Origin of the sequence: Actinomadura macra NBRC 14102 (assembly GCF_001552215.1) — a bacterium.
Taxonomy (GTDB): domain Bacteria; phylum Actinomycetota; class Actinomycetes; order Streptosporangiales; family Streptosporangiaceae; genus Spirillospora; species Spirillospora macra.
Genome location: NZ_BCQT01000006.1, coordinates 56945 through 113732 on the forward strand (window position 1 = coordinate 56945; position 56788 = coordinate 113732).

The 56788-nt window shown below is 72.6% G+C and carries 51 protein-coding genes (2 of these 51 cut by a window edge); 11 read left to right on the forward strand and 40 right to left on the reverse strand.

The window, feature by feature from the left end; all coding sequences use genetic code 11:
• The 6 genes in view from AMA02S_RS09465 to uraD are tightly spaced (at most 30 nt apart) and all read right to left on the reverse strand, a layout consistent with a single transcriptional unit that may run on beyond the window.
• Positions 1 to 144, reverse strand: the 5' end (the start) of a protein-coding gene (locus tag AMA02S_RS09465; protein ID WP_067454971.1) for an 8-oxoguanine deaminase. Its footprint begins 1209 nt before the window's first position; only the first 144 of its 1353 coding nucleotides appear in the window; its start codon is at positions 142 to 144; its stop codon lies beyond the left edge, outside the window.
• Positions 141 to 626: a (2Fe-2S)-binding protein gene (locus AMA02S_RS09470; protein WP_067454974.1), complete on the reverse strand. Its 486-nt coding sequence runs from the start codon at positions 624 to 626 to the stop codon at positions 141 to 143. The genes AMA02S_RS09465 and AMA02S_RS09470 overlap by 4 nt, the downstream gene beginning before the upstream one ends.
• Positions 626 to 1504, reverse strand: a complete 879-nt coding sequence (locus AMA02S_RS09475; RefSeq protein WP_067454977.1) for an FAD binding domain-containing protein — start codon at positions 1502 to 1504, stop codon at positions 626 to 628. Before AMA02S_RS09475 ends, AMA02S_RS09470 begins: the two co-directional genes overlap by 1 nt.
• Positions 1505 to 1534: 30 nt before the next feature.
• Positions 1535 to 2401 carry a factor-independent urate hydroxylase gene (pucL, locus tag AMA02S_RS09480; RefSeq protein WP_067454980.1) on the reverse strand — a complete coding sequence of 289 codons (867 nt, stop codon included), beginning with the start codon at positions 2399 to 2401 and terminating at the stop codon, positions 1535 to 1537.
• A gap of 7 nt (positions 2402 to 2408) precedes the next feature.
• Complete coding sequence (gene uraH, locus AMA02S_RS09485) at positions 2409 to 2723, reverse strand: hydroxyisourate hydrolase (RefSeq protein WP_067454983.1); 315 nt, start codon at positions 2721 to 2723, stop codon at positions 2409 to 2411.
• Positions 2720 to 3271 carry a 2-oxo-4-hydroxy-4-carboxy-5-ureidoimidazoline decarboxylase gene (gene uraD, locus AMA02S_RS09490; protein ID WP_245667425.1) on the reverse strand — a complete coding sequence of 184 codons (552 nt, stop codon included), beginning with the start codon at positions 3269 to 3271 and terminating at the stop codon, positions 2720 to 2722. Before uraD ends, uraH begins: the two co-directional genes overlap by 4 nt.
• A gap of 143 nt (positions 3272 to 3414) precedes the next feature.
• Between uraD and AMA02S_RS09495 the strand changes: the two genes are divergently transcribed.
• Positions 3415 to 4932 (forward strand): PucR family transcriptional regulator, encoded by a 1518-nt coding sequence (locus AMA02S_RS09495; RefSeq protein WP_067454986.1) that lies wholly within the window; start codon positions 3415 to 3417, stop codon positions 4930 to 4932.
• A 10-nt stretch (positions 4933 to 4942) separates the two neighbouring features.
• Here AMA02S_RS09495 and AMA02S_RS09500 read toward each other — a convergent pair whose 3' ends face one another.
• The 8 genes from AMA02S_RS09500 to AMA02S_RS09535 are packed head-to-tail and all read right to left on the reverse strand — an operon-like array spanning position 4943 to position 13196.
• On the reverse strand, positions 4943 to 5995 hold the full coding sequence (locus AMA02S_RS09500; RefSeq protein WP_067454989.1) for a DUF4037 domain-containing protein: 1053 nt from the start codon (positions 5993 to 5995) through the stop codon (positions 4943 to 4945).
• 39 nt (positions 5996 to 6034) lie between these two features.
• On the reverse strand, positions 6035 to 6916 hold the full coding sequence (locus AMA02S_RS09505; protein WP_067454993.1) for an alpha/beta fold hydrolase: 882 nt from the start codon (positions 6914 to 6916) through the stop codon (positions 6035 to 6037).
• Positions 6917 to 6954: 38 nt separating this feature from the next.
• The gene (locus AMA02S_RS09510; RefSeq protein ID WP_067454996.1) at positions 6955 to 7686 is read right to left on the reverse strand and encodes a Clp protease N-terminal domain-containing protein; all 732 of its coding nucleotides are present in this window, start codon (positions 7684 to 7686) and stop codon (positions 6955 to 6957) included.
• A gap of 31 nt (positions 7687 to 7717) precedes the next feature.
• Positions 7718 to 8659: an NAD-dependent epimerase/dehydratase family protein gene (locus AMA02S_RS09515; protein WP_067456821.1), complete on the reverse strand. Its 942-nt coding sequence runs from the start codon at positions 8657 to 8659 to the stop codon at positions 7718 to 7720.
• 13 nt (positions 8660 to 8672) lie between these two features.
• Entirely contained in the window at positions 8673 to 10187 is a 1515-nt protein-coding gene (locus tag AMA02S_RS09520; protein WP_067454999.1) for a class I adenylate-forming enzyme family protein, read from the reverse strand.
• Positions 10184 to 11401 (reverse strand): cytochrome P450, encoded by a 1218-nt coding sequence (locus AMA02S_RS09525; protein ID WP_245667426.1) that lies wholly within the window; start codon positions 11399 to 11401, stop codon positions 10184 to 10186. Before AMA02S_RS09525 ends, AMA02S_RS09520 begins: the two co-directional genes overlap by 4 nt.
• A complete protein-coding gene (locus AMA02S_RS09530) occupies positions 11398 to 12150 on the reverse strand; it encodes a glycosyltransferase family 2 protein (RefSeq protein WP_084265072.1) in 753 nt (250 codons plus the stop codon). The genes AMA02S_RS09525 and AMA02S_RS09530 overlap by 4 nt, the downstream gene beginning before the upstream one ends.
• An 8-nt stretch (positions 12151 to 12158) precedes the next feature.
• On the reverse strand, positions 12159 to 13196 hold the full coding sequence (locus tag AMA02S_RS09535; protein WP_067455005.1) for a 3-oxoacyl-ACP synthase III family protein: 1038 nt from the start codon (positions 13194 to 13196) through the stop codon (positions 12159 to 12161).
• Between the two features lie 243 nt (positions 13197 to 13439).
• Here AMA02S_RS09535 and AMA02S_RS09540 point away from each other — a divergent pair, with 243 nt between their 5' ends.
• Positions 13440 to 14630, forward strand: a complete 1191-nt coding sequence (locus AMA02S_RS09540) for a cytochrome P450 (protein WP_245667427.1) — start codon at positions 13440 to 13442, stop codon at positions 14628 to 14630.
• Positions 14631 to 14634: 4 nt separating this feature from the next.
• Here AMA02S_RS09540 and AMA02S_RS09545 read toward each other — a convergent pair whose 3' ends face one another.
• From AMA02S_RS09545 to AMA02S_RS09560, 4 genes are all read right to left on the reverse strand, one after another.
• Positions 14635 to 15681 carry an SCO2583/SCO2584 N-terminal domain-containing protein gene (locus AMA02S_RS09545; protein ID WP_067455008.1) on the reverse strand — a complete coding sequence of 349 codons (1047 nt, stop codon included), beginning with the start codon at positions 15679 to 15681 and terminating at the stop codon, positions 14635 to 14637.
• Between the two features lie 811 nt (positions 15682 to 16492).
• Entirely contained in the window at positions 16493 to 17548 is a 1056-nt protein-coding gene (locus AMA02S_RS09550; RefSeq protein ID WP_067455012.1) for a hypothetical protein, read from the reverse strand.
• Positions 17549 to 17604: 56 nt separating this feature from the next.
• Positions 17605 to 19044: a sugar porter family MFS transporter gene (locus tag AMA02S_RS09555; RefSeq protein ID WP_067455015.1), complete on the reverse strand. Its 1440-nt coding sequence runs from the start codon at positions 19042 to 19044 to the stop codon at positions 17605 to 17607.
• A gap of 15 nt (positions 19045 to 19059) precedes the next feature.
• Positions 19060 to 20109 carry a glucose 1-dehydrogenase gene (locus tag AMA02S_RS09560; RefSeq protein ID WP_067455018.1) on the reverse strand — a complete coding sequence of 350 codons (1050 nt, stop codon included), beginning with the start codon at positions 20107 to 20109 and terminating at the stop codon, positions 19060 to 19062.
• Positions 20110 to 20396: 287 nt separating this feature from the next.
• On the opposite strand from AMA02S_RS09560, the gene AMA02S_RS09565 reads away from it, so the two are divergent.
• The 5 genes from AMA02S_RS09565 to AMA02S_RS41545 all read left to right on the forward strand — a co-directional run bounded on the left by AMA02S_RS09565 (position 20397) and on the right by AMA02S_RS41545 (position 25317).
• Positions 20397 to 21665, forward strand: a complete 1269-nt coding sequence (locus AMA02S_RS09565) for a cytochrome P450 (RefSeq protein WP_067455021.1) — start codon at positions 20397 to 20399, stop codon at positions 21663 to 21665.
• A gap of 221 nt (positions 21666 to 21886) precedes the next feature.
• Entirely contained in the window at positions 21887 to 23170 is a 1284-nt protein-coding gene (locus tag AMA02S_RS09570; RefSeq protein WP_067455025.1) for a glycosyltransferase family 4 protein, read from the forward strand.
• A 50-nt stretch (positions 23171 to 23220) separates the two neighbouring features.
• The gene (locus tag AMA02S_RS09575) at positions 23221 to 23982 is read left to right on the forward strand and encodes a class I SAM-dependent methyltransferase (RefSeq protein WP_174550955.1); all 762 of its coding nucleotides are present in this window, start codon (positions 23221 to 23223) and stop codon (positions 23980 to 23982) included.
• Positions 23972 to 25084, forward strand: a complete 1113-nt coding sequence (locus AMA02S_RS09580; protein WP_067455031.1) for a prenyltransferase — start codon at positions 23972 to 23974, stop codon at positions 25082 to 25084. The genes AMA02S_RS09575 and AMA02S_RS09580 overlap by 11 nt, the downstream gene beginning before the upstream one ends.
• A 74-nt stretch (positions 25085 to 25158) precedes the next feature.
• On the forward strand, positions 25159 to 25317 hold the full coding sequence (locus AMA02S_RS41545; RefSeq protein ID WP_157430484.1) for a hypothetical protein: 159 nt from the start codon (positions 25159 to 25161) through the stop codon (positions 25315 to 25317).
• 67 nt (positions 25318 to 25384) lie between these two features.
• Here AMA02S_RS41545 and AMA02S_RS09585 read toward each other — a convergent pair whose 3' ends face one another.
• Positions 25385 to 25618, reverse strand: coding sequence for a hypothetical protein (locus tag AMA02S_RS09585; RefSeq protein WP_067455033.1), 234 nt, complete (start codon positions 25616 to 25618; stop codon positions 25385 to 25387).
• Positions 25619 to 25808: 190 nt separating this feature from the next.
• Between AMA02S_RS09585 and AMA02S_RS09590 the strand changes: the two genes are divergently transcribed.
• Positions 25809 to 27113 carry an NsdA family TPR-like regulatory protein gene (locus AMA02S_RS09590; RefSeq protein WP_157430485.1) on the forward strand — a complete coding sequence of 435 codons (1305 nt, stop codon included), beginning with the start codon at positions 25809 to 25811 and terminating at the stop codon, positions 27111 to 27113.
• 98 nt (positions 27114 to 27211) lie between these two features.
• Here AMA02S_RS09590 and AMA02S_RS09595 read toward each other — a convergent pair whose 3' ends face one another.
• The 12 genes from AMA02S_RS09595 to AMA02S_RS45270 form a co-directional block, all read right to left on the reverse strand.
• The gene (locus AMA02S_RS09595) at positions 27212 to 28165 is read right to left on the reverse strand and encodes a cyclase family protein (protein WP_174550950.1); all 954 of its coding nucleotides are present in this window, start codon (positions 28163 to 28165) and stop codon (positions 27212 to 27214) included.
• A gap of 63 nt (positions 28166 to 28228) precedes the next feature.
• Entirely contained in the window at positions 28229 to 29323 is a 1095-nt protein-coding gene (locus tag AMA02S_RS09600) for a methyltransferase (protein ID WP_084264941.1), read from the reverse strand.
• A 19-nt stretch (positions 29324 to 29342) separates the two neighbouring features.
• The gene (locus AMA02S_RS09605; RefSeq protein WP_218004898.1) at positions 29343 to 29948 is read right to left on the reverse strand and encodes an NADPH-dependent FMN reductase; all 606 of its coding nucleotides are present in this window, start codon (positions 29946 to 29948) and stop codon (positions 29343 to 29345) included.
• 17 nt (positions 29949 to 29965) lie between these two features.
• Positions 29966 to 30643, reverse strand: coding sequence for a VOC family protein (locus AMA02S_RS09610; protein WP_067455038.1), 678 nt, complete (start codon positions 30641 to 30643; stop codon positions 29966 to 29968).
• The gene (locus tag AMA02S_RS09615) at positions 30625 to 31743 is read right to left on the reverse strand and encodes an NAD(P)/FAD-dependent oxidoreductase (RefSeq protein WP_067455039.1); all 1119 of its coding nucleotides are present in this window, start codon (positions 31741 to 31743) and stop codon (positions 30625 to 30627) included. Before AMA02S_RS09615 ends, AMA02S_RS09610 begins: the two co-directional genes overlap by 19 nt.
• Entirely contained in the window at positions 31730 to 32824 is a 1095-nt protein-coding gene (locus tag AMA02S_RS09620; protein ID WP_067455040.1) for a hypothetical protein, read from the reverse strand. Before AMA02S_RS09620 ends, AMA02S_RS09615 begins: the two co-directional genes overlap by 14 nt.
• Positions 32821 to 34050, reverse strand: a complete 1230-nt coding sequence (locus tag AMA02S_RS09625) for a metallopeptidase TldD-related protein (RefSeq protein ID WP_067455041.1) — start codon at positions 34048 to 34050, stop codon at positions 32821 to 32823. Before AMA02S_RS09625 ends, AMA02S_RS09620 begins: the two co-directional genes overlap by 4 nt.
• On the reverse strand, positions 34047 to 36296 hold the full coding sequence (locus AMA02S_RS09630) for a lantibiotic dehydratase (RefSeq protein WP_067455044.1): 2250 nt from the start codon (positions 36294 to 36296) through the stop codon (positions 34047 to 34049). The genes AMA02S_RS09625 and AMA02S_RS09630 overlap by 4 nt, the downstream gene beginning before the upstream one ends.
• Positions 36293 to 37714, reverse strand: a complete 1422-nt coding sequence (locus tag AMA02S_RS09635; protein WP_067455047.1) for a hypothetical protein — start codon at positions 37712 to 37714, stop codon at positions 36293 to 36295. The genes AMA02S_RS09630 and AMA02S_RS09635 overlap by 4 nt, the downstream gene beginning before the upstream one ends.
• On the reverse strand, positions 37711 to 39987 hold the full coding sequence (locus tag AMA02S_RS09640) for a lantibiotic dehydratase (RefSeq protein ID WP_218004899.1): 2277 nt from the start codon (positions 39985 to 39987) through the stop codon (positions 37711 to 37713). Before AMA02S_RS09640 ends, AMA02S_RS09635 begins: the two co-directional genes overlap by 4 nt.
• A 46-nt stretch (positions 39988 to 40033) precedes the next feature.
• Positions 40034 to 41827, reverse strand: a complete 1794-nt coding sequence (locus AMA02S_RS09645) for a hypothetical protein (protein WP_067455052.1) — start codon at positions 41825 to 41827, stop codon at positions 40034 to 40036.
• Positions 41828 to 41838: 11 nt separating this feature from the next.
• A complete protein-coding gene (locus AMA02S_RS45270) occupies positions 41839 to 42024 on the reverse strand; it encodes an ammosamide/lymphostin RiPP family protein (RefSeq protein ID WP_067455055.1) in 186 nt (61 codons plus the stop codon).
• Between the two features lie 333 nt (positions 42025 to 42357).
• Between AMA02S_RS45270 and AMA02S_RS09655 the strand changes: the two genes are divergently transcribed.
• Positions 42358 to 43509, forward strand: coding sequence for a DUF8189 domain-containing protein (locus AMA02S_RS09655; protein ID WP_067455059.1), 1152 nt, complete (start codon positions 42358 to 42360; stop codon positions 43507 to 43509).
• A 651-nt stretch (positions 43510 to 44160) separates the two neighbouring features.
• Here AMA02S_RS09655 and AMA02S_RS09660 read toward each other — a convergent pair.
• Genes AMA02S_RS09660 through AMA02S_RS09695 form a run of 8 tightly spaced genes read right to left on the reverse strand, consistent with a single transcriptional unit; the run spans position 44161 to position 53541 of the window.
• Complete coding sequence (locus AMA02S_RS09660; RefSeq protein ID WP_067455062.1) at positions 44161 to 44379, reverse strand: hypothetical protein; 219 nt, start codon at positions 44377 to 44379, stop codon at positions 44161 to 44163.
• A complete protein-coding gene (locus AMA02S_RS09665) occupies positions 44376 to 46121 on the reverse strand; it encodes an FAD-dependent monooxygenase (protein ID WP_067455065.1) in 1746 nt (581 codons plus the stop codon). The genes AMA02S_RS09660 and AMA02S_RS09665 overlap by 4 nt, the downstream gene beginning before the upstream one ends.
• Before the next feature lie 34 nt (positions 46122 to 46155).
• A complete protein-coding gene (locus AMA02S_RS09670; RefSeq protein WP_067455068.1) occupies positions 46156 to 47202 on the reverse strand; it encodes an alcohol dehydrogenase catalytic domain-containing protein in 1047 nt (348 codons plus the stop codon).
• Complete coding sequence (locus tag AMA02S_RS09675; RefSeq protein ID WP_067455075.1) at positions 47199 to 48677, reverse strand: aldehyde dehydrogenase family protein; 1479 nt, start codon at positions 48675 to 48677, stop codon at positions 47199 to 47201. Before AMA02S_RS09675 ends, AMA02S_RS09670 begins: the two co-directional genes overlap by 4 nt.
• 46 nt (positions 48678 to 48723) lie before the next feature.
• Complete coding sequence (locus tag AMA02S_RS09680; protein ID WP_067455078.1) at positions 48724 to 49797, reverse strand: ABC transporter substrate-binding protein; 1074 nt, start codon at positions 49795 to 49797, stop codon at positions 48724 to 48726.
• On the reverse strand, positions 49797 to 50945 hold the full coding sequence (locus AMA02S_RS09685; RefSeq protein WP_067455080.1) for an ABC transporter ATP-binding protein: 1149 nt from the start codon (positions 50943 to 50945) through the stop codon (positions 49797 to 49799). Before AMA02S_RS09685 ends, AMA02S_RS09680 begins: the two co-directional genes overlap by 1 nt.
• Entirely contained in the window at positions 50945 to 52723 is a 1779-nt protein-coding gene (locus AMA02S_RS09690; RefSeq protein ID WP_157430486.1) for an ABC transporter permease, read from the reverse strand. The genes AMA02S_RS09685 and AMA02S_RS09690 overlap by 1 nt, the downstream gene beginning before the upstream one ends.
• Positions 52720 to 53541, reverse strand: coding sequence for an alpha/beta hydrolase (locus tag AMA02S_RS09695; protein WP_169806803.1), 822 nt, complete (start codon positions 53539 to 53541; stop codon positions 52720 to 52722). The genes AMA02S_RS09690 and AMA02S_RS09695 overlap by 4 nt, the downstream gene beginning before the upstream one ends.
• Before the next feature lie 234 nt (positions 53542 to 53775).
• Between AMA02S_RS09695 and AMA02S_RS09700 the strand changes: the two genes are divergently transcribed.
• Positions 53776 to 54597, forward strand: coding sequence for an IclR family transcriptional regulator (locus tag AMA02S_RS09700; RefSeq protein ID WP_067455086.1), 822 nt, complete (start codon positions 53776 to 53778; stop codon positions 54595 to 54597).
• 16 nt (positions 54598 to 54613) lie between these two features.
• On the opposite strand, the gene AMA02S_RS09705 is transcribed toward AMA02S_RS09700, so the two are convergent.
• On the reverse strand, positions 54614 to 55399 hold the full coding sequence (locus AMA02S_RS09705; RefSeq protein WP_067455089.1) for an SDR family NAD(P)-dependent oxidoreductase: 786 nt from the start codon (positions 55397 to 55399) through the stop codon (positions 54614 to 54616).
• A 73-nt stretch (positions 55400 to 55472) separates the two neighbouring features.
• Between AMA02S_RS09705 and hmgA the strand changes: the two genes are divergently transcribed.
• On the forward strand, positions 55473 to 56788 hold the 5' portion of the coding sequence (hmgA, locus tag AMA02S_RS09710; RefSeq protein ID WP_245667428.1) for a homogentisate 1,2-dioxygenase. 19 nt of this gene lie beyond the right edge of the window; the window shows 1316 of its 1335 coding nt (coding positions 1-1316); its start codon is at positions 55473 to 55475; the stop codon falls past the right edge of the window.

Sequence of the window (56788 nt, forward strand, 5' to 3'; positions counted from 1 at the left end):
GTTGACCCGCTCGACCCGGCCGGCGGTCGGGGCCGGTCCCGGTCCGACGGCCGTGATCCGGTCGCCGTCGATCACGATGTGCCCGGTGGGGTACTCCTCCCCCGACACGGTGACGACGTGGGCGTTCTCGATGACGACCGTCATGGACGCGCCGCCTTCCGGCGGGCCGCCAGCCGGACCGCGTCCAGGATCTTCTCGTAGCCGGTGCAGCGGCACAGGTTCCCGGCGAGGGCCTCGCGGATCTCGGCGTCGGACGGCGTGGCGTTCCGCTCGATCAGGTCGTGCGCCTGGACGATCAGTCCCGGCGTGCAGAACCCGCACTGGACGGCGCCCGTCTCGACGAACGCCTCCTGGACGGGATCGAGCCGCTCCTCGCCGGACGGCCCCTCCGCGAGGCCCTCCACGGTGCGGACCTCCCGCCCCTCCACCTGGCCCGCGGCGACCAGGCACGCGCAGGCGGGAATGCCGTCCAGGTAGACGGTGCAGGAGCCGCACTCGCCCTGCTCGCAGGCGTTCTTGGAGCCGGGCAGGCCCATCCGCTCCCGCAGCATGTACAGCAGGCTCTCGCCCTCCCACACGTCGTCGACGGTCTCCGCGGAGCCGTTGATGGTGACGGTGACGCGCATCAGGAAGCCTCCTCGGCCGGAATGCCGGTTCTGTAGTCGTTCCAGGCCCAGGTCAGCGTGCGGCGCGCCATCACCGACAGGGCGTGCCGGCGGTAGTCGGCCGTCCCGCGGACGTCGTCGATCGGCGCGGCGGCCTCTTTGACCAGCTCACCGAACCGCTGGGACAGCGAGACCGACAGCGGGCCCCGGCCCTCCCAGTCGAGCTCGCCCGAGAGGAACTCCTCGGCGGCGGTGGCGCGGCGCGGCGTCGGCGCGGCGGAGCCGACGCCGGTGCCGACGCGGCGCTCGGCCGGGTGCAGGGCGAGGGCGAACGAGCACACCGCGATCACCATCGCGTTCCGTGTGCCGATCTTGGAGAAGTACTGCGGGCCGGAGGCGGGGGCCGTCCAGAACGCGCGGATCAGCTCGTCCGGCTCCAGCGCGTTGCGCTTCACGCCGAGATAGAAGTCGAGCACAGGGATCATCCGGACACCGCGCGCGGCGGACTCGGCCTCGATCACCGCGTCCCCGGCCAGCAGCGGCGGGTGGGTGTCCCCGGCGGGCGAGGCGGCGCCGAGATTCCCGCCGACCGTGCCCCGGTTGCGGATCTGCGGCGAGCCGACCGTCCGGGACGCCTGGGCGAGGCCGGGCAGCCGGTCCCCCAGCTCGGCGATCAGCCGGGCGTACGGGACGCCGGAGCCGACCCGCAGCCGCCCGTCCACCGGCTCCCAGTCCGCCAGTTCGCGGATCTGGTTCAGGTCCAGCAGCGCTCCGGGACGACGCACGTCGAAATTGATCTCGACCATGACGTCGGTGCCGCCCTGCAGGGGCAGCGCCTCCGGCCGCTCCGCCTTGGCGGCGAGCGCATCCGCCCAGGTCAGCGGTCGCAGAAAGTCCATGGTTTGGGTGTTCCTCCTCGGTACGTACTGTCAGTGCCAGGCGGACGGGACGGGTGGGGCGTCGTCGGTGAGCACGCTGCCCTCGATGAGCCCGTACGGGCGGTCCGCGGCATAGAAGACCTCGTTGTCGTTGTGCAGGCCGAACGGCTCCAGATCGACCGCGAAGTGGTGCTTGTTGGGCATCGACATCCGCACCTCGCAGAGTTCGGGCAGCTCGTGGAGAACGCGGCGGCCCATCTGGTAGAGCGTCTGCTGAAGGGACAGGCTGTGCGTCTCGGCAAACGCGGCCAGCAGCGCGGTACGGGCGGCGCGGTAGGACTCGCCCCAGCGCGCGTCTGTGCCGCGGTGCCGCCACGACGCGGTCACGGCGGTGGCCAGGACCCGGTCGTTGGTGGGCGCGAGGGTCGTGTACCGGTCCTCGATGAAGCCGTGGAACTCGCTGCCGGTCGAGTTGAGGACGACCAGGTCCGTCAGGCCCGACACCACCGACTCGGGTCCGTCCGAGCCGTCGCTGTGGACGAGCGCGGTGCGGACCTCGCCACCGTCGCGGACGAACGAGTGCGGCCCGGAGATCCGGCTCCAGCCGTACTCGCGGATCTCGACGCGCGCGTGGGTGATCGTCGGCTGGGAGTCCACGAAGTGCCGGGCGAGCAGGAGCCCGAAGTCCTCGATCTCGTCGATCCCGTGCTTCCCGGCGAACGCGAACACCGTGTTCTTCTGCGCGTCCGTGGTCAGGACGGCGGAGTTGTCGCCGGTCAGGTGCACCTCGTCCATGGCGCCGGAGAGCGACACGCTCACGTTGAGGTCCTTGATCCGGTGGACGCCGCCGTCCTTGCCGACCCGGACGACGCGCGTCTCCGCCTTGCCGTAGCGGTTGGGGCCGAGCACGATGGCCATGCGGTTTCTAGCTCCCTCGGTAGGTGGAGTAGGCGAACGGGCTGAGCAGCAGCGGGACGTGCAGGTGCCGCCCCGGGTCCTCGATCGTGAAGGCCACCGTGACCTCGGGATAGAACTCCGAGAGGCCGGCGGTGTCGAAGGTCAGCCGGTGCACCCCGGCGTCCGGATCGGTGCCCCAGTCCCCGATCCGGCCGTCCGCGTCGGTGTGGGCCACGGCGAGAACGGTCCAGCGGCCGTCGGGCTCGTAGCGGTCCAGCCGGACGGCCATCCCGGCCGCCGGCCGGCCCCGCGCCGCGTCCAGCACGTGCGTCGACAGGCTCATGCGGGCCCCCCTTCCCCGTCGCCCGGTCCCCCGTCGCTTCGTTCCCCGTCGATAAGTCTTCCCAGGCGCAGGTCGACAATCTTGGCGAGCTCCCGGCGGACGATCATCCGTTCCCTCCAGACGTCGTTGCGGAGGCGGTCGCGGAGCGCGGCGAGCATCTCGGCCGCGCCGAGGCCGGTGGCGCAGATGAGGAACACATGGCCGAAGCGCTCCTCGTAGGCCCGGTTGCCCGCCGTGAGGGCGTCCCGCAGGTCGTCGGCCGCGCCGTCCACGCCGGACTGCTCGTCCCGCGACCAGGCGGCCTCCCGTTCGTCGCCCCGGACCCGGTCGCCGATGCGGGGGTGCGCGGCGAGCGCCTCCTCGATCCCGGCCCAGTCCTGGAGGGCGAGGGCCGCCGCCGACGCCGAGCGCAGCGCGGCGGGGTCGGCGTAGGGGCGTCCCGCGATCAGCTCGTCCGCCCAGCGGCGGGTCGTGCAGCAGGTGACCAGCTCGGCGCGGGCGGCCTCTGGGTCCAGCGCGTTCATCGACGTCAGCCATCCCGTCGTCACTGGAGCTTCCCCCGTCTCACCGTCACCCGCTGCACATCAGCAGTACACACAGGGGGTCATATCCCCGTCGAGAGACAGGAGATCCGAACTGTGCCGGGGCTCGGTGTCAGGTTTTCGTGCGATGCTCCAGTTAACTAGTGGCCATGAAGCTGCGTGCGCTGCTCGCCTTGCCGGATTCGCGGCTGGAGCTCGTCACCGGGCGGGACGAGCTCGACCGGTTGGTCAGGTGGGTCGTCACCACCGACCTGCCGGAACCCGGCCGGTACCTGCGCGGCGGAGAGCTCGTCCTGTCGGGGCTGATGTGGCGGTCCGGCCCGGCCGACTCCGAGGCGTTCGTGCGGACGCTGGCCGAGGCGGGCGTGTCCGCCCTCGCGGGCGGCCTGGCGCGCGGCGCCCTCCCGGACGATCTTGTGGAGGCGTGCCGGCGGTACCGGATGCCGCTGTTCACAGTGCCCGAGGACGTGGCGTTCGCGACGGTCACCGAGGAGGTCGTCCGCCACCTGTCGGGCGCCCGCGCCGCCGACCTGACCGCCGTGCTCGACCGGCACCGCAGGCTGGTCGCGGGCGTGGGCGAGGGCGAGGGGCTCGGCGCCGTGCTGGATCTGCTGTCGGGCGATCTCGGTATGCGGTGCTGGGTGCTGACCCCCACCGGACGGGTGGTGGCGGGCCCCGAGCCCGCACCCGCGGGCGAGGAGCTGGCCCGCGCGTTCCTGACCGCGCCGCGGCTGCCGCACCTGCACGGCGGCATGACGATCTTCCCGGTCGCCGCCGAGGCGGTGCCCCTGTCCCGGGCCGCGGACTGGTTCCTCGCCTTCGAGGGCGACGCGCGGGACTGGCCGGCCGAGCGCCGTGCCCTGACCGCCGAGCTGGCGGCGATCGTCGCGCTGGAGCGGGCCCGGCTGGACGACCGGCTGAGCGTCGGGGGGCGGCTGGCGCAGGAGCTGATCCGGCTGGTCGTCTCGGCGGCGGGGGCCGGGGAGATCGCGTCGCGGCTGGAGCTTGCCGGGCTGGACGCCGGCACCCCGTTCGCCGCGGTCGCCGCGTCCGGCGGCCGGGCGCCGCTGCGCCCGGACGAGCTGCGCGCGGTGCTCGGCGAGGTGCTCCCCGTCCCCCGGGCGGTCGTCGGCCTGCTGGACGAGGAGGCCATCGCCCTGCTTCCCGTCGAGGAGGCGGAGGAGGACGTGGCGGGCCGGATCCAGACGGCGCTGGCGGCGCTGGCCCCGGGGCTCGCGGACAGCGGCCTCGCCGTCGGGGTCAGCGATGTCGTCGTGGCCGGAGAACTGCGCGGCGCCGTCGAGGAGGCCCGGTACGCGCGCCGGCTGGCGGCCCAGCGCGCCGATCCGGTGGGCGTGGTGCGCCATGACGAGCTGGCCACGCACGTGCTGCTGCTGGCCAGCGTCCCCGACGACGTCCGCGACATGTTCCGACTACGGCTGCTGAACCCGCTGCGCACCTACGACGAGGTCCACCACGCCGATCTGGTCCGGACGCTGGAGACGTTCCTCCAGAACTCCGGGTCGTGGACGCGCTGCGCCGAGCGGCTGCACCTGCACGTGAACTCCGTCCGCTACCGGATCCAGCGCATCGAGGAGCTCACCGGCCGCGACCTGTCCCGCCTGGAGGACCGGGTCGACTTCTTCCTGGCGCTGCGTCTCGGCTGACCCCTGCTCTTCAGCTGATCCAGGCGCGGTAGGCGGCGGTGAGGAAGGCCCGCCGGTCGCCGGAGGTCAGGACGTCCACGCTGTCGATCCACTGTTCCACCGAGCCGACGCCAGGCGGCAGCGCGGCGACCTCCGGGTCGCGGACCTCGGCGAGGAGGCCGGTCCAGAGCCGGTCGTGCACGGTGCGGAACGGCCTGTCCCAGAAGGAGGTCACGGCGGAGTCGGGGGCGGGGAGCCCCCGCCGCCGTTGCAGGGCGCAGAGGGTCTCGGCCGCCTCCGCCAGTCCTTCCTCGCGCTCCCGCCAGTGCGACGCCGAGACGGCCGCCGCGAGCGGCCCGTCCAGTGACGGCGCGATGTCCAGGCGCCCGAAGGCGGTGCCGCGCCACTTCGGGTACGGCGCCCACTCGCGCGAGAGCGCGAACGCCAGGCGGCACAGGTCCTCGGCGATGCGGACGCTCAGCACCCGCGACCCTGTCTCGTCGCCCCGCGAGGCAGTGCGCCCGACCATCGGCATCCACTGCGACACGCGTCCCCACCAGGCTGCGAGGACGTACCGCTCGATGTCGGGCGGGTAGCGGCGCAGCGTCTCGCGGACGGGCGCCAACGTCGCCGTCGCGTCCTGGAAGACCGGGCCGGCGGTCACCTCCAGGACGGACTGGCCGGTGAGGCACAACCAGTCCACCGCCGACAGCCCGCGGGTCGGGTCCAGGCCGAGCCGGCTGCGGCAGAAGTCCGCGACGGTCGCGACCTCGACCTTGTGCGTGTCGGTTTCGTCCCAGGACACGGGGAACCGGATGGGATGCCCCCGGTACCGGGCGGGCAGCGCGCGTTCGAGGAGGCGGTCGATCTCGGGCACCGCGTCCGCGTCGTCGACCAGCAGCGTGAGCCGGCAGCCCCAGTCGTGGTCGCGGCTCAGCGCGTCGTCGAACCCGAGCACGTCCGATCCGGAGCCGAGCCGAGCCGCCGCGTACCTGAGCCGGGGCATGGCCCTGGCCAGCAGTGGCCGGACGACGTCCGCGTGGTAGGCCCGCGCGAGCGCGGCCCCGCCCGGTTGATCGTTCACATCCTCACCCCACCAGAGGTCTCCGGCGGGGGCGAGCGGTTATCCGTCCGCGGTGATGCCGGAGGTGTGCTGGAGGATCGCGGGGACGACCACGTCCCAGGTCCTGCGGGGCAGCTCATTACCCATTCCCGGGACGGTGAGCAGGCGCGCGCCGGGGATCTCGGCGGCGAGGGCCCGGCCGTTCCCCACGGGAAAGAACGGGTCCTCCTCCCCGTGAACGACCAGCGTGGGCGCGGCGATGTCGCCGAGCCGCTCGCGCCAGCGATCGCCGCTGTCCAGCGCGGCGAACGCGATCGCCATCTGGTTCGCGCGGTGCGCCTTGCCGGGGTCGCCGTCCGGGACGACGGTGCGGTCGGCGATCTGCTTGACGCGCTCGCGCGCCTCCGCCTCGTCGAACTCCGGTCCGGTGAGATGGCGCGCGTTCTCGACCATGAACGCCACGACGGACGCACGGTCGGACCAGTCGACCGGCGGCGGGTTCATGATGTGGGACATCAACTGCGGGGCGTGCTCGGGGAGGTCGGCGTCCGCCGGGCCGGGCGCGGTCGGCCGGGTCGCGATCAGGGTGAGGGTCGCGACCCGGTCCGGGTGGTCGAGCGCGAGGAGCTGGGCGATCCAGCCGCCCACCCCGAAGCCCGCGACGTGCGCGCGGGGCAGGTCGAGGGCGTCCAGCAGCCCGGCGGCGTCGGCGACCAGGTCGCGCAGGGTGTAGTCGGGGGCGTCGGGGTCGGCGGCGGTGGAGCGTCCGGTGCCGCGCAGGTCGTACCGGACGACGAACCGGCGCAGGTTGCCGAGGCGCTCGCACAGCTCGTCCGGCCAGGTCAGCATCGTGTTGCCGACGAGGAGGAGCGGTGGGTCGGCGCGGTCACCGAACGTCTCGGCGCACAGCTCCACGCCGTTGGCCTTGATGAGGTTCTCCATACCGGGTTGGACCAGAGCCGCGCCCGGAACTCATCGCCTCATCGCTGCTGCGCGGCGATGGCGTCCACGGCGGCGATGATCGTCGTCTCGGCGGCGTCCTTGCGGACGCCGACGCCCGAGAGCACTCCCGTCCCGTCCTCGAACTCCAGCAGGGCCAGCAGGATGTGCTCGGTCCCGACGTAGTTGTGGCCGAGGCGCAGGGCCTCGCGGAAGGTCAGCTCCAGGGTCTTCTTGGCGTCGTGGTCGTAGGGGATCAGCTCGGGGACCGGGCCCGCGGCCGCCGGGGGCAGCGCCGCCGTCGCGGCCTCGCGGACGGAGTCGAGCGGCACGCCCAGCGAGATGATCGCCTTGGCCGCGATCGCCTCCGGCTCGCTGAGCAGGCCGAGGACGATGTGTGCGGGGGCGATCTGGTCGTTGCCCGCCGCGCGGGCCTCGTTCTGGGACGCCATCGCGACGTTGCGGGCGCGCTGGGTGAACCGGGAGAAACCCTGCGACGGGTCGATGTCCGGCGCCTGCCCCTTGGCGACGAACCGCTTCTGGGCGGCCTGCTTGGTGACGCCCATGCTCTTGCCGATGTCCGTCCAGGACGCGCCGGATCGGCGTGCCTGGTCGACGAAGTGGCCGATGAGGTGGTCGGCGACGTCGCCGAGGTGCTCCGCGGTGATCACCGCGCTGGTGAGCTGTTCGAGCGCGTCGGAGTGGACCTTCTTGATGGCGTTGATCAGTTCGTCGAGGCGGACCTGGCCGGTCGCCTGAGTGGGTTCCGTCATACGTCAACCATAGGTTGACGACCTAGGATCGTCAACCCAAGGTTGACGACCAGGTGGCGGCCCCGGCGAACGTCGTCTCGTGCGGGGTGAAACCGAGGATCCGGCGTGCGGCGGTGATGTCGAGGGTCCGCTCGACCGCGAGATGGCCGACGGCGTAGCGGGTGAGGCGCGGAGGTTCGGGACGGCCGGCCAGCAGGAACGCGCCCTCGACCGCCGCCGCCAAGGGGCCGGCGAGACGAGCGGGCGCATAGACCGGCCGGGCACGGATGCCGCGTTCGCGCAGGATCGCCCGGAACGCGTCGTCGACCGTGACGGGTGAGGCGTCCGCGACATTGAAGACGCCCGAGTCGACCGGCCCGGTCGCCGCCAGCACGCACGCCTGGACGAGGTTGGAGATCGAGGTGAGGCTGACGAGCTGGCGGCCCGTCCCGACGGCGGGCAGGATCGGGCCGCGCACCGCCGACAGCACGCGCGGCAGGAGCGTGGTGTCGCCCGGCCCGTAGACGGCGTGGGGACGCAGCACGATCGCCCCGTGGGCCAGGGCCGCGCGCTCGGCGGCGGCCTTGGACGCGCCGTAGGCGTTGAGGTAGCGGGCGACCGGCGCCTCGTCCTCGGTGACCATGGCGCTGGGCCGGAACGGGTCGTAGACGCTGGCCGTGCTGACGTGGACGAACCGGGCACCGGGAAAGGTCGCCAGCGCGTTGCGGGTGCCGGTGAGGTTCCCGGCGAAGACGTCCGCGGCGGGGCCCCAGTCGGTGACGCTGCCCGCGCAGTGGACGACGGCCTCGACGAGCGGCGCGTCCCGGAGCGGGCCGAGAGTCAGATCCCACGGGCGATATTCCGCGCCACCCAGGTGCCCGCTCGGAACTTCCCGTCGGCGGCCGAAACCGTGGGTGGTGACGCCCCGGCCGGTCAGCGCCCGGCACACCGCGCCGCCAACGAAACCGGACGCGCCCGTGACCGCGATTCTCACTGCGCCACCGGCCTCACTGCGCCACCAGCTCGCGGAGCCGGGCACGATCGAGTTTGCGGGTGCGTCCGGAGCGGGGCAGCTCGTCCAGGACGACGACGCGGTCCGGGAGCGCGTCGTGGTCGATGACGTCCGGGAGGGCGCGGCGCAGCCGGGCGGGAAGGTCGGCCGAGCCCACCACCGCGAGGACGACCTCCTCGTCTCCCGTCTCCGGATCGGGGACCCCGACGATCGCCGCGTCCGCCACGTCCGGAAGGGCGGCGATGGCGGGTTCGTACAGGCCAGGGTAGAGGTTGAACTTGCCGCGGATCAGCATGTCCTTCTTGCGCCCGACGAGGACGAGCCGTCCCTCGTCCAGGCGCGCGAGATCGCCGGTGCGGAGTTCCTCGTGGGGTTCCGCACCGAGGTAGCCGCGGCACAAATTGGGGCCGGACAGGAGAAGTTCCCCGTCCTCGGCCAGCCGCGCGCCGACACCGGGAAGCGGGGCCCCGAGGAGGTCGCCGCCGGCGCCGGACGCGGTGTGCGCGAGCTTGTCCTGCGCCGACGCGATGGCGACGGGCAGGATCTCCGTCATCGCGTACACCGACAGGACCTCGGCGGACGGCGCCGCCGCGACCGCCCGCCGCAGGATCCCGGCGGGCGCGGGCGCGGCCCCGAGCAGCACGTGCCGCAGCGTCGGCGGCAGCGCTGGGACCGCGTCCAGGATCTCGGCGAGATGGACGGGCACGCAGAAGGTGTGGGTGGCGGCGCGCTCGCGCATCAGCCGGGCGAACTCCGCGGGCGGGCAGTTCAGCGGGGGCATCGACCAGCGGGCCCCCGAGATCAGTGTGGGCAGCCCGAGCATGAGCTGGTCGGTGTGCACGACGTCGCCGGGACCGAGCGGCATCCGCTCCCGGAACAGCCCGAGGGCCGCCGCGAGCGACGCCTGCGTGTGGACGACCGCGCGCGGGTCGTCCGTCGTCCCGGAGGTGAAGATCACGGCGGCGGGCGCGGCGGGGTCGCCGTCACCGTCCGGTTCGGGCGCCTCGCCCCGCGCCAGGGCCGCGAACGACAGGGACCGGCGCGGGACGCCGGGCAGGCGGCGCCCGACGTGGATGTGGGACATCGGCCCCACGCCCGGCACCTCCAGGTCGGCCAGGTTCGGCAGGAGCAGCCCGCGCCGCCGCGCGTACGCCCGCACCGGCCGCAGCCTGCTGCCCGCGTACAGCACCGCTTCGGCCGCCGACCAGCGCGGCCGGGCCAGCCGCAGCCGCGCGGTGAACATCTCCGGACCGGCCCCGGGGTCGGCGAACACCACGACGCCGCCCGCCGCCACGATCCCCAGCGCGAGGACGAGCGACTCGGGCGAGGGCCGTACGGAGCACAGCACCCCCTCCCCCGCCGCGAGACCGCCCGAGCGCAGCCCGTGACGGACGGCGAGCACCTGCCGCCGTAGTTCCCCGTAGGTCAGCTCCGCGCCGTCTCCGGCGACGAGGGCGACGTGACCGGGCGTCCGTCCCGCCTGGTCGAGCAACTCCCGGATCAACGTCACGGCGCGCTCCTCTCCGAGCGGACGGCCAGGTGCCGGTAGGTCGGGATCAGGACGTCGCGGGCCGCGGCCCGCCGGGTGATCCGCAGCGGCGCGGCGGCGAGGAGGGTGCGGGCGACCAGCCGGATCTCGGCCATCGCGAGCGGATAGCCGATGCAGAAGTGCGGGCCCGCGCCGAACCACAGGCGGCGCAGCTCGGGCGGGTGCAGGCGGTCGAGGTCGAACGGGCCGTACGCGCGGCAGCAGTTGTGCGTGGCGATCAGGACGCGGTCGCCCGGCCGGACCGCGACCCCGGCCACGGCGGCGGGACGATGGACGCTGCGCAGCATGACCGGCGTCGGGGTCGTGGCGCGCATGGCCTCCTCGATGGCCCGGTCGAGCAGCCCGCCGGGGTCGGCGGCGACGCGGCCGAGCTGCCCGGAGTCGGTGAGCAGGGCGACCAGGCGGGGCAGCAGGGTCGCGACGGTCTCGGTGCCGGTGAGGAAGAACGCCCCGGCTGCGCCGCGCGCCTCGTCCGGGGAGAGGCCGAGGGCGCGCATCCGTCCCATCACCGTGGACTCGTCGCCGGCGGCGTAGGACGCGGCGGCGATGTCACCGAGCGGGTCGAGCACCGCCCGCGCCCGCGCGACCTGGGACGGGGAGAGCCGGCGTGTCCGCAGCGAGATCATGGAAACGATCCGCTCGCCCTGCTCGAACAGGTCGCGGAAGGCCGTCTCGTCCCGCGCGTCCAGGCCGATGACCTCGCCGATCACCGCGCCCGCCATGACGCGGGAGGCGTCCACCAGGTCGACGGCCGCGCCGCGCGCCAGCCGGTCCGCGAGGCGCTCCAGCGGGGCGGACAGCACGCGGGCGCACAGCCCCGCCGCGTAGGACGGCGTGAACAGCTCGGCGAGGCGGCGGCGGAGCGCGTGGTGCGCGTCCCCTTCCATGTTGAGCAGGACGGACGGGCCGAGCACCGGCGTCCACAGCTCGCCCGGCGAGCCCGGCCCGTCCTTGCGGAAGGTCTCACCGTCCATCAGGACGCCGCGGGCGACGGCCGCGTCGTTGACGACGACGCCGACACCCGGAACCCGCACGGCGGGGCCGCGGCGGGCGATGCCGCGCAGCAGCGGGTACGCCAGCGGGTGCGCGGTCAGGTAGAGCCGCCGTTCCCAGTTCATCGAAGCCCCTGTGCTCATCGAGGTTCTGCGGTGCTCATCGATGTCTGCGGTGCTCATCGAATGTCCACGACGGCGGGCCGGTAGCGGTGGTCGGCGTACCAGCCAAGCGTCCTGACCAGGCCGAACGCGCGCAGCCGCCGGACGGAGCCGTACACGACGACGTCCTTGCGCAGCCCGTAGGCGGCGGTCACGTAGCGGACGCGGTTGACCAGCGCCCGGTCCTCGTGAACGTCCTCGATGCACGTGCGCGGGAAGCCGCCCGCCCGCTCGTACAGCGCGGCGGTGATCGCGACGTTGCAGCCGGGCATCATCACGTATGGGCCGAGGAAGAGCGGGTCCCGGTTGCCGGGCCGGAACCGCCCGAACAGCGCGGCGACGTCGACGACGGCGGGCAGCAGCCGCCGCTCCCAGAACCTGAGCGCGAACTCGTCGGTGCGCGGACGCAGCGGCCCGGACACCATCTCCAGCCCGTCGGCGAAGCCCCGCTTCACCGCCGCGATCCAGCCGTGGTGCGGCAGGCAGTCGGCGTCGGTGCGGGCGACGTGCGTCGCGCCCGCGGCGATGGCGTGCCGGACGCCGGTGTCGGCGGCGGCACCGGTGCCCTTCTGCGGCTCCGGGACGATACGGACGTCCAGCATCGGGTGCCGCGCGGCGAACGCCCGGACGACCTCGACGGTCGCGTCGGTGCTGCCGTTGTCGACCACGACGAGCGAGAAGCCGGTGTCGCTCTGCTCGGCGAGCCGGCGCAGCGTCGCGCCGATCGAACGTTCCTCGTCGTAGGCGGGGATGACGACCCACAGGCGCATGGTCACCCTCACAGCTCGGCGAAGACCACGCCGAGGCTGATCCCGCCGGCGAGCCCGGCCAGCGCGATCCGGTCGCCCGGCCGGCAGCGGCCTTCGGCCAGCGCGGTGGCGAGCTGGAGGGGCAGGCCGGCCGACGCCACGTTGCCGTGCTCGGGCAGGGTGACGACCAGCCGGTCCGCCGGGATGCCGAGCGTCGCCCGCAGCGTCTCCAGATACGGGACGGTCACCTGGTGGATGGCGACGAACGCGAAGTCGTCCCAGGTCAGCCCGGTCTTCTTGAGCGCGGTGTCGAACAGTTCCGGCCCGCCCGCGACGAACGCCTCCTTCAGGCGCCGACCGTCCCCGCTGAAGTAGGTGCGCTCGGGGTCGCGCGGGTGCATCGATCCGCCGCCTGGGAGCGTTCCGATCTGCCAGGCACTGGAGACGGCCGCGAAATCGCGGTAGAAGATCCCGCCGTCGGGGGCGGCCTCCACGAGCATCGCGGCGCCGCCGTCGGAGAGGGTGTAGCCGGCGAAGGCGTCCGCGAACTGCGCACGGTCGCGGACCTGCCAGCGGATCGCGCGGGACGGGCTCTCCCCGGTGCACACCAGGACGCGCTCGTGCTGGCCCGTGCGGATCAGGGCGTCCGCCATCTGCAGGCCGTTCAGGAAGCTGTTGCAGGCGTTCTTGACGTCGAACACCGGGCACGTCGCGCCGAGCTTGGCGGCGACGATGTGCGCGGTGGCGGGCTCGACGAGATCCTGGGACGCCGAGCCGAAGATCAGCAGGTCGACGCCCGTGGCCGGCAGGCCGCGCTCGGCGAGGGCGCGGCGCGCGGCGGCGACGGCCAGGTCGGACGCCTGCTCGTCGTCGCGCATGACGTGCCGGCGCCGGATGCCGGTCAGCCGCTCGACGATGGTGGGGGGCGGCCGGTAGCCACCACCTTCCGGGCCGCCCTCCGGGCCGGGCGGGGCGGCGCTCTCGGCCGCGATCCTGGCCTCGACCTCGGCGCTGGTGACGGTCCGTGCGGGCAGGTGCGCCGCGACGGCGGTGATACGGGCTCTCATGGGTGGGGTCCCCCGGTTCCTCGTGCTCCGTGGACGGCGGCGCGGCGGCGGGCCCCCGTTGGTCGTTCGGCCGCCCCGTGCCTGGTCGGACCAGGTTCGCCGACCAGCACCGTCCCCGGACAGGGAGACCTTACGGAACATCCCATGGGCGTTGTAACCCGGTTCGTCGTGAGTACTACCACTCATCCGGTTCATGGGCCATCGCGGTGTCCGGACGACCGCGCCGCCCGGCACAATCGCTGGGTGACCAGCACAGAGATCAAGAACGCGGCGCGGCACGAGGCGCGGCTGTTGTGGGAGGGCAACCGCGGCCTGTACGCGCTCCTCCAGGCCGCCCGGCACACAGGCCCCATCACGCGCGTGCCAAGGCTCGGCTGGGTCGTGACCGACCCCGTCCTGGCGCGCCGCGTCCTGAACGACCACGGCCGCTTCGGGATGAACGGCGAGGGCGGCGTGGGCCACCTGTGGACCCAGCTGTTCGGGGACGAGATGGCGCAGTTCTTCGCCGGCACCCGGCACGCGGAGGTCCGCACCCGCGCCCGCGACCTGTTCACCGAGGACGCGGCCCGTGACCTGGTCGAACGCTCCCAGGGGCGGCACCACGCGGAGCTGGCTAGGCGGCTGGCCGCCGGTGGCACGCTGGACGTCGCGGGCGCGGCCCGCATCCTGTCCGGGCGCATGGTCGCCGACCTCCTCGGCCTGCCCGCCGACCGTCCGGACCGGGCGTACCGGGACCTGTTCGCCGCGGGCGAGCGGCTCGCCGGGCTGGCCCTCGGCACCACGGCCTCGACCGAGCTCGACCCGGCGACGGTGAACCGGGCCCGCGCGATCGTGGACGAGATCACCGCCGGGGTACCGCGCGGCTATGCCGCCGGCGGGCCCGGCACCCTCCTCGGCCGCTGCCGCGCGATGGGCCTCGGATTGCCCCTCGCACGCGGGCTCGCCACCCTGCTGGTGATCGCGGGCACCGAGACCGGCGCGTCGGGGACCGTCCGCACGGTGGCGCTGCTGCACGACACCGGCCAGCAGCGGGCCCTGCTCGCCAACCCCGCGCTGATGGAGAACGCGGTGCGCGAGGGCCTGCGCGTCGCCACCCCCGCGCCGGTGATCGGACGGCACGTCACCCGCGACGCCATCGTGGACGGGCGGCGCCTGCGCGCGGGCGACCGGGTGCTGCTGCTGACCTACCTCGCCACCAACGGCGCCGGCCCGTTCGACATCCACCGCCCCTACGTTCCCGACACCCGCCAGCTGTGGTTCGGCGGCGGGCGGCACCTGTGCCTGGGCGCCGCGGTCGCCCGGACACAGGTCGCGCGGACGCTGTCGACGCTGCACGCCGGCGGGCACCCCTACCGGATCGTGTCCCGCCGCGCGGCGCGCCGCGTCCTCGTGCCGTCGTACGCGGAGCTTCGCGTGACGCTCGCGCGGCCATGACCCGTCAGATGCGGGTGACCGTCCGGCAGGCCTGGTCGGCCTGGATCGGCCCGGACTGGTCGTAGGGGTCCATCGGCCGCGCGGTGGGGGGCGCGCCGGAGCCGCCCGGGTACTCGGGATGGATGAAGTCGTCCCCGAAGTCGCAGCCGGAGGGCGCCGCGGAGTTCTGGGTGCTGGTGACCCACAGCTTCACCGCGCCGTCCTCACGGTGGACGAACACCTCGGTCACCCGCCGGACGACCTCGCGCATCGTCGAGTCGAGCCGTCCCGGACGCCGGATCGCGTACACGAACAGGTGGTCGGCCTTCACCGTCACGCCCGCCGTCCCCCGGTCCCGCGCCTTGGCGGCCGTCACCGTCCCGTGCACCTTGACGGTCGTGGCGGCCTGCTCGGCGGTGCCCGCCGCGAAGCTCGTCAGCCAGCTCCGGGTGTTGCGGTCGCCCTTGCGGTCGAGATCCCGCCGGAAGTCGCGGCGCTGGCGGGGGTCGAGCAGCGCCGCGAAGGCGTCGGGGGCACGCCCGAAGACGGTGGCCGGTTCGAGGTTCGCCGCGATGATCAGCTTGCGGATGCGGACGTAGGCGAGTGCCAGGTCCGCGTCCGACAGGCCGTTCATCGCGCGGGGGTCGGGCATCTGGAGGCCCGCCTCGCCGTCGGCGTACGACGCCGCGGGCGACCCCGCGAACGGATCGCCGCGGGGTGCGGCGCCACCGCCGGGCAGCCCGGGGGCCGGACGGACCGCCGGGGCGTCCGAGAGGGCACCGGGATCGCCGGGGCGGTTCCACCACCACAGCCCGGTGGAGATCATCAGCAGCACCAGCACCCCGGCGATCACCTGGACGACGGCCTTGCGGTGGCTCGGCTCGCGGTACTCGCGCCGCCGCCCGCCGCCCAGGCCGCGGTGGGCCCGGCGCCGCCGCTGCTCGGCCCGGCGGGCCCGCCGCCGCTGGAGCCTCCCGGGCGTGCGGGCGCGCTCCCGGGCGGACGGTTCGGTGAACACGGCGCCCTTGACGAAATCGTCGTCGAACACGGGCTCGTCGGCATCAGCGGACATCTCGGGCTCTCTCCGGGGCGGGGGGAGGATGAGCCAAGGCTAACCGACCTCACAGCCGTCCCTACGGTGTGGTCGTGGTCCGCCTGGCCGCCCGCGGGGCTGTGGTGAACGGAGTTGCGACCGTGCGCCAATACCGCTTCCACGATCTCTCCGACCACGCCCGGGAGATCATCTCCGGCCTTGAGAAACGCCTGGCAGCAGGCGCGACTCCACCGTTCCGATCACTTATTCTCCGGGGGGAAATCACCGCGGATCCGAGATAGTGACGACCGAAGACCGAAATGGCTTTTACGGCCCACCTCTCCCGTACTCCGACCACGGAGGGCGGCGGGATCGATCTGCTGCCTCTTCAGCCACTCCTGATCGGAACTCGTCCAACTGGAGGGATCACGCTCGTCCTTCCGCCACGGCCACCGCTGAACCGCGGTTCGCACGACATCGGCCAGGGCGTACAAAAGAAGCGCCACGACGACAATCTTGAATAAGGACACGGCACCTCCGGCCCCTGTGACGATAGGCAAAGACGATACGCCTTTGCCCGCGCGAAATCCGACCCGTGGCGCGACATTTTTCAGGCGCGCGCAAGAGACGGCCGGGCGGCGGTGCCGCACCAGAGGTCGCGCCGGAGCCGACGGCCGTGGGTCGCGAGCGACGCCGGCCACCGCAGTGGCCACCGCAAGCTCCGGCCAACTCGTCCACCACAGCCATTGACAAAGGGGCTCGGCTCGGCAGGCGGCAGGCGGACGCGAGAACGCCCACGGTGACGGCGTCAGCGGCGGCGCCGGTGATGCGCGGGCGGGCGGGCCCCGGCCTACCCGGCGGCGGGGGTGATCTTGGTGAACCAGTGGGAGGCTTCGTCCGGGGTCAGCGAGCGACCGAGGGTGATGGCCGGCCGCAACAGCGCGTAGGGGCGGCCGGCGGGCCACGTCCGCGGGGACGGATCCGGACCGACGACGATGACGCGCCGCCCGTCCACGTGGGGGATGTCGGCGGGACGGCCCTCGGGCGCGATCGTCTCACCGTGGGCGTCGGTGAGGGTGAGCCGCACCGTGACGCCGCCCTGGGGACGGGGTTCGCCGCCCATGGCGGCAGCCACCGACTCCGCCGGGAGCGGCTCGCCCTCCATCACACCGGCGCCGACGAGCGTGATGTCGAGCAGGGTCGCGAGCTGGCCGTTGTCGCCGATACCGCCGATGGTCACCTCGTGGCCCCGGCCGCTCGCCCGGTCGAGGACGAGCACGGTCTCGTCGTCCAGTATTCGCAGGAGGCCGTCCAGCAGGGCGGCGACGGGGACGCGGCCCAACGTCGCCGCGACGGCCCCGGCGAGGCGGTCGCGGTGAGGCAGGTTGTCCCGCACCTCGCGGCGCTGGAGCGGGACGATCACGCCCTGCGCCCAGGTGCCGATGGTGAACCACGCCTCGGTGGTGTGCCCGGCCTCGTCAGGGGGCAGCGACAGGCGGTCGTGGTCGACGTTGAGCCGTTGCAGTACCTCGGCGACCAGGGAGGTGTCCTCGGCGGACGGAAGGCCGGTCCCGCCCGCGCTCTCCCAGAGCTCCGGGAAGCGGGCGGCCGACTCCAGCCCGTCCACGACGCGCGGGACCAGCGCGCTGAGGCCGAGGTTGGCGTCGGCGCCGAGGTCCATCAGCTCGCCGGCGAGAACCGCCAGCTCGGGCCCTTCGCCGAGGGGGGCTTCGGCGAGGGCCGTGGCGAGGACGTTCAGGCCGTCCGTCAGTTCGCTGAGATCCGCCTGGTGGGTGCGGAGTACCGCGAGATCGTGTGCAAGCCCCGCGCCGTCCCAATCGTGGCGCTTGGTCGTTCGAACGAGATCGGCGCAGTGGTCCGGGAGCGCGCCCTGATTCCCTAGCATCGGCGCATCGTAGCCAGCGCCGGGGCAGGCGACGCCCCGCCAGCGGGCATTGGGCACTAATCGGCAAGTCGGCGGTCGCCGAAGCGCTTGTGGAGGTCCCGGTCCACCTCGGCGAAGTCGCGAGCCTTGGTCTCCGGGACGAACCGGACGGTGAACAGCAGGCCGAGCGCCGAGATGACGCCGAAGACCCAGAACGTCTCGCCCTCGCCGATGAGGCCGACCGCCGGCAGGAACACCAGGCTGACCGTGAAGTTGGACGCCCAGTTCATGGCCGTGCAGGCGCTCGCGCCCGTCGCGCTCGCCGAGGGCGGGAAGATCTCGCCGATCAGCGTCCAGAACACCGGCCCGACCCCGCCCGCGAACCCGGCGATGTAGAGCACCATGAACAGCAGCGTGAGGACCGGGTCCCAGTCGGCCACGAACGCCAGACCGAGCAGGCCCATCGTGACGGCCATCGCCGCGAACGACCAGAGCAGCAGGTCGCGGCGCCCGGCACGGTCGATCAGCCGGATCGCCACCAGGGTCATCACGAGGTTGATGACCCCGATCGCGAGGGAGTACACGATGGCGTTGGACGCGGTCAGCCCCGTCCGCTCAATGATCGTCGGCGCGTAGTAGATGATCGTGTTGATGCCGCCGAACTGCTGCCCGGCGGCCAGCGCGAGACCGACGATCAGCGCGGGCCTGACACGGCGGGCCAGCAGGGAGCGCCACCCGGCGGCCTTCCGGTCTCCGCCGGCCCCGCCGGCGGCCGAGTCTCCGACGGCGGCCAGGTTCCGCTCGCGCGCCTCGATCAGCCGATCGGCGGTCGCCTCGTCGCTCACCGAGGCGACCAGGGCGCGCGCCTCGGCGCGCCGCCCGTGGGTCAGCAGCCATTCCGGCGACTCCGGGAGCACCCACAGCGATGACGCCACCATCACCAGCGCGGGGAGCGCGCCCACACCGATCATCGCCCGCCACGTCCCGCCGCCGGAGAAGGCGAGGTTGACCAGGTAGGCGACCAGGATCCCGACCGTGATCATCAGCTGGTTCAGGGTCAGCAGCCGGCCGCGGATCTCCTTCGGGGAGATCTCCGAGATATAGGGCGGGACTGTCGCCGACGCGGCCCCCACCGCCAGCCCGAGGACAAGCCGGCCGACCACGAGCATCCCGTAGCCGGTCGCGGAGACGGCGATGGCGGTCCCGGCGAGGAAGACCGCGCCCTCCAGGCCGAAGATCCACCGGCGGCCGATCCGGTCGGCGAACCGTCCGGACCCGAGCGCCCCCGCCATCGCGCCGAGGACCAGCACGCTCACCACGCTGCCCTGCTGGAAGGAGTCCAGGTCGAAGTCGTCCTTGATGAACAGCAGCGCCCCGGAGATGACGCCGGTGTCGAAGCCGAACAGGAAGCCGCCGACCGCGATCAGGCCGGCGTGGAACCGGATCCTGCGGAGCCCGCCGGCCGAAATGCCCGCCAGTGGCCCCCGGGCGATCGGGGCGCTCGAGTATCCCTGCATGTCAGGCCCCCTCGGTCACGCCCACAGGTCAACCACGACCTTGATGTCGTCCTCGTCCTTGTGCAGGCCGTCGGTGAACCCCTCCAGCGGGACCCGCCTCGTGATCAGCCGGTCCAGCCAGCCCGGGTCGGCCTTGGCCAGGACGTCGGCCGCCTGCTCGAAGTTGCGGCGCCCGGCGTTGACCGTCCCGAACATCACGATGTTCTCCAGCACCAGGTCCCGGTTGACGCGATCGGCGCACAAAGGCACCTCGCTCGCGTCCGGGGAGATGCCGGTGAGGCAGATCACCGCGTCCGGTGCGACCAGTTCCGCCAGCCCGAAGACCAGCGGCCCGTGGCCGGTGCACTCGATCACCACATCGGGCGCCACCCCGATGTCTCTGGCGTCACCGGTGTGGAAGGTCGCGCCGAGATCGTTCACGAGGGCGCGCTTGGGCGGGCTGTCCTCGATGTCGACGACATGGACCTCCAGGCCGCGCTGGACGGCCAGGAGCGCGGCGAACAGCCCGATCGGCCCCGCGCCGGTCACCAGCACCACCTTGGGCCGCCACGAGGTCCGGGTGGCGAAATGGTCGGTCTGCTCCCATGCCTTGGCGAGCACCGAGGCGGGCTCCAGCAGGACGCCGTGGTCACCGAGCGCGGGATCCAGCTTGACGGCGTACCGCGTCTCCGTCACCCAGCGCTGCGCGCCGAACCCGTCCAGTTCCTTGATGCCGCGTTCGGTGTACCGGCCGTTGCGGCAGAAGTCCGCCTCGTCGTGCGCGCAGGGGGTGCACGGGACCGGGTCGGGCCGCCGCACGATGCCGACGACCAGGTCCCCTTCCTCGAACCCGCTGCCGGGGGGTGCCGTCAGCACCCGGCCGAGCGACTCGTGCCCGATCACCAGCCGCTCTCGTCCGGGCGGCGCCCAGCCGTACCCGTGACCCTCGACGATGTCGTAGTCGGTGCCGCAGATGCCGAGCAACCGTCCCTCCACCAGAAGCTCGCCGGGGCCCGGGACCGGGTCGGCTCTGTCCTCGATCCGGACCTGATCGGCACGGCCGGGAATCACGGTGAGCGCCTTCATCGCCGACGTCCCTTCGCCGTCCGTCAGTACCCATCGCCCGCTCGTGCGGGGGCACCATGCCCTCACTTCCCATCGTGATCAACCAGATACACTCTGCAATCACTCATTGGGTGATCGAGGGACGAACCATTGACATTTAGTGACAGCCAACCGGTGGCAGCGGCCAGACCCGCAGGTGCGACGCAGGTCACTTCGCTGGACAGGGCCTTGTTGAGACTCCAGTCTCATGTTAGAACCAGTTCTACCAAGCAAGCGCTCAACCAAGGCGCGTGACCGGAGGCTCATCCATGGTCGTTGACAGCCGCGACGCCCCCGCCCGGACCTTCCGCGCTCCCGAGATCGACGTCATCGACCCCGGCGCGTACGAGCGCGGCGGCATCCCGCACGAGCAGTTCGCCTGGCTGCGCGGCCACGACCCCGTCCACTGGCACCCCGACCCGAACGACGGCGTCCCCGGCTTCTGGGCGGTGACCCGGCACGAGGACGTGGTGTGGGCCTCGCGGCACCCCGAACTGTTCTCCTCGCACGTGCGGACGGCGATGTTCGAGGAGTTCGCGGACGACGACATCGCCCTGTACGGGCAGATGATGCTGTTCCAGGACCCGCCCGGCCACACCAGGCTGCGCGGCATGGTCAACAAGGGCTTCACGCCCCGGATGATCACCAGGCTCCAGGAGCACGTCCGCGGGATCTGCGACGCGCTGATCGACGAGGCGGTCGAGCTGGGCGAGTGCGACTTCGTGGAGCACTTCGCCGCACCGCTGCCGCTCTACACGATCTGCGAGCTGCTCGGCGCGCCGCTGGCCGACCGAGAGAAGATCTTCCGCTGGTCCAACAAGCTCGTCGCGTTCAACGACCCCGAGTACATCGGCGACCGGACGGAGTCGCAGCTGTGCGCCGCCGAGTTCGCCGGATGGGCCGGCGAGCTGGCACGCGACCGCGCGTCCACACCGCGCGACGACATCGTGACCAAGCTGCTGCAACCCGACGCCGACGGGACGCGCATCAGCGAGGAGGAGTTCGCACTCTTCGTGATCATGCTGTCGATCGCGGGCAACGAGACGACCCGGACGGCGACGGCCGGCGGCATGCAGACGTTCTTCCAGCGGCCCGACCAGTGGGAGCGGCTGAAGGCGGACCGGAGCCTGCTGCCCACGGCGGTCGAGGAGATCGTCCGCTGGGTGAGCCCGATCAACCAGTTCCGCCGGACCGCCCTCGCCGACACCGAACTCGGCGGCCGGCAGATCCGCGCGGGCGACAAGGTCGTCCTGTTCTACGGCTCGGCCAACCGGGACGAGCGGGTATTCGACGACCCGGGCGCCTTCGACGTCGGCCGCGACCCCAACCCCCACATCGGGTTCGGGGGCGGCGGACCGCACTTCTGCCTCGGCACCCACCTCGCCCGGATGAACCTGAAGATCATCTTTGAGACGATCCTGGACCGGGTGCCCGACATCCGCCCGGCCGGCCCGGCCCGCAGGCTCCGCTCCAACTTCGTCAACGGGCTCAAGGAGCTGCCGGTCGCCTTCACCCCGTCCACGCCGAAGCCAGCCTGACGCCGCATTCCGCGACCAGCCGCAGGCAGGGCCCTCCGGAGGCCCGCCTGCGGTTGGTCCGATGTGCTTAGGACCACTTTTGGACGCCACGCCCAATATGGAACTCAGCGGTAACCTGCGGAGGTTAGGGTCTAGTTTCATCGACGCCTTCAAGGGGATGCCCGGTGCGTGTGCGACCGGCGTCCGCGACTGACGGGAGTGGTGCGTGAGCAGGGGCTGGCGTGGCTGAGGCAGGCGAAGCGGGAGGCCCGTTGCGGGTGGCCCTCCTCTCGTACCGGAGCAAGCCGCACTGCGGCGGGCAGGGTGTCTACCTCCGGCATCTGAGCCGCGAGCTGGCCGATCTCGGGCACCGTGTGGAGGTCCTGTCCGGGCAGCCGTATCCCGAACTGGACCGCGACGAGATCACCCTCACCACGATCCCGAGCCTCGACCTGTACCGGGACGAGGACCCCTTCCGCACCCCCGCGCTCGCCGAGTTCCGCGACTGGATCGACGTCCTGGAGTTCGCCCACATGAAGACCGGCGGCTTCCCCGAGCCGCTGACCTTCAGCCTGCGCGTCCTGCGCGCCCTGCGGACCCGCCGCCGCGACTTCGACGTGGTGCACGACAACCAGGTCCTCGGCCTCGGCAACCTCGGCATCGCCCGGCTCGGCCTGCCGCTCGTCACGAGCATCCACCACCCGATCAGCGTCGACCGCCGCATCGAGCTGGAGGCCGCGCACGGCGTCAAGCAGAAGCTCGGCAAGCGCCGCTGGTACGGGTTCGTCGCGATGCAGGCGCAGGTGTCCAGACGGATCGGGACGGTACTGACCGTCTCCGAGTCGTCCAAGGTCGACATCGTCAAGGACTTCAAGGTCGACCCGCGCGACATCGAGATCCTGCCGCTCGGCGTCGACACCCGCGTCTTCCACCCGCGCGGCGAGCGCGTTCCCGGCCGGATCGTCGCGATGGCCAGCGCGGACGCGCCGATCAAGGGCGTGGACGTGCTGCTGCGCGCGGTCGCCAAGGTCGCCACCGAGCGCGACGTCCACGTGATCGTCGTCAGCCGTCCCCAGAAGGACGGCCCGACCGAGAAGCTCGTCCGCGAGCTGGCCCTCGGCGAACGCGTGAAGTTCGTCAGCGGCATCAGCGACGAGGCGCTCGGTGAGCTGATGGCCTCGGCGGAGATCGCCGTCGTCCCGTCCCGCTACGAGGGGTTCTCGCTGCCCGCCGTCGAGCACATGGCGTCCGGCACGCCGCTGGTGGCCAGCCGCGCCGGCGCGCTGCCCGAGGTCGTCGGGGACGCGGGCGTCCTCGTCAAGCCCGGCGACGTCGAAGAACTGGCCGTGACCCTGCGCCGCCTGCACGACTCCTCCGCGGAGCGCGCGCGTGTCGGCGCCGCAGGTTTCGCACGCGTCCAGGAACGCTTCGCCTGGCCCGCCGTGGCCCAGGCCACGGTCAAGCACTACCGCGCCGCCATCGAGCAGCAGAACTACCGGCGGCTGGCCGCCGCGCCAAGGCGGTAGGCACGCGAGGAGCCCGCCTCGGGTCTCCCCTGTACGGAAGGAGCACGACCCTGCTGACCGTGGATTTCCAGCGGTTCCGCGTCACCCCCGGAGACCGCGTCCTCGACATGGGATGCGGCGCCGGACGGCACGCCTTCGAGCTGTACCGCAGGGGCGCCGACGTCGTGGCCTTCGACCAGGACGCCGGCGAACTGGACGGCGTCGAGAAGATGTTCGGGGCCATGCGCCTCGAAGGTGAGGTACCCGAGGACGCGACCGCCGAGACCGTGCAGGGTGACGCGCTCGATCTGCCGTTCCCCGACGACCATTTCGACGGGATCGTCGCGTCCGAGGTGCTGGAGCACATCCCCGACGACATGCGGGCGATGCGCGAGCTGCTGCGCGTCCTCAAGCCGGGCGGGAGGCTCGCGGTGACCGTGCCGAGCTGGCTGCCCGAGCGGGTCTGCTGGGCACTGTCGGAGGACTACCACACCGCCCCCGGCGGGCACGTGCGGATCTACACCCGCGCCGAGCTGGAGGCCAAGCTGAAGTCGGTCGGCTTCAAGGTCGGCGGGCACCACCACGCGCACGGGCTGCACGCCCCGTACTGGTGGATCAAGTGCGCCGTCGGCGTCAACAACGACGCCAACCCCCTCGCCAAGGCCTACCACCAGATCCTCGTGTGGGACATCATGAAGCGCCCGCTCGCCACCCGCCTCGCCGAACGCGTCATGAACCCGGTGATCGGCAAGAGCGTCGTCGTCTACCTCGCCAAGCCCGCGACGCCGGGCACCCCCGCCGCCCCCGCCAAGGAGACGGCGGATGCGGGCTGAGGCCGCCCCGCCTTCGGTCTCGGGCATCGTGACCAGGGACGACATCGTCGCCACGGCACAGAGCATCGCGGCGCAGCAGGAGGAGTCCGGAGCGATCCCCTGGTTCTCCCCCACGGCCGGCGTCCCCGGCCACGTGGACGCCTGGAACCATGTCGAGGCCGCGATGGCCCTCACCGCCGCCGGTCTGCGCGAGGAGTCCAGGCGCGCGTACGAATGGCTGCGGGACGTCCAGCGCCCGGACGGGTCGTGGCCCGCGAAGTGGGTGCTGGGCGAGGTCACCGAGCCGGGCGGGGAGTCCAACCACGCCGCCTACGCCGCGGTGGGCGTCTGGCACGAGCTGCTGATGACCGGCGACGAGGACTTCGCACGGCGCATGTGGCCGTCCGTCCGGCGGGCGATCGACTTCACGCTCGGCCTCCAGACCCGGCGCGGAGAGATCATCTGGATCCGCCGCGAGGACGGCGAACCGTCCGACCACGCGCTGCTGACCGGCTGCTCGTCCATCTACCAGTCGCTGCGCTGCGCCGTGGCGCTCGCCGAGCACCTCGGCGAGCACCAGCCGGGCTGGGAACTCGCGACCGACCAGCTCGGCCACGTCGTCGCCGCCCACCCGGAGGCGTTCGCCGACAAGAGCCGCTGGTCGATGGACTGGTACTACCCGGTGCTCGGCGGCCCCGTCCGCGGCGAGGCCGCCACGCGCCGCCTCGCCGAGGACTGGGACACCTTCGTCGTCCCGGGACTCGGCTGCCGTTGCGTGTCCGACCAGCCGTGGGTGACCGCGGCCGAGAGCTGCGAGCTGGTGCTGGCCCTGGACGCCGCGGGCGACCGCGACCGCGCCCTGGAACTGTTCGCCTCCATCCAGCACCTCCGCCACGAAGACGGCTCGTACTGGACGGGCTGGCAGTTCGAGCACCGGCGCCACTTCCCCGGCGACCGCTCCACCTACACGGCCGCCGCGGTCGTCCTGGCGGCGGACGCCCTCGAAGGCGCCTCCCCCGGCGCCCGCCTCTTCAAGGAGATCGCCGGCCGCCCCCTGGGCCCCAGCGAGGCGTCCGACCCCCTCGCCTGCGGCTGCGCCCTGGTCGCCACCGCCCGACGCTGAAAAGCGGCGCGCTGGTCGCCGCCTTGTAGGCCACCCCGAACCTCACCCACGGTTCGAGCCGCAACCCGATTTCCGTGACCGCCCCTTCCAGGTCGTGGCACGGCGCGATCGGGTCGCCGGTCGAGGCGATGAACCACGGCACCCCGCCCACCCCGGTCTTCACGTGGACGCTCTCCCCGACCGAGGGCAGGCAGTGCGAGAACACGTGCAGCCGCGCCGGCACCTGGTCGTAGCGCGGACGCGACGACCACCCCGCGGTGGCCAGCACCCGCGCGAGCAGGTCGAGATACTGCGGCGAGGTCACAGGCCGTCCCGCGCGGCGGTCACGTCCAATGCCCTGATGCCGGAGCGCAGACCATCGGGGGTGTCGGCGTCCACGGTGGCGGCCTTGTCCATATCCTCGGGGGCCAGCGGCCCCCGCATGGCCCACCACCGATCGGTGTCAGTGGTGTGGATGATCGACCACCCCGGAAACTCCTCCCGCAGCGCCGCCTTCTGAGCGTCGACGTCGCCGACGACCGTTCCGTTTCTCACCTATTCCTCACTTCGGTCAGGCCCCGAACCCTGGCGTGCACCCGCCGGACCGCGGCTTGTGATTTCGGATGCGGGTCGCCTCCCCGCGCCAACCGAGTGAAACGCCTGCACGGAGAGTCACGGAACACCGACAATGAAGGACCGGTAGGGGTGCCTGCCCCTGCCCCCGGATCCGATGGAGGGCTCGACCATGACGGATCGTCGTCCCGCATGGGCCGCACGGCTGGAGGCCGAACGTCTCCAGCGCCACTGGGGAAAACACGAGATGGCGCGCCGACTCCTCACCCACATCGGGATCACCTCCACACCCGACAAGGTGAAGAATCTGGCCAACCAGATCCGCGGCTACGAGAATGGCGACCACTACCCGCGCAACTGGGACTACGTCTACTCCGAGGTACTCGACCTCCCACAAGACGAACTTTTCCCCGCCCCGCCACCCGAGCACGACACCTCGCCGCTGGGTACCGTGGATCAGAGTCACACTCCAGGGCAGGAGGACGACGACATGAAACGCCGCGCCGCGTTACACCTCTTTGCCGCTCTGGGCGCAGGCGCAGCCGTTCCGCCCGGCGTCCTGGAGGAACTGCTTTCCGGTATCGAGGACGTCCTTAGGTTCAGAACCGATGTCGAAGAGTGGGAACGGGTGGTAGACGACTATGGTCACCAGCTTTACCGGCGGCAGTTCGACGTGCTCGTCCCAGCATTGGCAGCGGACATCGTCGCTGTCGGCCAGCTACTCAAGGCGAGCCGTCCGCCCCACGAACAAGCCGGTCTTCTCCGGGTGAGCGCCGGGCTTTCCGGCATCTTGGCCGACACGCTGGGCAATGTGGGCGATGACCGCGCCGCGCGCCGTGCCTGGAGCACCGCACGCCGCGCAGCCGACGCGTCCGGTGACCGTACGCTGCGGGTCTGGACGCGTGGCCGAGCCGCTCAGCATGCGAGTTGGGTGGGCACCTCCCACAATGCGGTCATGAGCATGGTCGATGATGCCGTTGAAATCGCTGACGGCGTCCCGTCCTCGGGCATCGCACGCGCCTACGCCGCCGGCGCATGGACGGCTGCCTCTCGCGGCGACCACACCACGGCGTCCGACAACCTCACAAAGCTGAAGCGCACGTTCGACCAACTCCCCCACCGTTCCAGCGAACCGACCATTCTCGGTTTCCAAGAGGGGCAACTACGCTGGAACGAGGCGTATGTGCGCACCGCTGGTAATAGCAAACGCGCGACGACAGCGATCGACGAAGCTGAGGCCCTCTATCCCCCGACCGCAACGGCGCCGATCGTCAACCTCCACCTCATGCGCGCCATCAACCAGGTCGGACGTGGCGAGGTGCGCGATGGCCTCGATCTGGCCGTGACATCACTCGCTGAGCGGCCACGCCCGGTCATGGCAACACGTCAACTGGTCGACCAGCTGTTGGACACCGTTCCTCCTACGGCCCATGCTCTCCCGGCCGCGCAAGATCTTCGCGCACTCACGGCTACCTGAGAACTCGCGCTCGCATCGGGATGTGTCTTCCGGACCTGCGTTCTTACCCCCATGGTCTTTCCGCGTGACGCTCCCGCCGTGAGATACGAGCCCCGTGGTCAGAAGGTGGCGATCGGGTTGACCGGGCTGCCGGACGTACCGGCGAAGCGGACCGGCGCGACCGCGAGCTGGAAGTCCCACTGGCCGAGTTCGGCGGCCGTCGTCGCGCATCCTTCCAGATCGCAGTTGTCGAGCAGCCACAGACCCATCGCGACGAGGCCCACGGCGTGAACCGGCATCAACACGTCCTCGTACCCCGACGGCTGAACGTCCTGGGGGGTGTCGGCGCCGATCAGCGCGATGCCCCGTTCGTGCAGCCACGGCAGGCAGGACGCGTGCCAGCCGGCCTGCATGAAACCGCCGGCCGCACCGGCCTCGTGCCGGGCGCGGCCACGGCCGGTCCGCAGGAGCACCGCATCGCCGGATCGCACCCGCACGCCCTGGCGGCGCTCGGCCTCCTCAAGATCGTCGGGAAACACGCCCTGCCCCGGTTCCAACCACGGCACATCGCGAACCTTCGCGATGTCCAGCAGGACACCACGGGTGATGATCCCGTTCGCCGCCGCCGTGACGGCCGCCCACGCCGATCCCGTCGCGGCGTCGACCATCGAGTGCGACCGCCCGTTGTACATCGTTCCGTCCCAGAAGATGTGGCACGGCGAGTCGACGTGGGTGAGGGTGTTGCCGTGGAAGCTGATGCCGAGCCGCTCGGACGAGAAGCCCCAGCGCCGGTCCTTGTGGAATCCGGACGGCATGTTCTCGGCACCCGGCATGTCGGCGGCACATGGGCACGTCGTCGTCGACCGCTCCATGTCCTCCGGGACGGCGACCTCCCATGCGCATGACACGCTCCTGCCGTGGCGTACGGCCCGCGCCGCCGCCAGCCGGACGTCGTCGGTGATGTGGTTCAGGGTGCCGAGCTCGTCGTCGTCGCCCCACCGTCCCCAGTTCGACAGCGTGTCGAAGTACCCGAGCACGTCGTCCTGTGGGGGTATCGGTCGCCCTGCCGTCATCCCAGCATCGACTCCTCCGGTCACGCGCTTCAAGGCCCCAAGGCCCGGTGAACTAGCTGACACCTAGATCAGCGGGCCAGCGGTCGGGAGGTAGGGTACGGCACGGCAGAGTTCGACGATCGTCAGTTCTCCGGCGGAGTAGGTGTTGCGGACACCGAGCCCGATGGTGCCCGCGAGCCGGGCGAGTTCGGGCAGGCTGCGTTGGCTGCCGCCGAACTGGACCAGCATGCGCAGATCGAGGGCGGTCCTGGGGGCGCTGCCGTTGGTGCGCAGGTGTTCGATCACGAAGACGCGTCCCGTATCGCCGGCCGCGTCCCGGCACCGGCTCAGGATTCGCCCGCACGCCTCGTCGTCCCAGTTGTGCAGGACGTTGGCCAGTGCATAGCCCCCTGCTCCGGGCGGGAGAGTGCCGAAGAAGTCGCATTCCTTCACCTCGACGCGGTCGGCCACGACGGCCAGGAGGGTCCGGGCGGTGGCCGCGCTTCCGGGGCGCTCGACGAGGGTGCCGCGCAACGTCGGGAACTCGGCCAGCATCCTGGCGAGGAGCCGGCCATCACCGCCGCCCACGTCGATCACATGGCCCAGCGCCGCCCAGTCGTACGCGCGGATGATCGCCGGCAGGCAGGTCTCCATGCGAGAGGACATGAACGCATCGAATCCGGCTGCCAACTGGGGATCGTTCTCCAAGTCGCCCCAGAAGGTCCGGCCGTACCGAGTGGCATAGGCGGGCTGGCCGGTGCGGATGCTGTGCAGCAGTTCGACGAAGGTGAGCTCTGCCCGTCCCAGAGCGCCCTCCATATCCAGAACGGCGCGCACACTTCGTGGGTGGTCGTCCCGCAAGGGATACCCGCGGGGCGTGAGCCGGTAGCGCCCGGCGGTGTCACAGGTGAGGATGCCCCCGGCCTCCAGATGCCGGAGCAGCCGTTCCAGTGCATCGGGGCCGGTCCGCAGGCGGCCGGCGAGTTCGTCCGCCGAACTTCCCCTGTCCGCGATGTGGTCGGCGAGCCGCAGCGTGGCCGCCACGCGGATGGCCATCGGGAGGGCCAGGTCCGCTCGTTCCCTCAGCTCCCTGTCTCCCCAGGCACCGTTGGGAATGACCTCCTTCGCGCTCACGGGTTCGCGGGGCGTCCGCTTCGGGGCTGGGGCCTGCTCGCGCATGATCGGCTCCTTGGGGTGGTCACTTGCGCGTGCCCGCCGGGGTCCGGGCGGCTCGTCTCCGGGCGCTGATGAGAGAGTGCGAGACGACCTGCCCCAACATCACCTGGAGCTGGACGCGTGTCCGCTCAGTCACGGGTGTGCCCGCGCCGTCGACGAGCGCCTGCTCGTTGGAGAGGGCGACACCGAGCGGGGTGGGCCAGCCGCGGAGCGCGTGCCCGATCGTCCGCAGCATGCCGAGGGTGCTCGCCGCGCCCTGCTCTCCGCGGGCCACGGCGACGCAGCCGATCGCCCGGCCGTCCAGAAGGGGCCGGGTCGCCTCGGCCAGATCGTTGACGTAGTCGATCGCGTTCTTCAGCAGGCCGGACACGGCGCCGTGGTAGGCGGGCGACACCAGGACGACGGCATCCGCCTGTTCCATCGCCTGGAGGTAGTCGTGGACCTCCGGCCCGTGGTCGGCCGCGGCGCCGCGGCGATAGAACGGGAACTCCAGGTCCGCGCCGCGGAAGACACGGGTGACGGCCCGGTACTGCACGCAGTGGCCGGCGCACCAGTCGGCGATACCGCCTGTCGTGGAGTTCCCGCTGAGGGATCCGCTGAGGAAAACGATCTTCGGTGCCACATTCATGCGGGCTCCTGTCTGTGTCATGGCAGTCTCAGGGCCGTCTCGGCCCGCCCGGCGTCGCCGTCGCGTACGGCGATCGTGACCTCCCGCACGCCGTCGGGTGCGGAGGGGTCGGCCTGGACGGGAAGGCCGGGGCCGCCGAGCCAGTCGGACAGGTCGTCGTGGCCGCCCACCGTGATGGACGAGAACGCCGTGGGCGTGCGCCGGTGCTCGGCGGCGGCCAGCTCGCGCGGAACCCGGGCACGGCGCCCGGGCCCGTCGCCGTATTCGAGGAAGAAGGGGCGCGAGGGCTGCCGCCACGCGGCGGCGAAGCCCGCCTCCGCCCAGGGCAGGCGCTGCCCGTCGGCCCGGACGGACTCCCCGTGCCGCAGTCCGCCGTCATCGCCGAGCACCTTGCCGATCCGCTCCGCCGTCTCCCGGATGTCGTCGACGTGGACGACCCAGGTCAGGAAGGCGGGGCCGGCCGCGGTCCGCTCCATGAACGACTCGCGTATGCCCCTGCCCGCCATGGCGGCCTCGTCGTGCGGCACGACCACTTCGAGGTACTGGACCTCGGACGAGTCGAACGGCACGATCCAGCAGGTGGTGCCGTTGTGCAGCCGCCCGCCCAGCACGAGGCCGAAGCCGTGCCGCTCGCGCAGCAGCGCGCGCACGGGCTCGACGTCGCGTGCGCCGATCATCACATGGTCGATGCGCATGTCTTCCCTTCCAGCGCCCGGCGCGGGCACATGAACCAGGGGACGGTGTCCCACTCTTCCTTGGTCAGACCGACGAGCAGTCCCCGCGCGGAGTACCGGGCCGTGAGGAGCCCGTGCCCGGCGTGCCCGGTCGCGAGCCAGAGGCGCTGGCGCCCCGGTACGCGGCCTATCAGCGGCCATCCGCTCGCCGACGCCGAGCACAGACCGGCCCGGAGGTCGACGGGGACGGCGCGCGACAGCGTGGGCATGACGGCGGTGGCGAAACGCAGCAGCCGGGTGATCCCTGCGACGTCGCAGCGGTCGTCGAAGCCGGCGTCCACCTCGGCGACGTCGTCGGTGGCGCCGACGATCACGTCCCCGGCGAGGCCGGGAACGAGGCTGCGGTTCGCCGACAGGATCAGCGGCGGGATCGTTTCGGTCGCGAGGGTGACGAGCTGCCTGCGCCGCGGTCCCACGGGGACGACGTGGCCCGTCAGTTCCGGCTTTCCGGACCACGCCCCCGCGGTGACGACGGTGATGTCGGCGTGGACGGTCCCACCAGACGTCGCCAGCTCGACGAGATCGCTGGTGTCCTTGACGGCCCAGACGGTGGTGTGCTGCCGCCAGTCCACGTCGAGTTCGGCGCAGCGGGCCCGGACGGCCGCGAGGTAGCGTGCGCCGTCCACCATGAAGCCCGTCTCGTCGAGCAGGTAGCGCCGGTTGCCCGGCAGCCGAAGGCCCGCCGCCAGTTCCGCCGCCCGGGCGGGTTCGATCCAGGAGCCCGCGCCCGCCGTCTCCAGGTCGGGCGCCATCCGATCGGCGTTCCTGGCCCTGAGCACGTGCAGAACCGCGTGGGGAGCGCTGAACTGGCCGTACTCGGGTTCCAGCCGGTCGATGTCCTCCCTGAGGCCGTGCGCCGCCTGCCGCATCCAGTCGTAGAAGACGTGGTCGGCGACGTGCCGCAGCGGCGGCACGGCCACCCCCACCGCGTGCCGGGTGGCGTGACCCGGCTCGGGGCCCGCGTCGAGCACGGTCACCGAGGCACCGATCGCGGCGAGTTCCTCGGCAACACAGGCGCCGATGATCCCACCTCCGACCAGCGCGAAGTCATAGCGTTTCAACGGCGCACCTTCCTTTCCCCGCGAGCTCGCGGGCACTTGGCAGCAGCAATGGCGGTGTGGTCACGTCGGCGTCCGCGCAGACGACGAGCACGGGCTCTCCGGCCGCGCCCCGGACCGCCCGCATGATCGTCTGCGGTCGGGCCCTGAGGCGTACGGCGAAGCTCCGCTCCGGGTGGTCGGAGACACGGGCGACGCAGATCAGTGAGAGGAAGCCGTCGGGGTCGTACCGCCGCAGACTCTCGACCGGCCATTGGAGCTCGACCACCGGGCCCGGTGACGGCGCGAGCGGGGCGGACAGCCGGAGCCGGGGCTGCGGGGACGGGTGCAGGGACTGCCGGTCGTGGTTCCACACGGCGCGCCCGCGCGGGGCACCGGAGGCCCGCTCGATCCGCAGCGTCCTCAGGACGCCCGCCTCGACCATGGGGATCTCGTCGGCCGGGTGCCCGGCGTCGTCGGGCGCCGCCTCGGGATGTGTCGAGGGCAGGTCGGTCAGGGCCAGCGCCCCCAGCACGCGACGGCCGTCGAGCCGGTCCGGCCGGCCGCGCACCGCCCGAGAGGTGAGCATGAGGGCGGTGCCGGCCGCCGGGATCGCCGCCACCGCGGGCCGCATCAGCAGCGGAAGCTCACGCCACCCCTCCGGCGGCGGGCCGGGGCGCGAAGCGTACGGTGGCACGTCCGGGGCGCTCGCCATGACGTGCGCGCGGCCGTTCCCGGAGGCGCCGCCAGGGGCCGCGAAACCCGTGCAGGTCGGTCCGAGGGCCGTCTCGATCCGCGCGAGCACCCGGGGCCGCCGCCACTCGTGCCCGGGCAGCCACCGCACCTCGGCGAGCACGCTCTGCACCGGCGCCTCCCGGAGCGCGACCGCGGTGGCGGCGAGCAGGCCGCGGACGTCGGCCACGGCCGCATCGCCGCCGGCGTCCCCTGCGACGTCGACGGGGACGCCCGGCGAACGCCGCGATTCCCGGACCGCGCCCGCGCCGTCGCGGGTCATCCACACGAGGTCGGTCGACAGCCGCAGGGCGGGTCCGCCGGGACCCGGGGTCATGGTGCCCCGCGCCAGGACGAGCAGCTCGTCGCTCATGTCCCGACCGCCTCGATCGACATCGTCCCGGCGGAGAGCAGGAGGCCGGCGTTGGCGAAGGTCACGGGCAGGGGGAACTGGCCGAGCTTGCCGCAGCCGCTCCGGGCTCGGGCGTCCTCGCAGACCCCGGGGTCGGCGGGACGCAGCGCGGCGAGGACGGTGCGGGCGTTTCCCGTGAACCGCAGCCGGGGCAGCCGCAACGGCGGTGCGTCCCACCGGCGGAGCAGCGGGGCGAACGCGAGGAAGGTGAAGTCACCGGTCGCCGGGTTCACCGTCTCCGGCCGGAAGCCGTACGGCTCGATCCAGTCGTGCGGCGGCGGTTCGGCCGGCGCCTCCGCGAGCGCGCACGTGTGGGTCATGCGCGGGATCGCCGGATGCCGGTAGTCGAGGCGGCGGCCGTGGCCGGTCGGCTGGAGGCGGGCGTCGTGCCCCGCGGTGGCGCGGTCCGTCAGGGGCTCGGCGACGACTCCGCGACTGATGAGGACGGCTTCGGTACAGGCGCTTCCCTCGTCGTCGATGCGCGCACGGTAGCCCTCGGCCGCCCGGACAGCGCCGTCCACGACGGTCAGCCACTCCGGGGCCAGCCGGACACCGGGCCGCAGGTAGACGGTGCCCGAACGCAACACGTCGGCCTCCATCGGATGTCCGACCAGCTCATGGAAGAACGCCCCCGCCCGGCCCGGCGCGAGCAGCACGTCCGCGCGCTCTGGTACCTCGTCGGCGCGGGCGCGGACGTCGCGGCCGCGGAGCCGCTCCACGACGCACTCGGCGTCCGCCAAGCCCACGGCCGGTGACGCGGCGAGCCGCCACGGCGCCGACTCGGCGAGCCCGCGCTCCAGAACGGCCTCCAACGTGCACAGTCTCCGCTCGTCCGCGTGCGCGCCGCCGTCGCTCCCCGCCGCGACATGCTGATGCAGGCCGCTCAGGACGAGCGTGACCCGCGCGTCCCGGCTCAGCTCGCGCAGCACCGCCTCGGATTCCGCCCCGGGCTGGATCAGCGGCCGCTCCAGCACCCGCGCGGCGGTCTCGGCGGTCTCCGCCCCGACCGGCCGACGGGGGGCGCGCAGCAGTTCGTCGCCGTCGGCGAAGCGGTGGAGCACCTCCCCGTGGCCGAGGTGCTCGTCCACGCACGCACCCCGGCGCACCACGGCCTCGCGCCGCACCTGCCCGTCCGGTCGGAACTCCAGGCTGAACCGCAGCGAGTGCTCCGCGAAGACCACGATCACGGCGCATCCCGTCCGATCACTTGGATTCGCAGTTCGCAGACATAGCGTGCGCCGCGGGCGTCGCGCAGCCACAGCTCGTCCGGGCCCGGCACCATCGCCTCGGCGGTCAGCGCCTCACCCGCCGAGGCGACATGGCCGAGCAGATCGGCCGCCGGCGGCGACTCCAGGTCGATCAGGTACGGCTTGCGCTCGCGCTCGCTGCGCACGAACACGAACCGGCGGCCAGAGCGGCGGGCCAGCCGCCGCAGCGCCAGGAAACGCGCCTCGGCCGTCGCGCCGGCCACCTCGGACGCCTCGACGTGCCAGCGCGCCCGCTGGACGACGACGTCCCCGACGCTCACCTCCTCGTCCCCGCCGTCCGCACCCGAGGCGAACACCGGGTGCAGAACCTGCGGGTGGGACAGGGCCGCATACGGCGGGTACTTCACGAAGTCGCTGAGCGGGAGGTGGGCCTGTAGTTCGTCTTGGCTCGCCCCCACCAGCCGTATGCGGTCATCCTCGACCCGCACCGTCAGGTCGTCCGCACGCAGGAGGTCCTCACGGTCGGCGTCCGTCCAGGACGGCACGCGCAGGGCCACCTCCTGGCCGGGGAACCGGTAGTACGCCTTGTTACGGCGCCCGAAGTCGAATCCCACGACGCGGCCGCCCTGCTCAGCGAGCCAGGCCACGGCCTCGGCGGCGAAGCCCGCCGGGTCGGGGTACATCACGTCCAGCCAGCCTGAGATCTGGAGGTGGTGGTGGGTCCGGGCGACGACCAGGCCGGCCCGTCCGAGGTCCGCGACGTCCGCGGCCCGGGGGCACAGGTCGATCATCGCGTACCGGTCCCCGCGCAGGGCCGCCGCCTCCCGCGACAGGCGCGGCAGGTCCCCGGCGCCCCGATGCCGGGGCGCGTGATCGGTCTGGAAGACGCTTCCGCTCGGCTGGAACAGCTCCGTCGTGCGACGCGCGTACGCCGCCAGGGTCATCTCCCGCGTCCCGGCCGGGCCCGGCGGCGGTCCTGCGGCGCGGATCGCGGCGGCGACCTGGTGCGACGCCTGTCGCTGCGCGGCGTGGCCGTGGGCGGCGCAGACCTCCAGGATCGGCTCCAGCCGCCGTTCCCAGTCGCGCAGCAGGTCCTCGCCCACCTCCAGGAAGAACCCGGAGGAGCACTCCTCGTACACGATCGCCCGGTCTGCGTACGTGCGGCCCGCGCCGCGCCTGGCCGGGACACCGGTGCACTTCTCGAACAGGGCCTCCAGTTCGTGCAGGGTCTCGACCTTGTCGGGAAACGGTTCGGCCTCCAGCGCCGCGCGGAGCCGGTCCAGCTCGCGCAGACGCCGGAGCCACTCGTCGCGGGCCGGTGTGGCGGGAAGCCCGCCGAGCTGCCCGTCGAGCGTGCCGAGCGGGTCCAGATCGTGGGGGCCCCCGCCCAGGGCGACATCGAGGACACCCGCCGCGACCAGGTCGCGCAGGACGCGGGCGGCGTCGCGGGCGGGCAGGCCCGTCTGCCGGCACAGGCCGCGCAAGGTCCGGCCGTCCCTGCCGATCGAGGCCAGGACCGCGGCGGCGGCGCCCGCCGGTGCGGTGCCACCGTGCCCGTCGTCCTCGCGACGGGTGCGGTGGAACCGCAGGTCCGGCAGCAGTTTGGCGTCACGGGCCAGCGCCCGCACCAGTTCCCTGGCGGCCCAGACCGCCAGGAACACCCGCCGCACGCGCGGCCGGTCCGTGCGCAGGACGGCGCCGGCCCCCGCCCGCACTCCCCCATAGGCGATCGGTCCGAAGAAGCTGACGGTCTCGCTCTTGCCGCAGAAGCGCTGAAGGTAGGTGTAAAGCTGGCGCCTCGCACGGCGCCTGCGCGAGTTGAGCGGACCCACGGAGTTCAGCAACGGGAGCAGCATGTTGCGGTGGACGTCCGGATTCGACAGGAACACCGCCTCGCCGACCTGCGGATGCCGCAGCAGCGTCCGCAGGTCCTCGGTCGCGCGATCGTCGGCCTTCCGGTAGAGCGCACGGAAGTCGGCGGCTTTGCCGCACCAGGCCGCCAGGGCGGTCCTCGCGGCGGGGGGAAGCCGTTCGGGTGCGCAGGCCGTGACGGCGGCGCGCACGGGCGCGGGCGCCTCCCGCACATCGCTGGACTCCTCGATGTCGAGCAGGTCGTCGGCGGCCTCCAGCAGCTCGCGCGGCGCGCCCAGCCCCTCCAACCAGTCGAACGGCATGCCGCTATGCCGGAGCACGAACACCCGGCCGAGACGCCATCGCCGGCTCACCGCCCCCTCCCGACCACACCGGCTCGTTCCAGATGCGTCACCAGCCGGGCGCGGGACGCCCCCGGCAGCGCGTCCAGTACGCCTTCCTCATGGGCGGCCAGCCGGCGCACCAGCGGCACGAGCCGAGGGTTCAACCGGAAGGCACGTCCCCAGCGCAGGTTCACCACATGGGCACCGTCCGGGCCGGTCACGACCTCCGCCGAGTCGTCCCAGCGCACACCGCCCGCCGGAGAGGAGACCGCCGGCCCGATGAGCGTGCAGGCGGCCAATCTCCCCGGGTACAGGTCCGCCCGCGGGGCGAGCCGGTCCAGCCAGGTGGCGACCAGCGCACGCGCATCCTCAGGTGGGAGCGTCCGTGGCGCCTCGAAGCGGGTCCACCGGGCGAGGTCGTGCACCGGATCGGGGCCCAGGCAGAGCGCCTCGCCTCCCCAGCCGGAGCCGCACTCCATGCGATACGGGCGCAGCCCCGCGAGCCGCTGAGCGCCGTTGCCCGTGAGCGCGTGCACGGACTGCTCCACCACGCTCTCGTCAAACCCCGGCGCGCCCACGACCAGCTCGAACGACATCGGTGCGGACGCTGGAAGGGCGTCCAGGACGGGACGCAGGTCCACCGGCGTGCCGTCCATTCCGGTGACGGTGGCCAGGGTCGCGTACCCGGTCACGGTGACCGTCAGCCCCCGGCACCGGCTGAGGACGCCCTGGGCGAGCGCCGCCGCCCGCTCGGCGTTCAGCCAGCCCGCCCACGGCCCGGACCGCCCGGGCATGCCGCCGCCCGTCACCCAGGCCGTCCGCCGCGGGACCGGTCCAGTCGGTCGCTCAGCGGGCCAGAGGTCGCGGACCACCCGGTCCGGCGACCACCCCCGCAGCTCGACCCCGGCCAGCTCCGGGACGTGCCTCAGCGCCCCCGCGTGCCTCGCCACGAACCGGCCGCACAGGGCCGATTTGCCGGGCCCGAGCCGCTGGACCAGCGCGAACGCGGCGGGCAGGGCCTGGTCGGCGTCCACCAGGACCCAGACGCGCCGGCCCTGGGCGGCCGCCTCGGCCGCCTCCAGTTCCGGCTCGAACACGCGGCAGCGACTCGCCGCGGCCAGCACGTCCCGGCTGCTCTGCGTCGTGCCCGCGGTCAGCTCCAGATCATCGAGCGCCAGCCGGACGGCGGGATCACGGGCCAGCCGGAACGCGATCCCCACCGCGCGCAGATGGCCGGCGGTGCCTCCGCCCCGCTCCAGCGAGGCCGCGGCCGCCCGCGCGAACAGCTCCTCCGCCGAATCGATCCGATGCGCCTCCGCCCTCAGCCTGGCGGGGTCGGCGAGCCTGGTCGCCATCCGCGCGTTGAGGTCGAGCACCTCGGTGCCCGGCGGCGCGATGACCTCGGTCGTGAAGTCCGTGAGCGCGGGCACGATGAGAAGCTCCGTCACGCTGACCCCCGCAGGTAGACGCAGCGCAGCTCGGCGGCGAACCGCTGCGACCCGTCGCGCAGCCAGCACTCCCGCGGCCCGGGCAGCGCCTCCGACACCGTGATCCGTTCCGCCGTCCGGGCCAGCCGGACCAGCCCGTCGAGCAGGGCCGGGGAGTGCGCGTCCACGTAGACCGGCTTGCGTTCGGCCGGCGAGGAGGCGAAGAAGCGTGCGGGCAGCCCGCGGTCGGCGCGCAGCCGCGCCATGGCCGTCAGCCGCTCCCCTCCTCCCGTGGCCGCGGCCAGCGAGGCCGTCTCGGACTCCGCGAGCCGCCAGCGGCTACGGGAGAGCACCACGTTGCCCCACGTCAGCCGGGGCACGTACGGAAGGTCGGGCAGGCGGGGCCGCCGCACGCGGGGAAGCGCGAGGGCGGTGTGCACCGCCGTCTCCAGTTCGCCGTTGTGGAACAGCAGCGGCGCCTCGGCCCCCTCCGCACGCAGGGTGACGTGCTCACCGTCGCTGTGCACCGTCAGCCGGTCCAGGCCGATCCGGTCCCGCCCGAGGTCGGCAGAGGTCCCCCCGAGTTCGAGCACGGGCCCGGGGAACTCCAGCGGCGGGAGCCCGGTCCGGCGGCGGGCGATGACGTTCAGCGCCGTGCGACCGGCCAGGGCCCGCTCGATCGCGCCGTCGCGCTCCTCGATCGCCCGCTGCGCGCCGGGATGGAACTGCAGCGCCCAGGGAGTGAGCAACGCGGCGTCGTGGATGTCGCCGAGGACCAGCGGGGTCACGCCCGGCCGGTACCCGGCCAGGTCCGGCGCGGCGACCATCACGTCCACGGAGCACAGCACGGGCACGTGCGGTGCGGCTGGAGCGTCGTCCAGCGACCCGGCCAGGTCCACCGACGCGGCGCCGGGGGCCGTGTCCCGCACGATCTCCTCGACCCGCCGGGTGAAGCCGTCGCCGTACCGGACGCGCAGGTCGGCCCCTGCTCTCAGCACCTCGGCCAGGCGGAAGACGCCCCGGCCGAGCCGTTGGGCTAGCAGTTCCCCGGTCAGCCGCCGGGTGAGCTCCGCGTCCTCGGCCAGGGGGGCCAGCGCGCGCGGGACGAGGGTGGCCAGGTCGGCGGCGAGCGGACCCCCGATGGTGACCCGCAGCGTGCCGACGGCGGCCTCGTGCACGACGACGCGATCGTTGTAGAAGCGTTCACCGGTGCCCTTCCCAGGGTCACCGCCCGCAAGCTCGGCGATCCGCGCTTGGACGGCGAGCTTCTCGTCCGGCGACGCCGCCGGGTACTCGCCGAGCAGCGCGGCGATCCCGTCCGCCGCCCGCGTGAGCGGCGTGAGCCGCGCGTCGCGGCCCCGGGCGTGCAACCGTTCCCGGAGCCAGCCGAGCGCGTCGGGGACCGTGGCCGGCGGGCACAGATCGTGGGTGAGCAGGCCGCGCTGGACCGCCGCGACGACATCGGCCGTCACCTGCTCGATTCCCCTGCCCGCCGCGCCGGCGATCTCGGCGACCGTCCGCACGCCGTCGCACTGCCCGACGACGCCGCCGGCGCCCCGGACCGCCGCCGTCACCGTCTTCCGCCGGGCGACCAGCCCGGCCACCAGCGCGGGGTCTCCGAGAATCCGGTCCAGGAGGGCGTCGAGCACGCGGGCGGCGGGGAAGGCGGTCCGCTCAGGGCATTCGCGGTGGCCCGACCACGCGAAACCGCTCGTCTCGGCGGGCTCGACCCGCCCGTAGTTGATCGGCCCGAAGAAGCTCATGGTCTCGCACTTGGCGCAGAACCGCTGGACGTACGAGGCGATCTGGCGCCGCAGCCGGGCCCCCGGCCTGCCGCGCCGCAGGTCACGGTAGACGCCCGGCGAGGAGCACACGACCGCGTCCAGGAAGCGTTCGTCCGCCGCGACCCGGTCGAAGACATCGCGGGCGAGCTTCTCCTCGGTCTCGATGGCGTCGGCCAGTCGCCGGCGGGCCAGCTCCAGGCGGGACGTCGTGTCGTTCCACGCCGCCAGCCAGTCGTCCGGGCCCGGCGTGCCCGATGGCAGCGGCCGGAGGTTGCGCAACCTGCTCTGCGTGCCCCGATTCGGCCGCCCGGCGGTGGACGGCGGCTCCGCGAGCAGATCCCGCGCCGCCCGCTCCAGCCGCACGGCCTCATCGGCCAGCACGCCCGCTCCGGGACAGGCGATCTCCGCGGCCATCTCCCACGGGAACGCCGCGCTGCGCACGACGAGCGTCGGCAGCAGTTCCCATCCGGCCGCCGCTTCACTCAGGGACCCGCGCTCCTCCCCGGTCACCACTCCGCCCCGGGGACGCGCCATCGCCGGCGAGCACTCACGCCGGTCACGGTCGCCCCTGGAAGTTGACCAGATCGAAGGGGCGGTTCAGCTTCGTGCGCGGTGTGGGCAACAGCGCGCGGGGGTCCTCGGACAAGGCGACGCTCTGGCGCAGCTCGCGCGCCTTGCCCGGATTGGCCAGGCTGAGGCCGGCCAGGTGCGCCACCTCACTGCCGGGCGCGGTGTTCGTGCAGACCGCCAGGCCCGCCTTCGCCAGCGCCATCCGGTACGGGTCCCCCAGCCGCGTCGCGGCGGCGCTGGCGGCGGTGAAGTGGGCCGCGCCGGACCCGTCCTCGCCCGCGCGGGCGTGCAGGCCGCCGAGTTCCAGCCGGATCTCGCACTCATGGAAGTCGTCGGTGAACTCGCCCGCACAGCCGAGCGACCGGTCGAGCTCGTCCAGGGCGGTCCCGCGGTCGCCGCAGAGCAGGGCGAGACCGGCGGCACGGTAGGAATGGTGCTTGACGAAGGCCGTGTTCGCCGAGCCCGCCGCCCGCTTGAACCGTTCCCATGTGCGTGCGGCCTGCTGAGGCCGTCCGGCCTTCTCCTGAAGCACGCTCACGTTGGACAGCAGGTTGATGCGCAGGTGCACCGAGCTGGGGTCGGTGAGCCCCTCGACGCAGGCGAGGGCGAGCTTCTCCTGCTCGAACGCCGAGCGCAGCTCGCTCCGCGCGAAATGCGTCAGCCCCCGCAGGTTGTGCAGCCAGCCGCGCTCCCGGCGCACGCTGTCAGGCTCGTCGTCACGCGGTACGACGACGGCGAACCCCTCGTCGAGTTCGCCGATCGCCTCGCCGACGCGGTCCATCCGCTTGGAGAGGGTGAGCGCGCAGTACAGGTGGGACTGCGCACGCAGCTCCGGGAGCAGCCGTCCTCCCCCTTCGCGCATGGCCCGGAAGTACGTCAGCGCCTCGTCCTGACGCCCGCGGAACGTCGCCTGGACTCCGAGGACCTTGTACAGGAACGCGCGCAGGTCGACGGCCGTCTCCAGGGCGCCGGGCTCGAACTCGATGGCCTCGGCCTGCGCGTCCTCGCCGCGGGCCTGCTCCAGCAGGCCGGGCACCCGGGCGTCGGCGAGATCCTCCGCCAGCCCGAGCGCGGTGCTCGCGACCATGGCCGTGCCCTCCCAGTTCGCCGAGAAGAAGGCCGCCCGGCAGTACGCGAGCACCGCGGCGAGACGATCGGCCGCGTCCGCCTCCTGGTCCATGGCGCGCGCGTACAGCTCGCCCTCGCGGGATGCCGGGGCCACGGTGGCGGCGGGAAGCTCGGAACGCAGGTCGGCCGCCGCCAGCGGCAGGCCCATGCCCTGGAGACACTGCGCCCGCTCCACGCGCAGGTCGGCGGCGGCGTCGAGCGGGGGGCGCACACGTTCGGGCGCGTGCGTCACGATGCCGGCCCCGGGCAGGGTTCGGGCGTGCTCGACCGCCCGCATGAACCCGCGCAGCGACGGGAGGTCGGCGCCGCCGATGCCGTGCAGCACCAGCGGCCGGCCCACTTCGGAGCATCCGTGGCACAGGGCGGCGGCGGCCGTGGCCAGGACCCGGAACACCTGCTCGGACTCCCGATGCAGCCGTCGCTCCGACGCGGCCAAGGCGATCTCGGCGAGAGGAGGAGCCTCGTCGCCGGTCCCGGGGAACAGCTCGGCCCACTCCGCTTCCCGTGCGCCGCGGATGTCGTCGAAGCTCGCGCCGGCTTCGGCCAGCGCGTTCAACGCCCGGCGCAGGCCCTCGTACGCCGCGGCGGGCCCGACGTTGACGTCGACCTCGACCCCGGTCGGCCGCGAGGTCCCGAGATCGGCATGGACCATGTCAGCCGTCCTCAGGCCAGCGCCAGCGGAGCGATCTTGTTCTCGACCTCGTCGAGATCGAAATCCAGGTCGTCCAGATCATCTAGATCGTCCTGGTCGGCGGCCTCGGCATCGGCGCCAAGCCCGTCCACGGCCGGATCCACGGCCGGCGCCGCCGGCTCCGGGCGGGTGATGTCGTCGCTATTCTCGGTTCGCATTTCAGCCTCCTCAGGCGGAGTCGAGATCGGATGAGCACGCCGCGTTGTCGCGCAGGCCGCCATTCCTCACTCTCGGCGGATCTTCATGTGATCCATTTCACAGTTGTATACCTAGCGTAAATGCTCAACTACAGCTCGTGACCTAGCGGCACAGTGACGGCCGTCTGACCTGCGGCGCAGAGTGCGGACTCCGCCGAGTGGATCACCGCCCCCGGCGCGCGCCCGCTCGGCACAACTGCGCACCGAACCCTGCGGTTCGCCAGGGTTTCGATGATCCAGCGACCGTCCGGCGGCGAATGGGTGTCAATTCCTGACGTAATGAAGGGACGCCCGATGCAACATTCCTCGCGGTTCCGCCGGTTCCTGGCGGCTGGTGTCGCGCTGGCCGCTGTTACCGTCCTGCCGGCCCTGTCCTCACCCGCCGCGGCAACCGCCGCCACCGCGCGCCCCTCCTACGCCACCGACCTGCCCGACCTGGGGACGCCTCAAGTCGCCTATGACCCCCGGGCCACGCAGCCGGCCAAGGGCGTGGCCGCGCGCGGCGCCGACGGCGCGCTGCTCTACAGCGCCCGCTCGGGCACCGGATTCGCCGCCCTCCAGTCGCTGGGCGGGGTCATCGTCGGGGATCCGTCCGCCGTGGCCACCCCCAACGGCACCGACCTGTTCGTCCGCGGCACCGACGACCGGGTCTACACCAACAGCGTCACGCCCGGGGGCGCGGTCACCGGATACTCGGTGGTGCCCGGCGTGACGGTCACCGGTGAGGTCGAGTCGGTCGTTCCGCTCAACGAGCCGACCGGATCGGTCCGGATCTTCGCCCGCGGCCAGGACGGGGCTGTCTGGACCAACATCCGGCGCAACGGCTCCTGGGTGGGCTGGAACAGCCTGGGCGGGAGCATCACCAGCGACATCACCGCCGGTCGCCAGATCCTCGGCGCCAGAAGCGTCCGGATCTTCGTCCGGGGCACCGACAACCGGGTCTACCTCAACGAGGTCGGCCCGAACGACGCCTCCGGTTTCCAGGCGGTCGGCGACCTGCGCATCACCAGCAACATCGCGATCAGAGACGACCACCCGTTCAGCGCCCTGGACATCTACGCCCGGGGCGAGGACAACCGGGTCTACGCCCGCAACCTGTTCGGCGGCACGCCGACATGGCAGCCCCTCACCGGCGTATCGGCCACCAGCGACATCACCGTCACCAGCCAGGGCTTCGTCTACGTCCGGGGCGGCGACAATGCCATCTACTCCAGCCGCAAGGACGGAAGCACCTTCACCTTCCAGCCCTTCGAACGAGTCGAGGGCGAGGTGGCGGGCAACCCGGCGGCCTTCACCCTCGCGCAGAACGGTGGCCCGCTGACCCAGTACCTGCTGGCCCGCCGGCCCGACGGCACCTTGGCCCTCAACATCCGGCCCGGTTTCACCGGCGGACCACAAGCCCCGTTCGGCGGCTACACCTCGATCCCCGGCCCGGCCGTCAGCTAGAAGACACCCTCACCTTAGGAGTGCGAACACAAGCAGTGCACGGTAGAAGCAGTGCACGGTAGAAGCAGTGCACGGTAGAAGCAGTGCACGGTAGAAGCAGTGCACGCTGCGTGCCGGCAGACAGCCCGGCCGCACGCAGCGTGGGCCGAGCAGACCACGCGCGACCGCGGCGTGATCGACCAACGTCCAGCCCCCGGCACGGGGGCCGTATTCGCGGACACCGGATTCGGACACCGTGTGGGACCGTGTGGGACAGCCAGTCCACGGTCACGAATCCCGCCTCTTTCAGCGCCCTTTCCAGGGTTGCACCCGTCCAGTACCGCGCGGGGACGGTCGCCTCCCGGCCGCCAGCCCACAGCTGGAGCACGACGGCCGCGGCGTCGTGAGGCTCGGACGTATGCAGGCGGAACCCATAGGGGGCGTAGTCCCCACCGCGCCTCGCAGGGAGGGGAACTCCAGCTCACGGCGGAAGGGCTGCTGCGAAAAGTTCTCGTACAGCGCGGCGAGATTGTCGAATTGGCTGTCCATCACGACCTCTTCCGATGCGGACACTGACGCTGCGGGCGTGTCTCCAGTACGCATGCAGTGCCAGGCCATCTGGAAGGGAGATGGCCGTCGGAAGTGTTGAAAGGGAGGCCGTGTTGAAAGGTGTCAGGCGTGCGGAAGGGTGGCCGGCGGCGCGCTGGTGGGCTCCTTCAGGGGGCGCAGCTCGGGTGGACGAGCCTGCCGCACGCAGTCCAGCGCGACATCCAGGTCCACCTGCTGGGCCAGAAGCAAGATGAGCCTGTCGCGGAACAGGTCGGGGGCGCCGCTGTCGGTGAGACCTCGCGCGATCGCAAGGTACACCCGGTCGAATTCCTCAGGGGTCATCGGATCGTCATCTCCGGTGTGCGGTCGACGTCGCCGAGCATGTCCGTGAGGGTGGCGGCGAGTTCGGCGCGGCCGGGGCGGGGCCAGCGCGCGGCCACCACGCCGTCCGGCCGAACCAGGTAGACGGCTCCGGCGGTCGCGCCGTAGTCGGCGGCCACCGTCCCCTGGACGTCGTGATAGCACTGATCGTCCGTACAGCCGTCCGGGGGATGCACGCGCAGCAGGCGGATGGGCGCCCCGACGGCGGCGGCGGCCTCCTCGACCGCCGCGAGAGAGGACGCGGCATCGGAGTGGTCGAAGACCAGGATGTTCAGGGCACCGCCGAACAGGTCGGGCAGGTAGCATCGCGCGCCGCTCGCCTGGGTGAGGTGTCCCCGGCCGGCCCGCTCCCCCGGCCTGAACCCGCCGTCCATCGGCGGATCGTCGGGGACGCAGACGATCGACGGGCTGTACCTCATGGGACGGAACGGACGGTGCCGGCCCAGCCCGGCCGCGAGGGTGTTCCCTTCGGCGGCCAGTGTGAGGGCGGCCTGCCGGAGCTCCTCCGACTCGGCCGAGGTCGGCGTCATGAACTCCGCGGCCCGGGTCACCAGGTCCAGATTCCGGCGGACGGCGGCGACGCGTTCCTCGGAGTAGGTGTCCAGCAGCGCCCCGCCGGCCAGTCCCCTGCTGACCAGGGCGAGCTTCCAGTGCAGGTTCTCGGCGTCGTCGACGCTGGAGTTGAGACCGAATCCGCCGAAGATCGGCACGAGGTGGGCGGCGTCACCGGCGAAGAGCACCCGGCCGTGCCGGTACCGATCCAGCGAGAGCGCCCGGGCCTGGTAGGTGCTGATCCAGATCGGCCGGACCTCGTCGGCCTCGTGCCCGATCGCCCTCAGATGCTCGCGGACGAGGGCCGTGACGGCGCCCGGTTCGGTCGCCCGGTCCAGGTCGGAGCCGATCGGGAACTGGAAGTCCATCCGCCAGACGCCGTCCGGCGACATGTGGCGCAGCAGCAGGCCGCCGGGCAGATAGTGCGGGTCGAACCACACGCGGCGGATCGGCGGCGGGGTGGGCGCCGGTCCCTCCACCTTCACGTCCACGATGACGAAGGTCACGTCATAGGCGAGGCCGTTCATCCGCAGGCCGCAGGAGCGCCGGACGACGCTGCGGCCCCCGTCGGCGGCGACCACCCAGGGCGCGCGGAGCCGGTAGGGTCCCGCGGGCGTCGAGACGGTGAGTTCGACCTCCTCCGGCCCGGCCGCCGCGCCGGTGACCGCGTGCTGCCATCGCACCTCGGCGCCGGGAGCCCGCTCGACCTCCTCCAGCAGTCCCGACTCGATGTGCCACTGCGGCAGATAGTTGTTGGGCGCGAACTTCGTCCCGTCCGCGGCCCGCGGCGGCGACTGGCTGAGCACGAGCCGCTCCCCGAAGAACGACTCGCTGCCGAGCGTCGGGATGGACCTGGCCGCGAGCAGGTCGCCGCGGCCCGGGGCCACCCGGTTGATCGTCTCGAACGTCCGGTCGCTGATCCCGCTGGCCCTGCTGGCCTGGCAGACCGTGTCGCCGGCCTCCAGGACGACGGTCCGCACGCCGAAGCGGGCCAGCCCCGCGGCCAGGGTCAGACCGGTCGGCCCGGCGCCCACCACGACGACGTCCGGACGGGTCCGGTCGAGCCCGTCCGGTCCAAGAGGCGGCGCGGCCGTTTCGTGCACGACCCATTGGAAGTCGATGCCGTAGTCGAGGGCGGTCTCGTCCGCCATGGTGTCCTCCTCGCGTGGGTTCGCCGGGCCGCCGTCAGGCGATGTCGAGCACGATCTTCATCGCCTTGCGGGCCGCGAAGAGCTCGTAGCCGTGCGGCGCCTCCTCCAGCCGGAGCCGGTGGCTGATGACCGCGCTCGGGCTCAGCGTGCCCGCCGCGACGGCCGCCATGACCTCCCGCCAGACGCCCTGGACGTTGGCGGGACCGCACATCTGTAGGTCGACGCCGCGCCGGAACATGTCGCCGGAGGGCATCCGCATCGACTCCTCACCGTGCACCCCGATGACCGAAACGGTGCCGCCGTCGCGGACGCAGGTCAGCGCGTCGAGCAGCGCGGCGGGCAGGCCGGCGGACTCGATCACCACGTCCGCCCCGGACGGTGCGATGGCACGGAACGCCGCCGCCGCGCCCTCCTCGCCGACCAGGACGGTCTCGGCGCCGGTGATCTCGCGGGCGCGGTCGAGCCGGTCCGGGACGGTGTCGGCCAGCACGATCCGCCGGGCGCCCTGGGCTCGGGCCGCCATCGCGCAGAGCACCCCGACGGGGCCCGCGCCGATGGTGAGCACCAGGTCCCCGTCCACGACGCGGCCGCGGCGGCAGGCGTACCACGCGGTGCTCATGATGTCGCCGACGAGCAGCGCGTCCTCGTCGCTGACGCCGGCCGGCCTGCCGAGCAGGTTGACGTCGGCGTCCGGGACGAGCACGAGTTCGGCCTGGGTCCCGCCGCAGTCGCCGAACAGCGGCCCGAACCCGTAGCCCCTGCCGGACGTGCAGTGGTTGAACCGGCCGGCGGCGCAGTGGGCGCAGCCGCCGCAGGCGAGGGTGAAGGATCCCACCACGTCGTCTCCCGGGCGGACGGACGTGACGTCCGCGCCGACCGTGACGACCTCGCCCATGTACTCGTGCCCCATCGGCATCCCGGAGTACAGGCCGGGCACGTGGTCGTTGTAGACGTGCAGGTCGGACCCGCAGATCGCCGACAGCCTGACCCGGACGACGGCGTCGCGCGGGCCGCCGGGCCTGGGGGCCTCGACGTCCTCGACCGCGACCGTGGCGGGCCCCTTGAACACCAGCGCCTTCATGAGTTCTCCCGTCCGGGGACGTGGGTGCGATCGATCAGATGCGTCCAGACGCCCTTGACCTCGGTGTAGGCGTCCAGCGCGTACCGGCCCATCTCGCGGCCCCAACCGCTGGCCTTGAAGCCGCCCCATGGCGCCGCGACATCGGGCACGTGCAGCATGTTGATGAAGATCGCGCCCGCCCTGACCCGGGCGGCCAGCCGGTGCGCGGTGGCCAGGTCCTGGGTCCAGATCGAGGCCGCGAGCCCGTACTCCAGCGCGTTCGCCCGTTCCACGACCTCGTCGTAGTCGTCGAACGGCATGATCGGCACGACCGGCCCGAAGACCTCCTCGCGGGCGATCGTCATCTCGTCGGTGACCCCGGTGACCACCGTCGGCTCGTAGAACGACCCGGCGGCGAGGGCGCCGCCCGCACGCCGGCCCCCGGTGATCACCTCGCCGCCCTCGTCCACCGCCGTCCGTACGTATCCGTCCACCCGCGTCAGGTGCGCCTCGGAGATCAGCGGGCCGAGCCGGGTGCCGGCGTCCATGCCGCGGCCGAGCGTCATGCCCGCGGCCGCGGCCGCGAACTTCTCGGTGAACTCCTCGACGCGCCGCCGATGAACGTACAGGCGGGCGAAGGCCGCGCAGACCTGGCCGCTGTTGAACATGGCGCCGGCCACGTTGCCCTGCACGGCGGCGTCGATGTCCACGTCGTCGGTGATGATGCTCGGGGCCTTGCCGCCGAGTTCCAGGGTGAGGCGCTTGAGGTTGCCGGCCGAGGCGCGGACGATCTGCCGGCCCACCTCGGTGGAGCCGGTGAACGACACCTTGTCCACGCCGGGGTGCTCCACCAGCAGCCGGCCGGTCGATGGTCCCCCGGTGAGGATGTTGACCACGCCGTCCGGCAGGCCCGCCGCCCGGACCAGCTCGCCGAGCCGCAGCGCCGACAGCGGGGTCTGCTCGGCGGGCTTGAGGATGACCGTGTTACCGCAGGCGAGCGCCGGCGCCAGCTTCCAGCACGCCTGGAGCAGCGGACCGTTCCAGGGGACGATCAGCGCGCACACGCCGACCGGCTCCCGGCGGGTGTAGTGCAGGGTGTCGGGGAAGGAGACCGGGGCGACCGCGCCCTCGATCTTCGTGCACCATCCGGCGTAGTACCGCAGGTGCTCGGCGGCGGCCGGCACGCCGAACGCGCGGGCGTCGGCGACCGGCATGCCGTTGTCGCGCGACTCGGTCTCGGCGAGTTCGTCGCGGTGCTCTTCCAGCAGGTCGGCCAGCCGCCACAGCAACCGGGCGCGGGCCGAGGCGGGCAGGTCGCGCCACCGCGGGTCGGCGAGCGCGGTGCGTGCGGCGGCGACCGCCGCGTCGACCTCGGCGCCGCCCGCCTCGATACAGACGGCCAGTTCGGTGCCGTCGGCGGGATCGGTGGTGACGAAGGTGGCGGCCGACGGTGGGGAGACCCACTCACCGCCGATCAGCAGTTTGGTGTCGTCCATTGGTTCCTCCGATGTGGGTGGTCTGCCGTGTCCGGAAGCCGGGCCGCTAGCCACCGGCTCCGAAGAGCGACGTCAGCTCCTTCTGCGTCGCGGCGAGCTCGGTCGCGGGCAGGTCCATGTCGATGATCTTCAGCTGGCTCAGCCCGGGCAGGCCGCCGACCGGCGCGGGGGCGCCCGGCGCCGTGCCCTGGAGGCCGAGCCGCCCGATGCCCTGCTGGGCCTCCGGGGTCAGCAGCCACGCGCTCAGCAGCATCGCGGCGTTGGGGTGCTTGGCCTTCGCCGGAACCGCGTAGCCGGTGCCGGTCGCGGGCGTGCCGTCGTCCAGCGTGAAGTACGTGACCGGGGCGCCGCTGCCGCCCGCGTTGTTGATCAGCTGGTAGGCGGCGACCATGCCGATCTGCTTCTGCCCGGTGGCGACGGCCTGGATGGCGGCGGGCACCGTGGCGTACTTCGTGGCGTTGCCCGACAGTGTCTTCAGGTCGGCCCGGTCGATGACGCCCGCCTTCTCGGTGGCGGCGAGGGACTGCGAGGACAGGCCGGGGATGGCCGGGTCCGGCAGCGCGATCTTGCCCTTCCACTTCGGGTCCAGCAGCGCCGCCCAGGTCTTCGGCAGGTCCGCCGGCTTGACCGTCCTGGTGTTGTAGAACATGGTCGCCTGGGCCAGCAGCGGCTCGACGTAGAAGTCCCGCTCGCCGACGTACTTCGGATCGAGCGCGGCGGAGCCCTCCGGCTTGTAGGAGGTGAGCCAGCCTCGCTGCGCGTACAGGCCGAGGTCGACCGGGCCGGTGGCGAGCAGGTCCGCGCCGAGCTTCCCGGTCGCGATCTCGGCCTGGAGGCGTGCCGTCAGCGGCGGTCCGAACAGGTCGGTGGTCTTCACCGTGATGCCGGGGTACTTCCTGGTGAACTGGTCGTACAGCGGCTTGTACGTGCTCTGGAACGGTCCGTAGACCATGAGCGTCCCCTCGGCCTTGGCCGCGGTGTACAGGTCCGATGCCGCCTTCGGCGGCGCCGACGCGGCGGTCGGCGCGCTCGGTCCCCCGCCGCAGGCGGTCATCGCGAACGCGCTCGTCACGCCGATGACGGCGGCGGCCCAGCGAAGGACTGTCCGGTGTCTGCCCATCAGTGGCTCCTGTTCATCGATCGGATCGATCCGTCTTCGGCGGGGAGCACGACAAGTTCGGCACAGCTCACGAGCACGCGCTGGCCGCGTTCCAACGGGGAGTCCCGGCCCAGGCCCAGCACGGCGACGATCTTCCCTGTGCCGGGAAGGTCGACCTCCACCTCGACGCCGTCACCGAGCCGGGCGATCGCCACCACGCGGCCGGTGCCCAGCGACTCCTCGGACGGGGAGCCGACGGCGCCGGGACCGGGGACGGTGTCCGCCGGACGCACGGTCAGCGCCCGGCTGCGTGCGGCGATGAGCACCGGACGGCCGGGCCCCGCCACGCCGACGTGCGGAGCGCGGACGCGACCATCGGTGACCTGCACGGTGCAGTCGGCGCCGTCCGCGGACACGGCGACCCCCGGAATGAACACATCGAATCCGACGAACTCGGCCACCTGCCTGGTCGCCGGCAGCGTGAACACCTCGCGGGGGGTTCCGAGCTGCGCGACGCGTCCGCCGGCCAGGACCGCGACCCGGTCGGCCAGGCCCCCGATCTCGTCCTGATCGTGGGTGACGTAGAGGGCGGTGGTGCCGGTCCTCTCGTGCAGCGCGCGGATCTCCCGGCGCAGCAGACGCCGCAGGTTGGCGTCCAGATTGGACAGCGGTTCGTCGAAGAGCAGCACGCTCGGCTCGGTCACGATGGCGCGGGCGATCGACACGCGCTGCTGCTGGCCGCCGGAGAGCTGGCCGGGCCGCCGCCCGGCGGTCTCCGGGAGCCCGACCAGCTCCAGCGCCTCGGAGACCCGCCGGTCCAGCTCGGCGCCGCGCACCTTACGCCGCCGCAGCGGATAGGCCACGTTCTGGGCGACGCTCAGGTGCGGCCAGAGCGCGTAGTTCTGGAAGACCATGCCGAGGTTGCGTGACTCCGGCGGCACAAAGCACCGGGCGGCCGGGTCCGTCATCGTCCGGTCACCGATCGAGATCCGTCCCGACTGCGGGCGGTCCAGGCCCGCGACGCACCGCAGCAGGGTGGACTTCCCGCAGCCCGACGGTCCGAGCAGGCCGAGAAGTTCGCCCTCCTTGACGTCGAGGTCGATCTCGTCGAGGACGGTGTTCGTCGCCGTGTACGCGCGGGTGAGGGCGGCGATGCCGATCTGGGCCACTAGAGCCTTCCTTCATCCGGGACGGCCGCGGAGAGGTCTCCCCGCCGCCGCGCCGACCATTTCCTGATGCAGACGACCGCGGCTCCGAGCACCCCTGTCAGCAGCAGGAAGCACGCCAGGGCCGTGCAGTAGAGCGCCGCGGCGGGGGCCAGGCCGCCGTTCTGGAACAGCGAGTAGCTGAGCGTCGAGACGGTGTCGGTTCCCGTCTGGGCCAGGAGCAGGGGGACGTCGAGGGTGCCGGACATGACGAACACGACGAGCACCCACGCCGAGGCCAGCGCCGGCCACATGAGCGGGACCAGCACACGCCGTACCTCCCCGATGAACGAGTCGCCGCTCACGCGCGCCGCCTCCTCCAGCTCGCTCGACAGCTGGGTCAGGGAACCTTCCAGCGCGCGCACCGCGAACGGCACCACCGAGACGAGCAGGCCGATCAGCAGCGGCAGCGGGGTGCCGAAGAGCCGGTTGAGTCCGGGCACCACGGCGTAGACCCACAGGAGCGCGAGCCCGAACACCAGCCCCGGCATCGTCGCCGGCACCCACGAGCCGAGCCGCGCGAACAGCGGCAGGCGGCCGCGGCCGCGCACGAAGACATAGGCGAGCGTGAAGGACAGGAGCACGCTGATGGCGCCCCCGGCGGCCGAGCCGATGACGGTGACCAGGATGGCCTTGCGCGTCGCCGGGTCGGCGAACACCGCCCGGTAGTTGCCCGCCGTCCAGCCGTCGAAGACGCCGAAGTAGGACTGGAACGATCCGACCAGCATCTGGGCGAACGGGAGGGCGATCGTCAGGGCGACCCAGGCCAGGATGACGCCGGTGAGCGCCCACCGCCACCGGCTGCGCGTGGCCGACCGGTCGCCTGCCGCGCGGGCCTGCACGGTGACGAACGACCGGTCGCCGAGCAGGCGCAGCTGCGCCACGACGCAGAGCATCACCAGCAGGACGAGGATCATCGACGCCGTGGACGCGGCGCTGTAGTCAGGTCCGAGCGGATCTTGCAGGTAGGTGTAGACCGTCGTGGAGAACACCCGGATGTTCGCGCCGAGGCCGAGGATGGCGGGCACCTCGAACTCCTGCATGGTCAGCACGAAGCCCAGCAACGTCGTGCCCAGCAGGGCGGGTGCGAGGCTCGGTACCTCGATGCCGAGGAAGGCCCGCGTGACGCCCGCACCGCACACCCGCGCCGCCTCCGTGCTCGACTTGCCGGACGCGCGCACCGGGCTGAGCAGGAGCAGGTAGGCGATCGACGCCGTCTTGATCGTCGAGACCGCCACCACGCCGTACCAGTTGTGCGTGGAGAAGCCGTTCGCGAGCCCGTCGGCGCCCACCGTGGCCAGCGCCTTGTTCACCAGACCGCCCGTGCCCGAACCGGCCATCGCCCAGGCCAGCGCGTAGTAGGACTTCGGTACGGCGAGCAGGATCACCATCGACGGGGTGATCGCACGGCGCAGCGGGGCCTGGCTGCGCTGGGAGATCAGCAGCAGGCCGAGGGCGACGCAGGTGCCGAGCGACGCGACGACGGCGCTGTAGACCAGCGTCACGCCCAGGGCCCGCCAGATGTAGGCGCGCCCGACCACACGGGTGACGCCGTCCAGGGTCCACTCCGCCGGGGGGAACGGCGAGGTGCGGATCGCGCCGTAGGCCAGCAGCACCAGCGGCAGCACGAACAGCCAGACGGTCAGCAGCGCCACGAGCCCCGGCGGAAGCCACCTCAGCCACCGGCGCAGGCCGTGACGGGTCGCCCGCGCGGTCGTGTCGATCGCCATGCTCTCGGTCATCTCGGGGCTCCGAGCGCCGTGGTCAGGAAGGCGGCGACCATGTCCAGCACGAACGGCCGGTGGAACGCCTCGTCCTCGTGGCCGGCGTCGCCGAGCAGCACCAGCGTCGACTCGACGCCGTGGGCCACCAGGTCGCGGTGCAGGCCGGCGCTCTGCTCCGGCGGGATCAGCCGATCGCGGTCGCCGTGCACGAGCAGGAACGGCGCCGAGCCCACCCGGACCATCCGGCATGGGCTGGCCTCCCGGACGCGCGGGTCCGCCCCGTCGATCTCCGTCATGCCCAGCAGGGCCGCCTCGCGCGAGGGCGGGAGGACTCTGGTCTCCAGTTCGCTGCGCCGGGCGAGCGCGGCGATGTCCGTCGGGGCGGCCCACGCGACCACGGCGTCGGCGTGCTCCGGGCTCGTCCGCCCTTCGCGCGGGGTCCCGGGGGCCATCCCCAGCAGGGCCGCCAGATGCCCGCCGGCCGAAGCGCCCCACGCCCCGACGCGGTCCACCCGGAGCGCGAGATCGTCTCCGCGTTCCCGGATCCAGCGAAGTGCGGCGCGTGCGTCCTCCAGCTGGGCGGGGAACCGTGCCACCGGGACCAGGCGATAGTCAAGGCTCGCCACGGCGATCCCGCGCCGTGCCAGCGCGAGCGCCCGGTGTTCGGCGTGGTCTGCGCGGCCCCCGCTCGCCCAGCCCCCACCGTGCAGATAGAGCGTGACGGCCGGGTGTCCGGCCGTTTCCGGGCGGTACAGGTCCAGCAGCAGGTGCTGCCCTCCGGGAGCGGCGTACTCGAACGTGGAGACGGTGACCCCGTCGCGTACCGATCGGCTCACCGGTTCTCCGGCCCGCGCCGCTGCCATCTGCCACCTCCGCACCATCCACGGTTGTTCCGATAAACGGAACGTCCTGGTTCGATTAACGGGTAAGCTATGACCCGAAAGGCGAGGTGTCAACAGCGAGGATCCAGTAGAACATGGCGACACCAGCGAAAACAGTGACCAGACGGCAGAACGGAAGACGTTCTATATTCGGACTGGTCGCAATCCCCCGGCGCAGAAGGCAGGACGATGAGTGAGATCTCCAAGACCGCGGACCTGGCTCTGCGCGCCCTGATCGTCCTCGGCGAGAGCGGCCCGGCCACGGCGGCCTCGCTCGGCCGGGAGTTGGGCGTCAACCGCACCGTCGTGCACCGGATCCTGACCACGTTGCAGAGCCGGGGATTCGTCGTACGCCGTGACCGCACGTACGCGCTCGGTGGAACGCTGCGGCACCTGGCCGCGAGCGCCGCCCCGGACCTGCGCGCCCTCGCCAGGCCCACGATGGCCCGGCTCGTCGAGACGGCGCGCGAGACGGTGGTGATGCACGCACCCGAAGGGAACGTCGCCGTGGTGGTCGAGCAGGTCGTGGCCGACCACCACGTCCTGCGCGTCGAGCACCCGCCCGGCTCGCGCCATCCCCTGCACCGCGGCGCGAGCGGACGGGCGATGCTCGCGTTCATGGACGACCAGACGATCGACACCACGCTCCGCGAGGAGCCGGACGCCGAGAAGACACGGGTGCGGCTACGCGAGGTGCGCGACCTCGGTTACGCGCTCTCCTTCGACGAACTTCAGCACGGTGTGCACGGTGCGGCGGCGCCGGTGCTCGACCCGAACGGGTCGGTGGTCGCGAGCGTGGCGATCCTCGTCCCGGCGACCCGCACCGCGAGCATGACCGCGCACCTGGACGATCTGCTGGCGGCGGCCGGCGAGATGGGCGCGGCGCTGCATGCGGCCTCCCAACCCGCTCGCCTGGCCGACCGCGCACGTGACGTGCCCGACACAGCCGACACGAGCGACTTGAGCGACTTGAGCGACTCGGTCGTCGCCCCTCCGCCGCGACGGCCGTGATGGTCGTGTCAGCCGCTCACAGGTGCCGGCCGCCGTCGACCACGATCCGCGTGCCCGTCGCCAGCCGCAGGTGGGTGACGGCGCCGACCACCGAGAGCGCGATGTCCTCGGGAGCGGCGACGACCCGCAGCGGCGTGCTCGCCGCCTGGCGCTCGATCGCCGCCGTGTCGCGGCCCGGAACGAAGTCGGTGTCGACCGCGGCCGGCGCGACGGCGATCACCCGCACCTCGGGGGCGAGGACGCGCGCGAGCGACATCGTCATCACGTCCATCGCCGCTTTCGAGGCGCAGTAGGCGATGCTGCTGCCGAGACCGGTGAACCCGGAGACCGAGGAGATGTGCACGACCACGCCGTCCCCGCCGGACCGGTCTCCTGATCTGAGGAGGTCGGAGAACTCCCGGACGAGCGCGAAGGACCCGCGGACGTTGGTCCGCAGGATCCGGTCGAACGTCTCGTCGTCCAGGGCCCGCAGGTCGGAGTGCGGGACCGCCGCGGTGATGCCGGCGGCGTTGACGAGCACATCGCACCCTCCGTGCCGCCCGGCCACGAACCGGGCGGCCTCGGCCAGTTCGGCGCTCACCTCCAGCGGCATCCGCACGGTCGAGTGGCCCGTCCCCGGGAGGGAGTCCCGAACCCGCTCGGCGCGATCGGCGCCGCCGTGGTACCCCACCGCCACCGTCGCCCCGGCCTCCGCGAACTCCCGCGCGCAGGCGGCGCCGATCCCGCCGCTGCCGCCGGCCACCACGACGACCCGTCCGCCGAGCTCGTAACGGCCGAGCCCACCCCGCCTCAGTTCCGGCATACGCCACCTCCAGGCATCAATGATATGATTGAGCATATCAATCAGATGTAATGCGGCCTCCGGGGAGGAACGCGTGGACACGAGAACCGATGTGGACACCGGAGAACCGAGGGGGACGGGCGGTCCGTCCTACCTGTCCGGGTTCGGCAATGAGCACGTCAGCGAGGCGGTGCCAGGCGCGCTCCCGGTGGGCCGCAACTCCCCCCAGCAGGCCCCGCTCGGGCTGTACGCCGAGCAGATCAGCGGGACCGCGTTCACCCAGCCACGATCGGTCAACCGCCGTACCTGGGTCTACCGGATCACCCCGTCCGCCAAGCACCCGCCGTTCCGGCGGATCGGCGACGGGCTGCTGCGGACCGCGCCGTTCACCGACGTTCCCCCCGACCCGAACCGGCTGCGCTGGGATCCGGTCGCCCTTCCGGACACGCCGACCGACTTCGTGGACGGCCTGGTCACGATCGGCGGGAACGGCGACGCCCTGGCCCACGCCGGCATCGGCATCCACTGGTACCGGGCCACCACGTCCATGACCGACCGGTACTTCGTCAACGCCGACGGCGAGTTCCTGATCGTCCCGCAACTCGGCGAACTGCTCCTGCACACCGAACTGGGCCGCCTCCTGGTCGCGCCGGGAGAGATCGCGGTCGTGCCACGCGGCATCAGGTACCGGGTCGAGGTGCCCGGCAGCGCCGCACGCGGCTACATCTGCGAGAACTACGGCGCGCCCTTCACCCTGCCCGAGCGCGGCCCGATCGGAGCCAACGGGCTGGCCAACGAGCGCGACTTCCTCGCCCCCGTGGCGGCGTTCGAGGAGGGTTCGCGCGACGTCCAGGTCGTCCAGAAGTTCGGCGGCGGGCTCTGGGCAGCCGACTACGGCCACTCGCCGCTGGACGTCGTCGCCTGGCACGGCGACCACACCCCGTACAAGTACGACCTGGCGCGCTTCATGACGATCGGGACGATCAGCTTCGATCACCCCGATCCCTCGATCTTCACCGTGCTGACCTCGCCGACCGACTCACCGGGTCTCGCGAACGCCGACTTCGTGATCTTCCCTCCGCGGTGGCTGGTGGGCGAGAACACGTTCCGGCCGCCCTGGTACCACCGCAACATCATGAGCGAGTTCATGGGCCTCGTCCGCGGGGTCTACGACGCGAAGGCCGACGGGTTCCTCCCGGGCGGCGCGAGCCTGCACAACAGCTTCACCTCCCACGGCCCGGACGCCGACACCTACGCGCGAGCCAGCACCGCGGACCTCGTCCCACAGAAGCTCGACGACACGCTGGCGTTCATGTTCGAGAGCCGGTGGGTCATCCGGCTCACCGAGCACGCCGCCGCCAGCCCCACGCTCCAGGCGGACTACGACTCCGTGTGGGACGGGCTACGACC

Coding starts and splice junctions, on each gene's coding strand:
- AMA02S_RS09470 (WP_067454974.1), bottom strand. CDS start 626: ATGCGCGTCACCGTCACCATCAACGGCTCCGCGGAGACCGTCGACGAC.
- AMA02S_RS09475 (WP_067454977.1), bottom strand. CDS start 1,504: ATGGACTTTCTGCGACCGCTGACCTGGGCGGATGCGCTCGCCGCCAAG.
- pucL (WP_067454980.1), bottom strand. CDS start 2,401: ATGGCCATCGTGCTCGGCCCCAACCGCTACGGCAAGGCGGAGACGCGC.
- uraH (WP_067454983.1), bottom strand. CDS start 2,723: ATGAGCCTGTCGACGCACGTGCTGGACGCGGCGCGGGGCCGGCCGGCG.
- AMA02S_RS09495 (WP_067454986.1), top strand. CDS start 3,415: ATGAAGCTGCGTGCGCTGCTCGCCTTGCCGGATTCGCGGCTGGAGCTC.
- AMA02S_RS09505 (WP_067454993.1), bottom strand. CDS start 6,916: ATGGAGAACCTCATCAAGGCCAACGGCGTGGAGCTGTGCGCCGAGACG.
- AMA02S_RS09510 (WP_067454996.1), bottom strand. CDS start 7,686: ATGACGGAACCCACTCAGGCGACCGGCCAGGTCCGCCTCGACGAACTG.
- AMA02S_RS09525 (WP_245667426.1), bottom strand. CDS start 11,401: ATGAGCACCGCAGACATCGATGAGCACCGCAGAACCTCGATGAGCACA.
- AMA02S_RS09530 (WP_084265072.1), bottom strand. CDS start 12,150: ATGCGCCTGTGGGTCGTCATCCCCGCCTACGACGAGGAACGTTCGATC.
- AMA02S_RS09535 (WP_067455005.1), bottom strand. CDS start 13,196: ATGAGAGCCCGTATCACCGCCGTCGCGGCGCACCTGCCCGCACGGACC.
- AMA02S_RS09545 (WP_067455008.1), bottom strand. CDS start 15,681: ATGTCCGCTGATGCCGACGAGCCCGTGTTCGACGACGATTTCGTCAAG.
- AMA02S_RS09550 (WP_067455012.1), bottom strand. CDS start 17,548: ATGCTAGGGAATCAGGGCGCGCTCCCGGACCACTGCGCCGATCTCGTT.
- AMA02S_RS09555 (WP_067455015.1), bottom strand. CDS start 19,044: ATGCAGGGATACTCGAGCGCCCCGATCGCCCGGGGGCCACTGGCGGGC.
- AMA02S_RS09560 (WP_067455018.1), bottom strand. CDS start 20,109: ATGAAGGCGCTCACCGTGATTCCCGGCCGTGCCGATCAGGTCCGGATC.
- AMA02S_RS09565 (WP_067455021.1), top strand. CDS start 20,397: ATGGTCGTTGACAGCCGCGACGCCCCCGCCCGGACCTTCCGCGCTCCC.
- AMA02S_RS09580 (WP_067455031.1), top strand. CDS start 23,972: ATGCGGGCTGAGGCCGCCCCGCCTTCGGTCTCGGGCATCGTGACCAGG.
- AMA02S_RS09590 (WP_157430485.1), top strand. CDS start 25,809: ATGACGGATCGTCGTCCCGCATGGGCCGCACGGCTGGAGGCCGAACGT.
- AMA02S_RS09595 (WP_174550950.1), bottom strand. CDS start 28,165: ATGACGGCAGGGCGACCGATACCCCCACAGGACGACGTGCTCGGGTAC.
- AMA02S_RS09600 (WP_084264941.1), bottom strand. CDS start 29,323: ATGCGCGAGCAGGCCCCAGCCCCGAAGCGGACGCCCCGCGAACCCGTG.
- AMA02S_RS09605 (WP_218004898.1), bottom strand. CDS start 29,948: ATGAATGTGGCACCGAAGATCGTTTTCCTCAGCGGATCCCTCAGCGGG.
- AMA02S_RS09610 (WP_067455038.1), bottom strand. CDS start 30,643: ATGCGCATCGACCATGTGATGATCGGCGCACGCGACGTCGAGCCCGTG.
- AMA02S_RS09620 (WP_067455040.1), bottom strand. CDS start 32,824: ATGAGCGACGAGCTGCTCGTCCTGGCGCGGGGCACCATGACCCCGGGT.
- AMA02S_RS09645 (WP_067455052.1), bottom strand. CDS start 41,827: ATGGTCCATGCCGATCTCGGGACCTCGCGGCCGACCGGGGTCGAGGTC.
- AMA02S_RS45270 (WP_067455055.1), bottom strand. CDS start 42,024: ATGCGAACCGAGAATAGCGACGACATCACCCGCCCGGAGCCGGCGGCG.
- AMA02S_RS09655 (WP_067455059.1), top strand. CDS start 42,358: ATGCAACATTCCTCGCGGTTCCGCCGGTTCCTGGCGGCTGGTGTCGCG.
- AMA02S_RS09660 (WP_067455062.1), bottom strand. CDS start 44,379: ATGACCCCTGAGGAATTCGACCGGGTGTACCTTGCGATCGCGCGAGGT.
- AMA02S_RS09665 (WP_067455065.1), bottom strand. CDS start 46,121: ATGGCGGACGAGACCGCCCTCGACTACGGCATCGACTTCCAATGGGTC.
- AMA02S_RS09670 (WP_067455068.1), bottom strand. CDS start 47,202: ATGAAGGCGCTGGTGTTCAAGGGGCCCGCCACGGTCGCGGTCGAGGAC.
- AMA02S_RS09675 (WP_067455075.1), bottom strand. CDS start 48,677: ATGGACGACACCAAACTGCTGATCGGCGGTGAGTGGGTCTCCCCACCG.
- AMA02S_RS09680 (WP_067455078.1), bottom strand. CDS start 49,797: ATGGGCAGACACCGGACAGTCCTTCGCTGGGCCGCCGCCGTCATCGGC.
- AMA02S_RS09690 (WP_157430486.1), bottom strand. CDS start 52,723: ATGACCGAGAGCATGGCGATCGACACGACCGCGCGGGCGACCCGTCAC.
- AMA02S_RS09700 (WP_067455086.1), top strand. CDS start 53,776: ATGAGTGAGATCTCCAAGACCGCGGACCTGGCTCTGCGCGCCCTGATC.
- AMA02S_RS09705 (WP_067455089.1), bottom strand. CDS start 55,399: ATGCCGGAACTGAGGCGGGGTGGGCTCGGCCGTTACGAGCTCGGCGGA.